The following is a 57671-nucleotide window of genomic DNA, read 5'->3' on the forward strand; positions in this document are numbered from 1 at the left end:
AAATTTTCTCGATTTTCTCCATTGATTGAATAAGTAAATTTACTTGTTCCAAGTCAATTTTTTCAATCATCCTCCTTACATCATTGCTGGCATTATCTGAAAGTTCTTTAAGAACTTTTTGCCCTTTTTCAGTGATATGCAGATATTTCTTTCGTTTATCCTGGTTATCCGATACCCGTTCAATAAGGCTTTGCTTTCTGAGCTTATGTATCATTCTACTTACATAACCTTTATCAAAGACGAAATACTCAGATAATTGGGAAGCTGTACATCTATTCCTTTTATCTATCTCATATAAAATCATCGCTTCGGACATTGAATAGGGGCTTCCTTGTGTATATTGAGCATACAAACCAACAACATTAAGATAAAAACGGTTAAACTTCTTAATTTTCTCGATTTTTTCATTCATGTAGTTAAGTTCCTCTGTTCATAAATTTAGTTGCTAATAACAACTTGTTTTCATATTAATTTCATTTTATCTTGTTTGTCAACAGAATTTTATGAAAATTCTGTATAAATGAATCCTATTCCCTATGCTCTTTAATCTTCATGGGTTAAGCGCTATCACATAAAAAAAGAAGCGGAAAACAACGGACTTAATCTTTTCTTTTTTACAACTATTGGGGATGATATACTAAACTCATACTTCTTCTTTTCAATTTATACTAGCACCCAGGCGGGCGTTATTTAACTTTTTAGAACGCACTTTATTCAAGTGATTAAAACTACTGTCGTAGTTAATTTAATCCTTTGGGTAAAGTGCGTTTGTTGCATTTTCCATTATTTTTTAAGGAAGATTACAATGATCACAAAAAAGTTTTACCGAGTGTTTGATAATTTATTTTTTTGTAGAAAGGCAACTGAAGCTATTCAAAGTGGGTGGGAAATTAAAGAAAAAATATATGTTAAATATGAAGTCTTTGAGGAATCTAAGGCAGAATTAATAGTTGGCGGATTAAACTATGGAATACCGGCCGATGAAGTGACTGTTTACATAAATGAAAAAGAATGCCATGCAGGATCTTACTGAAGATTGTTAGGTTGAAATTCATTAGGTTTAGCTTAGAAACACTACATAGTAAAGGCAGGGATGAAGAATAATTTTAAAATACCAAACAAGCGCTAGAAGTTATGAAATCAGGTTTAAGCGGAAAATGAAGAAAGCAGGCTTTTATAATACGGCCAGTGGAGTTACAAACTATATTGTTGATTATGGTAAGAATGCTATTACTGTTAAGACACAAAAAGGGTGCTCAATTTTAAATAACCAGAGGGCAACTAAGACGTGCTATTACTTTTACATTATTTAATAGAACGATCACTAGAAAGGGATATTGAGAGTTTCTCTAGCTACTCATCGGCACTCTTTGGAATAATAAATAGAATTTTTCATCTTATTTCCAGGTTATTAAAATTACGAGAGGGGTACCGTTTATCCCTTAAGACACTTCATTTTGGGCCAGTGGTCTTCACATGTGTTTGTCAAATATATTAAACCATAGAAAATGCCTTCTTCAGGGAAAAGGAAGGCATCTTCTGTGGTTTTATAAATTAAGGGATTAAAAAACCCTGTCGCCATTAAAAATCGAATTTTTAACAATCACATAATCAACATGGCGAATGGCTTCCAGCTTGTTGCCGCCCGCATAAGAAATGGACGACTGGAGATCCTGTTCCATTTCTTTCAGTGTATCTGCTAATGATCCTTTGTGCTCTACTAAAATTCTCTTGCCTTCAACATTCCTCTTTTCCCCTTTTTGAAATTCAGAAGCTGAGCCAAAGTATTCTTTATAGAGCTTTCCGTCTTTTTCATTCTCAATCGTCTCTCCAGGTGACTCCTCATGTCCAGCAAATAAGGAACCAATCATTACCATGGTTGCTCCGAATCGAATTGACTTAGCAATATCACCATGGGTGCGAATGCCCCCATCAGCTATAATTGGCTTGCTTGCAGCCTTTGCACACCAGCGAAGTGCTGCTAACTGCCAGCCGCCCGTTCCAAATCCGGTCTTAATCTTTGTAATGCATACCTTACCAGGTCCAATGCCAACTTTTGTAGCATCAGCACCAGCGTTCTCTAATTCTCTGACGGCCTCCGGCGTTCCGACATTGCCGGCAATCACAAAGCTTTGTGGAAGGTGTTTTTTAATATGCCGGATCATTTGGATGACAGCATTAGAATGGCCATGGGCTATGTCGATGGTAATGTAATCGGGTGATAACTTTTCCTCCGCAATTTGCTTTATAAATCCATACTCGCCTTCTTTGACTCCAACACTGATTGAAGAATACAGACCCCGGGCCTTCATATCTTTAATAAAAGTAATTCGCTTCTCCGGTTCAAACCGATGCATGATATAGAAATATCCGTTCTCTGCTAAGAATACGGCAATTTTCTCATCTACAATCGTCTGCATATTGGCAGGCACCACAGGAAGTTTAAACACACGTCCCCCCAGAAGTACTGTTGTATCACATTCTGACCGGCTATTGACAATGCTTTTTGCTGGAATAAGCTGAATATCTTCATAATCGAATACATTTTCCATTGTAACCCTCCTATTGTGAAAATAAATCAGATACGTACTTCCTTTGCAAGGATAGGTTTTTCAGTCGGAATTGATCTTATACCAGCAGATAGGGAAAACTCATTAAAAAAGAGCTTAGAAAAAGTCTAGCTCAATGGGATAAATCATAGTCAATATCCTAAAATAGGGTTAGATTATATAATAAATTTATAAGATTCAATCTTTAATCCCATTTAATATGTATTAAAACATCCCATTCCCATTAGGAGATTCCTCCGGTATAGGCTGTCCTACATCCCAAAGTTCAACAATCTTGCCGTCTTGAAACCGAAAGATATGTACAACTGCTCCGCCAAGGTCCTCAGGGTTTTGCTTTACATGAGAATGAACGGCAACGGTTTCATTTTCCTGGATGGCGAGTTTAACATCAAGTTTTTTGTTAGGGTTTTGCTTTGCATTCTCTTCCATTGCGAGCATAAGAGATTCTGCATCACCGCGGAAATAGGGATTATGATGGGACAAAACTGGGCTTACGAAACGCTTGTAGGCTTCACGAACCTGGCCGGATGCCGCGAGCTGCAGAAATGATACTGCTTTCTCTTTCAGTGAAAGGTTCGATGTTGATTGTGGATCTTTACTCAATTAAATCTCCTCTTTTCTCATTTATAAATTTAATTGAAGTATAAATTATAGATATCCTAATGACAACATGTACGATAAGAAGAATCCCTTTTTGTACTATTACTTTATTCTAGAGTGAGCAGTTAATTAATTTATGATATATTTTAGAAAAAAGGAGGCGTTTACTTGAGTATCCATTTTGAAGTGAAAAGATCTGCTCAGGTTTCTGCACAAAAGGCCTGCCAAGGTTTAATCGACCTTGATTCGGCAAAGGAATGGATGAATGGTCTAATTAAAATAGAGCGGGAGGGCAGCGGGCCATTAAAAGTGGGAAGTAAGTGGATAGAGACAAGAAAAATGTTTGGAAAAGAAGCTTCTGAACACTTTGAAGTTGTCGAACTTGACGAACCGAGAAAAATTGTCCTGCGCTGCGATGGAACTAAAGGAACAACAGGAAAAGGAGAATTTATTTTTACATATATAATCACCTCATCAGATGATGTTTCAGAAGTTACCCTGCTCGGCGAGATTAAGGGGCTGACAGGCTTTTCAAAGCTATTTGGAAAGATGATGGCTGGAGCCTTCAAGAAAGCATGTGCAAAAGATTTGGATGCATTAATAAAGTACTTAGAGGAATATGAGCAATAAATTCAAAGGAGCAGTTTGTGATGTCGATTGTTGATAAATTAAAGCTTAATAAATATAAAAATTTGGCTGTGCTCAACCAGCCTAGTGACTATTCTGTTTTTACTGGATTTAAAACTGCTTTATCAGGTGATCATGATGCCATTTTCATCTTTGTAGAATCCCTTGAGGAAATGAAAGAGTTTAGCCGAAAAGTGATCGCTGAGGATCACTTGCTTGAAAAAGGATATTTATTTTTCGCTTATCCTAAAAAAGGAAATAAACGATATGATACATACGTACATAGAGATGCTATTTTTCCGGCAATGAAAGTGGGAGAAGATGGATATGTAGAAAATAGCGATGTGAAATTTTCAAGGATGGTAAGCATGGATGATGTATTTACGGTTGTAGGATTGAAGCGTGAAAAGAAAAAGGAAAAAAAGTCAGCCGCCCCTAGTCAATGTGTGGCTGATTACGAAAATTATGTGAATGATATTGAAAAGATTTTAGCTAAATACCCCAATGAATTAAAGTTTTATCAGGAGCTTACACCAGGTTATCGAAAGGATTGGGCGCGCTACATTTATTCTGTTAAACAGCAGAAAACCCGTGAGAAGCGTGAAGCCCAAATGGTCGATATTTTATCACAAGGGTATAAATCAGTTGATTTGTTTAGGCAAAATAAGAAATAAATAGGTTCCTGCCCCAGGTTACTTTAGTAACTAAAAAGGCAGGAATCTTTTTTAAAATCCTCGATAATAACAATTAAATATTCATCAGAAGCAGATTTATCGGCGCGCAGCGTCGGGAATGCTTAACGCCCCGCGATTCACTTAGCATCCTGGGCCGGAAATAAACGAACAAAATTGATAATCAAAAATAACATTTAATACGAAAAGAGCATAAAAAAGAATCCCTTTTGCTTGCTCTGGGAGTAGAATTATTTAATTTGGCAGCAGTGAACTAATATGTTTAATAGGATCCTACTTAACAACTAGTATTTGGTAAAATTTCACTATCGATTCGACAATTTTTATAATATATAAATAATTCGTATTATTCATTCCAAATATTGCCTCGTAATCTATAATTTAGAGTATCTAAATTATAGGAGGTCAAAAGAATGAAAAAAAAGCTGCTTGCGCCTGTATTGCTTTCATCAGCCTTATTGGCAAGTTCGATCCCGGTTAATGTCTTTGCCCAGCCGGCAGATCCAGCAAAGTATCAGTATGTACAAGCTTCCAAGGAATGGAATGAAAAAGCAAGTGTTCCTTTATTTGTGAAGGAACGATTTACAGAGAAATTTTCTTCCAGCACTCCCGCGAATGCAATAAATTACTTAAAGAAACATCAGGATCACACAGGTATTAAGAGTCCGGAAAAAAACCTGAAAGTAAAAGAGGTACAAAAAGACGAGCTGGGCATGACACATGTACGGTTTAATCAGGCAATAAATGGCGTGCCTATAGAAGGATCTGAAGTAATTGTTCATTATAATGAGAACAATGAAGTAGTATCCATCAACGGCAGAGTAAATCAGACAATTGCCGAGGCAGCAGTGAATACGTCTGTGTCTTTAAAAAGTGATACTGCAGTAAAAACTGCTTTAACAGCTGTCAATGCGCCACAAGAACTTACATATGAGCCAGTTACAGAGCTCGTTGTCTATCCATTTGAAGGGGAGAATCATACAGCTTATAAAGTAAATGTAAACTTTATGGGAGATGAACCTGGAAACTGGTTTGTGTTTGTAGATGCAAAAACGGGTGAAGTCATTGATCAATACAATGGAATCATGCATGCTGAAGAACATAAAACACAAAAAGGATTTGGCAAAGGGGTTAATGGGGACCATAGGGAGCTGCATATTACCAGGGTGAAAGCAGAGAAATCAGGAACTAAATTTGCTCTAGCGGATTATTCCCATGATAACCTTGATGGAATCTTTACATTTGATTCTAAAAATGATTGGGACTCAAATAATGATGCTCTGTATGTCGGGAACTCAGCTGCATTTATAGGGGATTATGACCGCGCTGCAGTTGATGCACATTATAATTCAGAGCGGGTATATGAGTATTTCTTGAATGAGCATGGCCGTAATTCGCTGGATGGGGAAGGAATGGCTATCAATTCTTATGTTCATATGGGCACAGATTACAATAATGCTTTCTGGAACGGCCAATATATGGCATATGGAGATGGGGATGGCGAGTTTTTTATTTCTTTATCAGCCGGCCTTGATGTTGCTGCACACGAAATGACCCACGGGGTAATCTCTCATACTGCTAACCTTGCATATCGGAACCAATCTGGAGCACTGAACGAGTCATTTGCAGATGTTTTTGGTGTACTTGTTGACGATGAAGACTGGGAAATGGGAGAAGACATTATGGCGCCTGCTACTAAAGCTGACGGTGTAACGAGATTGCGCAGCTTAAGTGACCCTAATAGTGTTGTAGTGAGTAATCCGGAAAGAGCCGCATATGGCAGCGGAGTCTATCCAGCTCATATGGATGAATATTACAATATGCCATTAAATGTTGATAATGGCGGGGTTCATGTGAATTCTTCGATTACTAACCATGCCGCCTACCTGATCGGGCAGGAAGTAGGCAGGGAGAAGCTGGGGAAAATTTATTACCGTGCTTTAACTGTCTATTTAACCTCCAATTCTGATTTTAGTGATGCACGCCAGGCGGTTGTTCAGTCTGCCATCGACCTCTACGGGGAAGGCAGCGGGGAAGCTGCTGCTGCGAATGCTGGATTTGATGCGGTGGGAATCTACTAGCAGAATTGATAAGATGAAAAAAAGACCTGACCCACACATGTGATTATAACGGGTCAGGTGTATTTTTATTATTAAGCTATTGAAAAACGAGCTTTAAATTCATAGATTAAAAATAAATTTTATGAATAATTTAAAAATGCATTCTTCTAAAAGTCATCCTATGTCATAATATAGGTAATAATAATAGCATTTTTAAGGTGGAGTCTGTCACAAAGGGGCCCTTATGCCCTTTTGAGGGAGGCTTTTTTATTTGCAGCATAATTATAAAAACGAAGAAGGTGCTGTCTATGTATGGTATTAAACTTTAGTTGGAAAGGAATGATCTCTATTTGACTGTATTAATGCCTAAAGTTAAAGAAGTTTTGTATGCTGTTCTCCCCATTACCGCCCTCGTAATCATTTTAAATTTGACTATTACCCAATTAGATTCTTTCTTGATTATACGCTTTGTGATAGGGGCCATTTTAATCGTTATCGGATTATCTGTTTTCCTGCTTGGCGTGGATATTGGAATTACCCCCATTGGACAGATGATGGGTGCTGGCATGGCAAAAACCAATAAAGTATGGATTGTCATTGCTGCCGGCCTCGTTCTTGGTTTTATCATCTCAATAGCCGAGCCTGATTTGCACATTCTTGCAGGGCAAATTGAACTGGTTACCTCAGGCCTTATTTCAAAGGGCTATATTGTCGTTATCGTCTCAATCGGTATTGCCGCTTTGCTTTCTGCAGGCCTTGTGAGAATTGTGTATAACCTTCCTTTATATAAATTATTGACGATCCTGTACCTTATTATCTTTATACTTGCCATTTTTACATCACCTGAGTTCCTGGCCATTTCTTTTGATGCTTCGGGTGCCACCACTGGAGCCTTGACTGTTCCATTTATTTTGGCTCTGGCCCTCGGTGTTTCATCTTTGAAAAAGGATAGCCAGGCTTCTGAACAAGATAGCTTCGGATTAGTAGCCATAGCTTCTACCGGCGCCATCATTTCAGTCATGATCATGAGCATTTTATCGAAAGCTGATAAAATATCCGGGAGCCTTGAACATCATGACCCTTCTTCGAATATTCTTGGGCCATTTTTGAACAAAACACCCATACTTGCAGGTGAAGTGTTTTTGGCCTTGCTACCAATTTTACTAATTTTTTTGCTGCTACAGAAATTGATCTTTAAAATGTCCAAAAAAGCAGTCCACAAAATAATAAAGGGAATTGTTTTTACTTTTCTGGGCCTTGTCCTCTTTTTAGTAGGGGTAAATGCTGGTTTTATGGATGTCGGCACGTCGGTGGGACATAGCATAGCCTCTTTAGACAGTAAAGCATACATTATAATTATAGGTTTTATATTGGGCTTCGTGACCATTTTGGCAGAGCCTGCTGTTCATGTGTTAACACATCAAATTGAGGATGTAACAAGCGGGTATGTTAAAAGGAAGGTCGTCATGATTTCCCTATCAATAGGGGTTGGGGCTGCCGTTGCTCTATCAGTGTTAAGAATTATTATTCCTGAGCTGCAGCTATGGCATTATCTTTTACCGGGCTATGCCATTGCGATCACTATGACCTATTTTGTTCCAAAGCTATTCGTAGGGATTGCCTTTGATTCAGGTGGGGTGGCATCAGGCCCGATGACAGCTACTTTTATTTTAGCCTTTATGCAGGGAGCTGCGGAATCAATAGAAGGTGCCAATGTATTAAAAGATGGATTTGGCATGATCGCAATGGTTGCGCTGACGCCCCTGATTGCCCTGCAGGTATTGGGCTTTATCTTTAAGCTAAAATCCAAAAAAGGGGGATTTGAAAAGGATGCACAGTCACTTTGATCATACCGGATTCGAATTAGTCTGTGTTATTGTCAACTTTGGGTCAGGAAGTAAAGTCCTTCAATCCGCAAAGGCAAATGGTATTTCAGGAGGTACTGTGTTCCTGGGCAAAGGTACTATTCAAAATCGCCTTTTAGAATTTTTTTCTTTAAATGATGTAAAAAAGGAAATTGTCCTGATGGTCTCGGATAAAGAAACAGCGAATCAGGTACTAATAGGGCTGGACATGAAATTTAAATTCAGTAAACCGAATCACGGCATAGCTTTTACTATACCTGTATGTAATGTGATAGGTGCAAGCCGCTGCAGAAGTGAAAATAATAAGCAGGGAAGAGGTGCAGAAAAAGTGATGTATCATGCCATTACGGTTGTTGTTGAAAAAGGGAAGGCGGAGTATGTGATTGATGCAGCAGCCGAAGCAGGTTCAAAGGGAGGAACTATCATTAATGCGAGAGGGTCAGGCATTCATGAAACCAGCAAGATATTTTCAATGGCGATTGAGCCTGAGAAAGAGATTGTGCTGATTCTTTCAGAAGAAGAAAGTACAGAAGGAATTGTTGCTTCTATAAGGAAAAAACTTAAAATTGACGAACCTGGCAATGGAATCATATTTATACAAGAGGTCAGCAAAACGTACGGATTATATAAGTAAATGGCCGCCGATATGGACATCAGAAGTAAGTTAAAAGGAGGCAGAAAATATGAATATCTTTTTTGCAGTCACAGTATTAATCTACACCATGCTTCTCATTTTCACATACGGCTTTGCCATTTTAACTGATTTTCAGGAAGATAAAGGGGAGGAAATCTTTGACAGGGCTTTTAAGAACGCCTATGTGATCCTTCTCTTTGGCCTTCTCATTATTTACACTCTGATCCAGCATCCGCATATTCCCATGGATTCAGGTAAGACATCTTATCTCTTGCTTGCAAGCAAATTTCTATCTCTGATGACACTTGGAGTCAGCCTATTTATTTTCAGCCGGAAAAATTACAGCCTATAAAGATAAAGGTGTCTGGCTTATCCTGATGCTCGTGATAATTAATTTATTAAATCGTTTAAAAAACTGCCATAAACTGTATAATTAAAGGTGTATAAGAGATTACAGTTCAAGGAGGAGAATATGGGCAGATTAATTCATTTTGAAATCCATGTCGATGATATGGAGCGGGCTAAAAAGTTTTATGGAGAGGTTTTTGGATGGTCATTTCAGGATTGGAGTGAGTATGCCGGAATGCCTTATTATGGAGCAGTGACTGGAAGTGATGAAGAGCCGGGCATTAATGGTGCTTTGATGCAGCGCCAGGGGCAGCCACCAGAAGCTAATCAGGCTATAAACGGATATTCCTGTACAATAGGCGTGGAAGATTACGATGCTGCGGAAGGCAAAATCCTTGAAAATGGCGGAACTCTTGCATTGCCGAAGTATGCTCTTCCAGGTATGGCTTGGCAGGGGTACTACAAGGATACTGAAGGCAATGTTTTCGGTATTCACCAGCCCGATGAAAATGCGAAGTGAAGGGTAAAAACTATTAGTACCTAATGGCACAATACATAAAAAAAGCCCGTCTATAAACGACAGGCTTCAGTGAAGGAGTCCCCTTTAGGAGGGGCTCCTTTATTTATGCGATAAGTTTTGAAATTTTCCCTTCCTTGCGCTTCTTCCTATATTCAGCTGTTGCTGTAAATAGAACATCTGAGGAAGAGTTAAGGGCTGTTTCACATGAATCCTGTAATACGCCAATAATAAATCCTACCCCGACAACCTGCATAGCTATGTCATCCGGAATTCCGAACAAGCTCGCTGCCAAAGGAATGAGAAGGAGGGATCCGCCTGCAACGCCAGAAGCACCAGCTGCGGAGACTGCTGCTAACACGCTAAGGATTAGAGCTGTTCCAAAGTCCACTTGAATACCTAATGTGTGAACAGCTGAAAGTGTCAGAACAGAAATTGTAACAGCTGCTCCTGCCATATTAACCGTTGCGCCTAACGGGATAGATACGGAATAAGTATCTTCATCCAATCCAAGCTTTTCGCATAAGGTCATATTTACAGGAATGTTTGCTGCTGAGCTGCGAGTGAAAAACGCTGTAATACCACTTTCTCTTAAGCATCTTAAAACAAGCGGATATGGATTTCTGCGAATATTTAAAAATACTATAAGTGGATTTACGACCAGAGCAATAAAGATCATACATCCCAAAAGGATGGCCAGTAATTTGCCGTAATCCATCAGTGCAGAAAGCCCATTGGTGACTATCGCATCAAAAACAAGACCCATAATTCCGATTGGAGCGAAGCTGATCACCCATTTCACTAGGGTTGAAATAGCATCCGAAAAGTTTGCGAGCATATTTTTTGTTGTATCTGCAGCTTTTCTTAAGGCAATGCCAAGAAGAATTGCCCAAGTTAGAATACCTATATAATTACCATTGATCAGGGCATTGACCGGGTTGTCCACTACGTTAGTCAGCAGAGTTTTAAGAACTTCCGCAATCCCTCCAGGTGGTGCTACATCCTCTGCCCCCGGAGCAAGTGAAAGAGTAACTGGGAAGATAAAGCTTGCAATAACTGCAACAAGTCCGGCTAAAAAGGTGCTTAAACCATAAAGAGCTATAATGGACTTCATATTCGTCTTCTGGCCGCTTCTATGCTTGGAGATGGCATGCATGACCAGGAAAAAAACCAGTACCGGTGCTACTGCTTTTAATGCACTTACAAATAATGTACCAAAGATAGAGATCCATCCCGCTGCCTTTGGAATAGTCAAGGCGAGGGTTGCACCTGCGATGATGCCCAGCAGGATTCTTTTGACCAGGCTTATTTCGTTCCACTTGCTGAATGCGTTTTTCATTCGATTCCCTCCGAAGTGTTTATTATATAAAAGAGAATAATAGCCTTTCACTGTTGTTGGACAGTGATATTTGTAAGTTTAACACAAATATTATAAATTGTGTGTAAATTATTATATTGAAATATCTGCTAAACGACTAGTGCTAGATAGATTACTGATAATAATGGTTTTAGTGGTTTAAATATGTGGAATGATAATAAAGAATCTAATAGTTTTTTGCTTGTGGAATAAGAGTTCTTATATAACTGCAACCTAAAAATGTACATAAAATCGAAAGATGAGGTACACACCATGACAGGAATTCTACTAGCCCTCATTGCAGCCGTCTCATGGGGCAGCATTGTATTTGTCAGCAACAAGCTTGGCGGGGACGAGGACAGCCAGACTCTTGGCACGACAATAGGTGCACTGTTGTTTGCTATTGCAGTCTATCTTTTTAAAAGGCCGGATCTTTCCAATATCGTCTGGGCAGTCGGCTTGATTTCTGGTTTATTCTGGTCGATTGGACAGAAAAATCAGTTTGGGGCAGTCCGCTATTTAGGGGTAGCAAAGACAGCTCCGATGTCCACTGGCCTGCAGCTTATTGGAACCACATTTTTTGGAGTATTCATTTTTAAAGAATGGGAAACAAAGATGAGCATTATTATCGGGGTCACCTCATTGGTCTGCATCATTATCGGTGCCATACTGACTTCTCTGAAACAGGGGGTTGATCAGGAACAGGGAAGGAGTCTAAAGAAAGGCCTGCTTGTACTCCTTTTATCGACAGCAGGCTTTGTCGGGTATGTGGTACTCATCCGCTGGTTTGAAATTGACGGCTGGTCTGCCATTCTGCCGCAGGCGATTGGAATGGCAATAGGAGCATTCCTTATAACTCTCCGCCGCAAGCCTTATAACAAATATGCAATCCGTAATATTATTACAGGGCTGATTTGGAGTACCGGGAATCTGGGACTGCTTCTTTCCCTTCCGAAAATCGGCGTGGCCACCAGCTTTTCACTTTCTCAAACAGGAATAGTGATTTCCACCATTGGCGGGCTTTTCTTTTTAAAAGAACGGAAAAGCAAAAAACAGGTGTTTATGGTTCTCCTTGGCTGTTTATTTATTATTGCAGGGGGAGTATTGCTTGGCTTTACGAAAAAATAAGGGAGTGATCTTATGTATCCAAGTCTTGAAGGGAAAGTTGTCGTTATTACCGGCGGAGCGACCGGGCTGGGAAAGGCAATGTCAGAACGGTTTGGAGCTGAAAAAGCAAAGGTAGTCATCAATTATTTTAATGAGGAACAGGAAGTGCAGGGAATTATAGAAACGATTGAGAAAGCCGGCGGCAGTGCATCTGCCATCCAGGGGGATGTTACAAAGGAAGAAGATGTTGAAAGAATGATTGCCCATGCTATTAAAACGTTCGGATCGCTCGATGTCATGATTAATAATGCGGGGATCGAAAATGAAGTTCCGTCTGAAGAACTTACTCTGGAGGATTGGAACAAAGTGATTTCGACAAATCTGACGGGGCAATTTATCGGCTGCCGTGAAGCTATTAACTATATGCTGGAAAACAAAATAAAAGGCTCAATCATTAATATGTCATCTGTTCATCAGGAAATTCCATGGCCTCATTTTGTTCATTATGCAGCGAGCAAAGGTGGGGTCAAATTGATGACCGAAACACTCGCGCTAGAATTTGCTCCGCATGGTATCAGGGTGAACTGCATTGCCCCTGGTGCTATTGATACACCCATAAATGCGGAAAAGTTCTCAGACCCGGAATTGAAAAAAGGTGTTGTTGAGCTAATTCCTATGGGCTACATTGGCAAGCCGGAAGAAATAGCAGCTTGTGCAGTATGGCTTGCATCAACAGAAGCCAGCTATGTCACCGGATTAACATTATATGCAGATGGCGGCATGACACAATATCCGGGGTTTCAGGCTGGTAAAGGATGAATGGACAGCTCTTCTCAGTGTGAGAGGTGCTATTTTCTATTTCTATTTCATAAAGCAGCGGGTCCGCTACAGGAAAATATTTTCAACAAGCAGACATAAAAAATCCGGCCTCTAAAAGGCCGGACCTGAAGGGGTAAAGAAAAAGGGCTGTATGATGTTTCGGTACAAGTTCATTGTAATACGGAAATGTTAACAATCTATGAACGGGATGAGGACAAATTATTAAATAATTCCGTTCCTTGCGCAGATCCTTTTGTAAAATGAACAGTTGGAGCTGTTAAAACGAGCATACAATCATGCTGTACAAGATACTGGCATAAAAATAGGGTTTAACAGTAGCCATGAAGTTTATTCAATATCTGAGGGTTCTATTGAAGTCAGCATTACAGGAGACAGCAGACTTTAATTTTGGGCAAGCATAACTTTGATGAATTCATTTGTAAAGGCTTCGTAGTCAAGTTTAACGGCTATTCTTGTCTTACCCTTCGGACTGCCCGGCCGGATATCGATATAAGATAGTCCCTTTCCCTCTACAGTTCCATCAATGACACTTACATCGTAATAAATATAATCAGCTATAGCAGGATTATTGATGATCATGATGGGAAGCAGATCGTGAATAGGCGCTCCCTGAATGCCGGGAACCAGGCTTTGATAAGCCTTATAATAGTACTCGAAAATAGGTTTTAATAAAAAAGTGAAAGGGTTTGAAGCTGTATTTGATACATATTCCACTATGTCCAAGGTCAATATTGCAAATTCTGTAACATTTAGGGGGGTAATTGTAAGGTTATGGGCAAATTTACAAATGTAATTGGAGGAAGTGGGATCACCATAAAAATTGGCTTCTGCAAGAGGGGTTACGTTTCCGGGAACAAAGAAAGCACCGCCCATGATATAAAAAGCTCCCACTTGTCTGATTTGTTCGTCAAAGAGTATAAATGCTGTTGCGAGGCTGGTTGACCTGCCGGTATCAACAATAATCAAGTCCTTTTGATACTTTTCAATAAGGATGCGAATTGTATCAAATGGATAGGTTTGATATTTTAAATCAGCTGGGGGCTGAATTGGACCAATCCCCTCTGCTCCATGGATATCAGGATAGTACGTGACTTTTTCCTGCTGAACAGGCTGCGCCGCACCTGGAATAATTGGAACACTTTTTTGTCCGGCCAGATCAAGCAGATAATAGGCGTTGGCTGTAGCCTGGTCCTCTGTTACATTCCCGTAGCTCGTAACAAGTCCGACCAGCTCAAGATCCGGATCGAGCAATGTATAAATGATCGCTAGAGAATCGTCAATTCCAGGGTCACAAAATAATAGAATCTTTTTAGTTTTTCCCTTTACCATTTGGAACCCTCCCTTATTTGCTTATACAAAAGTATTCAGTAATGCCTTTTAATATGTTGTGAAAGAAGAGCTGAAAATAAAAAGCGCCAATCCCTTAAAAATTATAGGGAAAAGCGCGTCTTCTTTCTTTTTATTTTCTTTTCTGTGCCTTCATTTTATTTGCTGCCAGTTCAGCAGCATACTCTTCGTATGTTTTACCCTGCTTTTGGCTCTCAGATTGAATTTTTCTGAACTTGTTATCATTAAGATTCGGCAAGTCTACACCTCCCTTGATCAAGAGTATTTTTTGCAAAGACTTGAACATTATTCGAAAAGAATGGATGTGTACAATAGGTTTAATTACTACTTCAAAGGGTAACAGAAAATATGGAATTCTAGAATATGGAATGCCAGTAAATGTTTAGGGTATATTTTTCCAAATTCAAACAAAAAATAGAGACATTAATTTAAAGGAGGTCTGTTTGTGGCTGAAAATAAAGATAGTCATAAAGCAAATGATCAAGATGTAAAGCGTGAGACGTTGACTACTCGGCAGGGGCACCCTGTAACGGATAATCAAAACATTCGCACGATAGGCAACCGGGGGCCAGCGACCTTAGAGAATTACCATTTTATTGAAAAAATATCCCATTTTGACAGGGAAGAGGTACCAGAGCGTGTGGTGCATGCAAGAGGAGCAGGGGCATTCGGATACTTTGAGACATACGGAAAGGTTGGCGATGAACCGGTCGAAAAGTATACACGAGCAAAAGTTTTTTCAGGTGAAGGGAAGAGAACGCCATTAATGGTCCGCTTTTCAACAGTGGCCGGTGCAAAGGATTCACCCGAAACAGCACGTGATCCCAGAGGTTTTGCCGTAAAAATGTATACTGAAGACGGAAACTGGGATTTGGTAGGGAATAACCTGAAAATCTTCTTTATCCGTGATGCGATGAAATTCCCTGATATGATTCACGCCTTCAAGCCTGATCCTGTTTCAAATGTGCCAAATCCTGAGCGGATGTTTGACTTTGTTTCCAGGACACCTGAGGCTACACATATGATTACTTTCGTATTTTCTCCTTGGGGAATACCCGCTACATACCGTCATATGCAGGGATCCGGTGTTAATACGTATAAATGGGTGAATGAAAAAGGAGAAGCAGTACTGGTGAAATATCACTGGGAGCCGAAGCAGGGCATCCGTAATCTGACTCAGGAAGAGGCAAATGAAATACAGGCGAAAAATGTCGGTCATGCCACACAGGATTTATTTGAGGCGATTAAACGCGGAGATTATCCTGAATGGGAGCTTTTTGTGCAGATTATGGAGGATGACTATCATCCAGAACTTGATTTTGATCCCCTTGATGATACAAAGCTATGGCCGGAAGAGAAGTTTCCATGGCTTCCGGTTGGCCGCATGGTTCTTAATCGCAATCCGGAAGATTACCATGCAGAGATTGAGCAGGCTGCATTCGGTACTGGGGTACTAGTCGACGGAATGGATTTTTCTGATGATAAGATGCTGCAGGGACGGACTTTCTCTTATTCCGATACACAGCGTTATCGCGTCGGAGCGAACTATTTAAAAGTGCCTGTTAATGCACCGAAAGTGCCTGTGCGCACAAATCAGCAGCGAGGGCAAATGGACACTCATGACCCGAGGGAGTCTGGGGAAAATCCGCATATTAACTATGAACCATCGATGAAGGGCGGATTCAAAGAAGCACCTGAAGAAGGCCGCACACCACATCGGCCAACCTATAATGCAGCAGCAATGAGCGCTCCCATTGATCGGCCAAATAATTATGGACAGGCAGGTCATACTTACCGGAGCTTTGAAGATTGGGAACGAGATGAATTAATTAAAAACCTGTCTGAAGCATTGGCGGTTTGTGACAAGCGTATCCAGGATGCCATGTTTGAGCATTTTACACAGGCAGATGAAGATTATGGCCGACGCGTGAAGGAAGGAACAGCGAAAGTTATGAAAGAATTGCAGGCAATGAGCGGCAAAGAGCAAGTGCCTGGCCGGGATGCTGGAAGATCCAAATATGGCCAAGGTTCGATTGCCCAGAACCAGGCAGCAAAAGAAGCTGTTGAAAAAAGCCGCGAAACAGATCCATATTAATGATGAAAACAGGGCTGCCCAAAGATGGGCAGCCTTTTTGGTCTTCGCTTATTACCTTTTTATTGCAGATCGGTAGGACTTCTTCCAGGTTTTGTAGAATAATCTCCTTAAACTACATATCCAGGGGTGTAAAAATGAAACCAATAATAGGGGTTACTTCAAATTTAGATGACAAGCAGCTTACCGTTTCAATGGATAATATCCATTCATTATTAAACGCTGGAGCCGTACCGGTTGTTGTCCCTAATCTGTTGGATGATGACAAAATTGACAAATTAGCTGAAACCCTTGACGGGCTGCTGCTTACGGGAGGGGGGGACATCGACCCAACACTGTTTGGTGAAGAACCCCATCAAAAACTGGGCAGTATTTGTCCTGAAAGAGATATATTTGAAATCAGCCTAATTCAAAAAATGCTCGCTCGTGATAAACCAATTTTAGCCATATGCAGGGGCTGCCAAATCCTCAGTATTGCTCTTGGCGGTGATATGTATCAGGACATCTACTCCCAAATGAGCGAACCCCTGCTTCAGCATGCCCAAAAAGCCCCACGCTGGCATGCGACTCACTTTGTGAATGTAAAAAGAGAATCTCTCCTGCACAAAGTAACTGGAATGCAAAGCTTTAAAGTAAATAGCTATCATCATCAGGCTGTTCGCAAAATGCCAGACGACTTTGAGGTTTGTGCCGAAGCAAATGATGGTGTCATTGAGGCTTTTGAGAGTAGCAAACATAACTTCGCGTTAGGGGTACAATGGCACCCTGAATGCATGACACAAAAAAATGATTCCCCTTCAAAGGCTATATTTAAGGCATTTGTTATGGCTTGCTCGCAATAGTTTTAGAATGTAAAGCGCCGTCGCACTCTTAACCTGCGCGACGGCGTTTCACTGTCCTTCCTTCAAATAAGTCTCCGCACTGGTGATAAACTCCCGGACCGCAAAGGATAAGTACTTATTTTTTTTCCAGATCATCCCGAGCTCTAAATTAACAGCAGACTCAGAGATTGGCAGAACCACAAGGTCATGGCAGTTTATATTTTTACAGATTTTGCTGGGAAGCATGGTGACCCCCAGTTTCCCTCCAACCATTCCCAGCAGGAAGTCTTTTTGCGAGCTTTCACAGACGATATTAGGCTGAAAGCCGCTCTTTAAACATTCCTCAATAATTAAGTCATAAAGGGTGAAATCCTTCCGGTAGAGAATAAAAGGCTCTTTGGCTAATTCTGAAAAATGCACTTCCGTTTTGGAAGCAAGCTTGTGTTCCCGGTGGATAATGAGCATTAAGGGGTCCTTTAGGACTTTGATTATTTCAAAGCTGCTGCCATGAGCCGGCACCGTGCAAATAAGGCCGATATCCAAGGTGCCATCTTCCACTCCTTTTTTTATCTTCTTCGTGCCGACTTCTGTTAATTTTATTTCGATCAATGGGAACTTTTCTTTATACTGGCTGATAAGCTTCGAAAAGAAGGCGGCGCCGACTATGGGAGGTATGCCTATTTTGATTTCACCGCCCTTCAGCTCCATTAGATCTGTTAATTCCAATGTCAGGTTCTGAAATGCCTCAAGCACTTTTTTCGCATTGATTAATACTGCTTTTCCAGCATCCGTTAATTCAAGCTGCTTCGATGACCGATAAAAAAGCGGTACCCCAAGTTCACCTTCGAGATTTTTAATGGCTTTGCTGATGGAAGGCTGGGTGACATGCAGGGTCTGGGAGGCTTTTGTGAAGCTTAAGTGCTGAGCAACTTCAGCAAAATATTCTAAATGACGGATATCCATTCACTTCACTCCCTTCGTATAGCCAAAAGGCATAAGGATTATAGATTATATGTATTTCATTTATGAATGCGACTCATTATATAATAATCTACAATAAATACTGAAAATTAACAATATTTAATAAAGGGAGATGGATAGAATGGATTTGCAAAAGGAATCTCTGCTTCTTCATGAGAAGTTTCAAGGAAAGTTAACAGTTGATGTAAAAATGCCGCTAAATAGCATGAAAGATTTAAGCTTAGCCTATTCCCCAGGAGTGGCAGAGCCGTGCCGAAGAATCCATGACCAGCCTGAGAAAGTCTATGACTATACCATTAAAGGAAACTTAATCGCCGTAGTCTCTGACGGAACATCGGTGCTCGGACTTGGGGATATTGGCCCTGAAGCCTCCATGCCTGTTATGGAGGGGAAAGCTGCACTATTTAAAGCATTTGCCGGGATTGATGCGGTTCCGATTTGCCTTGATACGAAGGACCCAGAAGAAATCATTAAAACAGTCAGGCTGCTGCAGCCTTCTTTTGGGGGCATTAACCTGGAAGACATCGCGGCACCAAATTGCTTTTACATTGAAGAACAGCTGAAGCAGGAAATGAACATCCCGGTTTTTCATGATGATCAGCATGGAACTGCTATCGTAACTGCAGCCGGTTTAATCAATGCACTGAAGCTTGCCGGCAAAAAAATGGATGAAATAAAAATCGTAATCAATGGAGCTGGTGCCGCAGGAATTGCCATTATCAAGCTTCTCCTGAATATGGGAGCAAAAGATATCATCATGTGTGATACAAAAGGAGCGATTTATGAAGGGCGTCAAGAGCGAATGAACCCTGTTAAAGAGTCTGTTGCGAAAATTACCAATTCTGGAAAACGCAGAGGGCCGCTTGAGGATGTGATCATTGGTGCCGATGTCTTCATTGGTGTCTCCTCTGCCGGTGCCTTAACAAAGGAAATGGTCGAGACAATGAGTCCGGATTCCATTATATTTGCCATGGCCAATCCAGTTCCTGAAATCATGCCGGATGAAGCGAAAGCTGCAGGAGCCAAAGTCGTTGGCACAGGCAGATCCGACTTGCCGAATCAGGTGAATAATGTCCTCGCATTCCCTGGAATTTTCCGGGGGGCACTGGATGTCAGGGCTACTGAAATAAATGAAGAAATGAAAATGGCAGCTGTTGAAGCGATTGCCGGATTAATCGATTCTACAGACCTGACACCTGATTATGTAATACCAGGCCCCCTCGACAGCCGGGTTGTCCCTGCGGTAAGGGACGCAGTAATAAAAGCAGCCCAGGAAACAGGTGCAGCCAGAATTGAAATTAGAGAGAACCACATAATAAGCCAATAGAATGAAATCAGCATGGGGAGGCATGTTCAAGTAAAAAACATCATAGTATCCAAAGTATAAAGCTGCTGGTTTTGCCATTGGGAATGAATTAATCACTTTCGTCAATTTGAATTTATTGAAAAGGGAGACTGATACCGATGAAAGTACACGAAGTAATTGAGACGCAGGAAATGTTCCGTGGTGAAATCATTGATAACTATTATGTTATTTATGAGCAAACAGAAAACAAAGTCTATGAAAATCGAAACAATCATCTGTTCCAGCAGGAAAAATTTTTAGAGGAGACCGTAAATATTTTTAAAGGAAATCCGCATTCCACCTTAAAGAAAGTAAAAGCCTATCCCATTAGCCATCTTGGATATGGGGATATCCGCGAAGCAATCACAAATGACTTTCCGGACCTCTTTAAGAACCTTAAAAAATCTTCAGCATAATTACAGGCAGCCTCCAATAAAATGGAGGCTGCTTTTTCTTTGGACTTTTAAAATGGAAATGTTTCCTGTCTATCTGTATGGTAGTATAAGCAAAAAAGAAAATGAGGACAGGACCGTTTTTCGGGAATTTTAAAGGGAATAATCCAGATGTAAACATATTTGAGAGGTGGAGCAATGATTAAGTTTGACAATGTGTCGAAACAGTACCGGGATGGTACTAAAGCAGTAGATTCAATCAATTTACATATAAAAGAAGGCGAGTTCTTTGTGATTATAGGTCCGAGCGGTTCCGGGAAAACCACCGTTCTGAAGATGATTAATAGGCTGATTCCTTTGACAGCGGGAACGATTTTCATAAATGGAAAACGGATCAGTGACTATGATATTCATGAGCTTCGCTGGGATATTGGCTATGTTCTTCAGCAGATAGCCCTTTTTCCTCATATGACAATTGGAGAAAATATCTCGATTGTTCCCGAGCTTAAAAACTGGGAGCAAAAAAAAATTAAAGAACGGATTGATGAGTTATTGGAAATGGTCGGATTGGCGCCTGACATATACCGGAGCCGAAAGCCGCATGAACTTTCAGGAGGACAGCAGCAAAGGGTGGGTGTAACAAGAGCACTTGCAGCTAACCCTCCAATCATCCTGATGGACGAACCTTTTAGTGCGCTGGATCCCCTAAGCAGGGAAAAGCTTCAGGATGACCTAATCAGCCTTCAGAAAAAAATAAAGAAAACGATTGTGTTTGTCACACATGATATGAAGGAAGCTTTGAAGCTCGGTGACCGCATTTGTGTCATGAAGGATGGGGAAATCGTCCAAACTGGCACACCTGAAGAGCTGCTTGCACATCCGGAAAACGAATTTGTCAGGCAGTTTGTCGGGGAAGAGCATGGACCGTACATAGAGGGATTCAGCCTTCATGATATCCTTCTGCCGGTTACAGAAACAGGACAGCAAGGAATAGTCATTTCAGCCACCGCTTCATTTGAAGAAACACTTAGCTTATTGTCAGTTCATGATGAACTTGCTGTCGAAGAGGACGGGAATATCATTGGCATGGTCAACAGGCAGGCCGTTATTCGTGAACTTGCCGGAAGCATGAAGGATGAGGTGAGGTCATGAATGCCTTTATCTCTGTTATAAATGAAAGGAAAGGGCAGCTATTCAGTGTATTGATTGAGCATATACAGATTTCACTTATTGCTTTATTCTTTGCAGTCCTGATTGCAATCCCGCTTGGAATTTATCTGACTAAGAAGCAAAAAATCGCAGAGGGGATCATTGGGGTGACGGCCGTATTGCAGACTGTGCCCTCATTAGCCTTGCTTGGCTTGTTGATTCCCTTATTTGGGATAGGAAAGGTGCCTGCCATTATCGCACTAGTCGTATATGCCCTTCTGCCCATTCTGAGAAATACATATACAGGCATAAGAGAGGTGGATGATTCCATAATTGAAGCCGCTAGGGCAATGGGGATGAAGAGAAGCAAAAGGCTCATGAAGGTAGAGCTTCCTCTTGCCATGCCGATCATTATGGCCGGCATTCGGACAGCAATGGTGCTAATCGTGGGAACTGCTACTCTCGCTGCTTTAATCGGAGCAGGAGGACTGGGAGAACTGATTCTCCTAGGAATCGACCGAAATAATACGGCACTGATTGTTCTTGGGGCCATACCTGCAGCCATATTGGCAATCCTTTTTGACATGCTGCTGCGGCGATTCGAGCATTTGTCTTTCAAACGGTCGATCACTGCATTGGGAGTCTTCATTGGCGCAATGATACTGGTTATGGCTATTCCGCTGCTGACAAATAAGTCTGAAGAGAAGATTGTTATTGGAGGGAAGCTTGGTTCAGAACCGGAAATCCTGATCAATATGTACAAATTGCTGATTGAGAATGAAACCGATCTTAATGTTGAGTTAAAACCAGGTTTAGGAAAAACATCCTTCGTCTTTAATGCTCTGAAGTCAGGCAGTATTGACGTGTATCCTGAGTTTACCGGCACAGCCATTGCTGAATTTCTAAAAGAGTCAGCGGTAAGCACTGAACAGCAGGAGGTTTACGAGCAGGCGAGAAAAGGAATGAAGGATCAGTTCAGTATGATGCTGCTGAAACCGATGGCATACAATAATACATATGCGCTGGCTGTACCGAAGAAATTCTCTGAGGATTATGGCCTGCAATCCATTTCGGATCTAAAAGCTGTCGAGCAAAGCATTAAGGCCGGCTTCACTCTTGAATTCTCGGATCGGGAAGATGGCTATCGGGGCATTCAGGAGCTGTATGGCCTGGACTTTCCAACTGTTTTAACCATGGAGCCCAAGCTGCGCTATGGTGCAATTGAAAAAGGTGAAATCAACTTAGTGGATGCTTATTCTACAGATAGTGAAATCGCAAAATATAACCTCACTGTTCTTGAGGATGATAAAAATCTGTTTCCTCCCTATCAGGGAGCCCCGATTTTGCGAGAAGAAACCGCTGAAGAGCATCCTGAGCTTGTCAAAGCCTTAAACAAGCTGGATGGAAAGATCACCGATGATGAAATGCGTGAAATGAACTACAAAGTAAATGTTGAAGGTGTGAGTCCTGAAGAAACTGCAAGAGAGTATCTTGAGGGGGAAGGATTGCTGAAATAAATCGGATTGAACAGGAAATTATCGAATATATTAAACCACATTCAACAGCCCCGGTTTTATTAATGGGGCTGTTTTTTGTTCTCAAACGGCTAAGCCAGTTCTTGCAGTGCAGGGTATTTTTACCTTTATCGCAGGGTGGAACAGCTTCCTTTGGCCGCTGATTAAAATGGAAAAAATAATCTGCAAATGGTCAGGAACATCAAGTTTCCTTCCTTTTTTAGGTGTTAAGAGCGAGCTCTCTTTCATAAATTCTTCTTAACAGAATGATAAGAAAGGAGCGAATTTTTGTGGCCCCTGAAATGCAAAAAGCAACATTACTCGCTGAAAATATTAATGACTTTTTGACATTCCTGAGTAAAAACCTCGAAAAAAATATCTTTTATATGGATACTGATAAAATAAGACAAATCCAACTGATTGCTGAAGACTTTAAGTTTCATATTCTTGCAAATGAGCTGATCAGGATCAATCGCTTTGTCTGGGATCCGAAGTACACAAATTATTTGGTGGACCGGTTTGTAAAAGGCCTGACCATTATTGATGAATATGTACAAAGGAACTATAACAGCCTCTTTATGGTGACGGGCAGATTATATACATTGAAGAATCTAAGTTCATTATTCAGCAAAGGGTAAAAAAACAAGGTCCTGGTTTACTGAATCCTAAGGGTATTATGGTGGAAGTAAATTTTCCCTCTCTTCATTTTTAACTATATGAATTATAATAGTTTAAGTTCATTTATTTTAATCATTAGGGGTATGAAAATGGAGAAGCATAAAATCTTAAGAATTCTGGAAAAAGAATTAGTGGTTGCCCTTGGATGTACGGAACCTGTTGCGATTGCACTCGCTGCAGCAACTGCCAAGAGTTATGCTAAAGGGGAAATACAAGAGCTTTGCTTGAAAGCGAGCGGAAATATCATCAAAAATGCCAAATCAGTCGGAATTCCCGGCATGAGTTCATATGGTCTGGATTTCGCAACGGCAATTGGCGCTGTGGCAGGGGATCCTGCGAGAAAACTGGAAGTATTAGCGGGAATGGGTCCTGAAGATGAGCAGTTGGCATTAAAACTTATTGAAGAAGGAAAAGTAACTTCACTCCAAGCTGAGACACCGAAAAGGCTTTACATTGAAGTGATAGTAAAAACTGATATGCAGACTGCCAGAGTGGTAATCTCTGATAACCACAGCAATATTACTTTAATTGAGGTTGATGGCGAAGTTATTTATCAGGGCGGATGTGAAAATATAGGAATCCAATCTGAAGAAGAAGAATTAATTGCACTCACCATTGATGAAATATATGAATGGGTGCTGGGTGTGGAAATCAGCTCCCTGTCACTTGTGAAAAAGAGTATAGAGCTCAACAGGGTCATTGGGCTGGAAGGCTTATCAGGCGAATATGGCCTAAAGGTAGGGAAAACGATCAAGAGAAATGTGGAAATGGGGATTTTATCAGATGATATTGCTACTGCAGCAATGTCTTTAGCTGCAGCCGGGTCAGATGCGAGAATGGCAGGATCAACACTGCCTGTAATGGCAAATACCGGAAGCGGCAACCAGGGCATCGCAGTCACTCTTCCAGTTGTTGCTGCTGCAGAAAGACTGAAGGTCACAGATGAGAAAATGATACGGGCAGTGGCACTCAGCCATCTGATCACCATTCATATAAAATCCAAATTTGGCCGGCTTTCGGCTTTATGCGGTGTAACGGCTGCGGGAATGGGGGCAAGTGCAGCCATCGTTTATTTACTGGATGGGCACCTTCAGCAAATTAAAGCGGCCATTCAAAATACAATTGGCAATGTATCCGGAATGATCTGTGACGGAGCAAAAGCAGGATGTGCAATGAAAGTGTCTACCTGTTCCAATGTAGCTGTGCAATCTGCCCTTCTTGCACTCAACGATCAGGAAATTAAATCAACCGATGGATTTATTCATGATGATGTTGAGAAAAGTATCGAAAGCTTCTGTAAATTAGGAAATGAAGGCACCCGTCATACGGATGAACTGATATTGAAATTGATGATGGAGAAATAAACAGCCAAAATGGCCCCTCTCTTTATTATAAGATGGGGCTTTTTGGTGCGGCTGGGGATCATGTGTAAAATTATGAAATCATCCCTCGACGAAACATCTCCGCAATGGCTTGAGTCCGGTTTTGAGCTCCCAGTTTTCTGATGGCTGTTTTAATATACTGGTTGATGGTAACTTCACTGATAAACATGGAATCAGCCATTTCCTTTATGCTTTCCCCCCAGGAAATCTTTTTCATAACCTCCATTTCTCTTTTGCTTAATAGGCGGGCATCTTCTTTTCCTTCCGTTTTTTCAAGGATTTTTCCTATGTTCTGACCAAATTGAGTATATGTAGAAAGCTGCTGAACCGAAATATGTGCATGATCATCAAATTCGTTTGTGCAAATATACCCGATGGGAACAGCGCCAAAGCAGATGGGGATAGCCAGGAAGGAGTTGACATTGGAAGTTGTAATGTATTTTATATTTATTTGCTTCAGGTATTCTATCCCCGAACAATATTTTGCTTTTCTTTCATAGAGGGCAGAATATATAAGCGGCAGTGAACGAATATCATCCCTGATATCTCTGATATGTATTAGTCCATGGCATGTAATTGCAATGATCCCTTCACCAATAAAACCTAAAGGGGAATAACGGAATAAATAGGCGTTTTTAACAGGGAAAATGTTCATATAAACCTCTAGAATTTTATACAGCTTTTCTTCATGACTCTCGACACCTTCTAAATTTTGGATATTACCTAATATGGTAGATTCAATTGCCACATTAACACCTTCCTTATAGGGTAATTATATATAGAAAATTGTGAATATTCAATATAAACGAATGATAGTAAGCTTAAAATAGAAAAAAGTATAAGCACTGGAAAGGAGGATCAATTTAAAAGAAAAAATGTAATCGCTTTCAATTGAACTAATATCATGAGGAGGAAGAAAGAATGTCATCATTTCAAAAATCGAACTCTCTCACGGATTTTGATGCTGTTGTCGTTGGTGCTGGTTTTTCTGGATTGTATATGCTGCATCGTTTGCGGGAGGCTGGTTTTTCCACCCGGGTATTTGAAGCAGGCGATAATGTAGGCGGCACATGGTATTGGAATCGTTATCCCGGCGCAAGATGCGATGTTGAAAGCATCTACTATAATTACACGTTTTCTGAGGAACTGCTGAAAGAATGGAGCTGGTCGGCAAAATACGCTGAACAGCCTGAGATATTAAGCTATATAAACTATGTAGCAGATAAGTTTGATCTTCGGCGTGATGTGCAATTCAATACAAGGGTGCAATCCGCAAAATTTGATGAGAAGAATAGAAGGTGGGACGTCCAATTAAATAATGGCGAAAAGGTATCTGCTCAATATTTTATTACAGCTGTAGGGTGCTTGTCAGCGTCCAATGTGCCTAAATTTAAAGGGCTGGAAAACTTTAAGGGCGAATGGCATCATACCGGCAACTGGCCGCATGAAGGAGTAGATTTCACAGGAAAGCGGGTTGGCATCATTGGCACAGGCTCCAGCGGTATCCAGGCCATTCCTGTCATTGCAAAAGAAGCCGGGCGCCTGACTGTATTCCAGCGGACTCCGCAATACAGCAGCCCTGCCAGGAACACGCCGAATGATCCAGAACACTTGAAGAATATCAGGGAAAATTACGGGGACATAAGAGCAAAAATGCGCCATTCCATTACCGGAATACCGGAGGAGCCAAGAAATGTTTCCGTTTTTGACGAATCCCCTGAAGAAAGGCAAATAGTTTTCGAGGAAGCCTGGAAAGAAGGAGGACTGCTTAAACTAACTTACGCATATAATGACCTGTCCATATCTCCGGAAGCCAATGCGATCGTAGCGGAGTTCATTCGCTCTAAAATCCGCGAAACGGTTAATAATCCTGAAGTGGCTGAGAAACTCCTTCCAAGGTTCTATTATGGCACTAAACGGACCATCATAGATACAGATTATTTTGAAACCTATAACCGTGATAACGTATCGCTGGTGGATGTAAAGAAAGCCCCGATTCAGGAAATTACCGAAACAGGTGTTAAAACTTCGGATGGTGAATATGAGCTTGACATGATCGTGTTTGCCACAGGCTTTGATGCGATGACAGGACCTTTGTTTAAGATCGATATCCGTGGAAAAGACGGCGAATCTTTGAAAGAGAAATGGGCAGGCGGCTCACAGACCCGCACCTATCTTGGCCTGGGCACAGCTGGTTTCCCGAATATGTTTATGCTGACTGGACCTGAAAGTCCGTCTGTTTTAAGCAATATGATGGTTTCAATTGAGCAGCATGTGGAATGGGTATTTGACTGCATCAGTTATATGCGCGAACAAAACCAGGCTGTTATTGAAGTGAATGAAGAGGCGGAAAATACATGGAGCAAGCATTGCCGTGAAATCGCCGATCAGACTCTATTTACCAAGACAGACTCCTGGTACATGGGTGCGAATATTGAAGGGAAAGCCCGAGGTTTTCAAATCTATCTTGGCGGTGTAGGAGCCTATCGGAAGATTTGTGAAGAAGTCGCCGAAAAAGGCTATGAAGGTTTTAGCCTGACAGCATCTGAAAAGAGTGCTGTTAAATAAAGGGCTTAAATTGGGCAGGTATTCTTTCAATATATTAATAAATTAATAGGGGGAAAATAATTATGGCATTAGATGCGCAGGCAAAGTTTTTACTGGAACAAATGGAGGCAGCAGGAGCACCGCCGATGAGCCAGCTATCACCAGAGGAAGCTCGCCTTACCACTGATTTTAGCGCTCTGGCTGGTGAACCGGAGGAAGTAGGAAAGATTGAAAATAGAAAAATTCCGGGACCCGGAGGGGATATACAGGTTCGAATTTATACTCCTAAAGGAGAAGGTCCATTCCCTGCGCTCGTATATTATCACGGCGGCGGCTGGGTAATCGGTGACCTTGAGACAGTAGAGGTTCCTTGCAGGCTATTAACAAATTTGGCGAATTGCGTGGTCGTTTCGGTGGATTACAGGCTGGCTCCGGAACATAAATTTCCTGCTGCTGCAGATGATTCGTACGCTGCAGCCAAGTGGGTGGCTGAAAATGCAGAATCGATTAGGATAGATCCCAACCGCATTGCGGTGGGCGGTGACAGTGCAGGCGGAAACCTTGCAGCCGTTGTGGCTCTCATGGCAAGAGACAAGGGTGAAATCTCATTAGCCTATCAGATGCTGATTTATCCGGTAACCAACCATTCATATGCAACAGAGTCCTATACCGAAAATGCAGACGGCTACCTGTTAACAAAAGACAGCATGGAGTGGTTTTGGAATCACTATCTGCAGAATGAGGAAGACGGGAAAAACCCATATGCCTCTCCGCTGCAGGCAAAAGACTTGAGCGGACTGCCTCCGGCATTGGTTTTAACGGGAGAGTTTGACCCGCTGCGTGATGAGGGAGAAGCTTACGCTGAGCGTTTAAAAGAAGCTGGTGTGCCGGTTGAATCCAAACGGTATGACGGCATGATCCATGGCTTCTTCTGGATGCCGGGTGTACTGGAACAGGGAAGAAAATCTATTGAGCAGGCGGCAGATGCGTTAAAGCGTGTGTTCCAGGGAAGTATCGCTTCGAAATAATAGAGATGCAGACTGGACACTTCTGAATGGGGAGTGTCCTTTTTTGTGTTATTTTGTAATTAATTTATTGCTAGATTACTGGAAGAGTTCATTGGTGAGAGAGCGGTAGCCAGGGAGGGTTAATGACTACGAAAATGGAAGAGAGGCAAAGAAAATGGTCACCATGAAAGGGGTATGACGACGAAAACAGAAGAGAGTAGAGGAAAATGGTCGCCATAGAGGGGGCATGAGGACGAAAATGGAAGAGAGGCAAAGAAAACGGTCGCCATGGAAGGGGTATGACGACGAAAACAGAAGAGAGTAGAGGAAAATGGTCGCCATAAAGGGGCATGAGGACGAAAATGGAAGAGAGGCAAAGAAAACGGTCGCCATGGAAGGGGTATGACGACGAAAACAGAAGAGAGTAGAGGAAAATGGTCGCCATAAAGGGGCATGAGGACGAAAATGGAAGAGAGGCAAAGAAAACGGTCGCCATGGAAGGGGTATGACGACGAAAACAGAAGAGAGTAGAGGAAAATGGTCGCCATAGATGGGGGCATGAGCACGAAAAAGGAAGAGAGGCAAAGAAAACGGTAGCCATGAAAGGGTTATGACGACGAAAACAGAAGAGAGTAGAGGAAAATGGTCGCCATAGAGGGGGTATGAGGACAAAATGGAAGTGAGGCAAAGAAAATGATCACCATGAAAGGGTTATGACGACGAAAATAGAAGAGAGTAGAGGAAAATGGTCGCCAAGGAGGGTTCATGAGGACGAAAATGGAAGAGGGATGAAGAAAACGGTCACCATAAAGCATTATAAAACTGCTAAAAAAGAATACCCTCAACATAAAATCTTAGATAAATGTTTCTCTCAATCCTGTTTCCACCTCTCAATTTGGGGTAATCGATTTCCTGTTATTCCATTTTTACCTTCCTCTATTGCCTATCAAGATGCTCTTTATCCTATTTTCAAGAAAATTTTCAGTTAAAAACAAGTAATTCAGTAGCAATGTCCCTCTTTTATTACCCCAATTTACTGCTCACATCTCTCCCCTTTATTATGAAAATAGTAAGTATTCTTACTTTTCTACTAATTAAAGAGCAGGGGGAAAAAAATGAAGTCACGCAATAATCTATTAAAAGGGGCTCTGACTGCAAGTTTATTATTCACAGCTGCCATTCCATTTAATGTGCTTGCTCAGAAGCCCGAGATCACGGTGGACGAAGCAGAAAAAATTTTAAGCGGTCTCTCTAAGGAGCAAAGGGATGCTTTAGAACAGCTGGAAGTTGGACCGGGATTTATTATCTCTCCGGAAGTAAATACATCCACTCCCGACCTGGTCGATGTCATTGTTGAATTTAACCAGGCTCCTGCAAAGGTAGAGGTAAAGAAAGAAGCTTTAAAAGGGAAAAAATCATCTATTCATACAGCGAAAGTAAAAGTGGACAAATCCCACAAAGATTTCAATGCCCATGTTAACAAGCTGAAATCGAAGAAAAGCAATGTACTGTATGACGCAAGTAAGATTGAAGTGAAACGCGAATACAAGAACGCCTTTAATGGTGTTTCCATGACACTTCCGGGTATAGCTGTTGAAGAACTCCTGCAATCAGGTTCAGTAAAAAGAATCTGGAGCAATGCCCAAGTCCAACTTGGACTTCCACCAGCAGAGCGGTCTGCCATAAAGCCAAAGATGGCAGACAGCATTCCTCAAATCGGTGTGGATAAGCTTCACGATGAGGGGGTTACCGGAAAAGGAATTAAGGTGGGAGTGCTGGACACGGGTATTGATTATACACACCCTGACTTAACTGGTTCTTACAAAGGTTATCGTAAAGAAAATGGTCAAGACCCTAAAACAGTTGATCCAAGCTCTGTGAAAGGCTGGGACTTTATCAATAATGATGCAGATCCAATGGAGGCAACTTACGATGATTGGGAAACATCCGGTCAGCCTGAATTTGATTCCAGAGGATCTGCCTTCTATACCTCTCACGGTACACATGTATCAGGAACCATTGCTGCCCAAAAAGAAAATGCAGTAGACTATGCTGTCAAGGGAGTAGCACCGGATGTCAATCTGTATGCCTACCGGGTTCTTGGACCATATGGATCTGGCTCAACAGACGGGGTGCTGGCCGGTATTGATAAAGCAGTAGAAGATGGAATGGATGTAATCAATCTATCACTCGGAGCGGGTGTAAATGATCCTTTATATCCTACTTCGGTTGCTATTAATAACGCTATGCTTTCCGGAGTCGTTTCAGTTGTGGCAGCTGGAAATGCTGGGCCAGATGAAAAAACGCTTGGTTCACCTGGTACAAGTGCTTTCGGAATTACAGTCGGTGCAAGTGATGCATCAATCTCCATCCCAGCTTTTAAAGCCACTGCGGCTGAGAAGGATTTCGAATCTATGAAATTATTAGCCAAAAACTTTACGGATGATTTAAAAACACTTGAAGGCAAATCCTACCCAATTGAGTATACTGGCCTGGGGACTCCGCAAGACTTTACAGGGAAAAACCTTGAGGGGAAAATTGCCCTCATCGAACGCGGAGAGCTGACATTTGAGGAAAAAGTGAAAAATGCCAAAAATGCAGGTGCAGCAGCAGTTATTATTTTTAATAATACGGAGGGCGAAATTCCGGCCTACATAGGTGAGAGCACTAAATTTATTCCTACATTCCAGCTTTCAAAGGAGGATGGGGAGTATTTAAAAGGTATCCCGGGAGCTTCTGTACAATTTAATCAGTTAATGGTGGCTAAGACGGAAGGCGACACTCTTGCCGATTTCAGTTCAAGAGGTCCTGTCAATAGCAACTACGACATAAAACCTGACCTCGTGGCCCCTGGTGTTTCCATTTTCTCCACCTATCCGGAGTATATGAACCATCCAGAAGATGGCAAGGATTACACATCTGCCTATGCACGCCTGAATGGTACGTCAATGGCCACTCCTCATATCGCAGGCATGGCGGCACTCATGCTTCAGAGTAATCCGGCTCTTGATCCTTTTGATGTCAAAACAGCACTGATGAATTCGTCGGATGATTTAAAAAAGGATTACTCCGTGTATGAAGTGGGCGCCGGCCGTGTGGATGCCTATCAGGCCGTTCACTCAAACGTTTCATTTAAGGTAATCGATAAAACAGAGCATGTTGAAAACGGAGAATACGTGGAAGCTGATGAAATCACAGGTTCCATCAGCTATGGAAACCACTTTCTGGACAGTGCAGATATTAAGGATAGCCGTGCACTTCAAGTGACGAATAAAGGCAACAAGGACCAATCCTATAAGATAACCGTGGAATATCATTCTGCCCGGAAGGGTGTGCAGGATGGAGTAAAAAATAAAATTAAAGTAAACCTTCCAGAATCGTTTACAATACGTGCAGGGGAAACGGAACAATTACAAGCGGCGATTACAATCCCGCAAACAGCTGAAATCGGGCGTTATGAAGGATATATCCATGTGGAGAACCAAAATAATCCAGAAGAACGCTATCAAATTCCATATGCAATCCGGGTGACTGACAAAGGCATCGATTTTGCAGAACCGCTTCAGCCGTCTGTTACGACTGATACACCAATGCACCAATACTATTCACCTGGTACGCACTTTGCCTTTAAGTTTAAAAGCCCGATGGAGACATTCGATTTAGTTGTAAAGGATGCAAAAACAGGAAAGGCTATCGGAATTGTCGGAAGCTTTGATGCCCGAGCGGCTCTGCCTGATAAAGAATATCTCATATTCTTCGGCCACAGAGGACTAGTTTATCCATTTACAGGAAATAAGAAGCAGCCGATTGCCGATTATCTTCAGAAACTGCCGGAAGGTGAATATGTTCTTGATTTGATCAGCCGTGATGCAGATGGAAAAACCTATCATCAAGAAAGTCTTGGTATTATAGACAATACTCCGCCGGAAGCAGACCTCGATATTGAGCCGGGAGTGGTTGAGATAAATGATAATATGTTAACAACTGAAGACGGCCACAGGGCATTCTGGGTTCATGGTAAGGTGACCGACAAGACAGTTGACCTATTGCAATCAAAAGGAATGGAATATACCCAAAAAACCAATACAGCTGCTTATTACGAAAGTGACCTGCCATTTATCAGCGGATTCCTGCAGCTTGAAGACGATGGCACTACAAAATTTGGTGTGCTTCCGGAAGAATATGAAACGACACCTTACAAGTTAAGGCTATTCCCGTGGGATATGGCAACAGCAGCCAATATGTTTAAATCTCCCCGGTATGTATTTATGAAGGAAGGCACTGAATACGCAGACAGCCGTTTTAATAAAAGCAGTATGAAGCTGAATGACGAAATAACCGTGACCCTTGATTTAAACAATGTGGAGAACTTTATTTCAGGCACTTATGAAATTCAGGGGCTACTTGACTTTTTTGAGCTGCAGGAAGTTAAAGTAAATCCTGAGCTTCAGAAGTTTGCAGACCAAAATGGTATAGAGGTAAAAATAGATGAACCAGTTGTCACTAAGTCTGGTGTAAAAGTCGGGGCAGCTTTATTAAAAGAAGGGTTTGAAGGGATCAGCGGAGATATGCCTTTCCTGGATGTTACATTTAAAATGGTGGATGACACCAGTTACGCAAGGTATGTATCCTTTGGGTTAAAAGAACTTTCTTATCATAAAAAGGGTCAGTCCGAAGCCGTAACCATTCCGGCATACAGCTTAAACCATTTTGAGCTTATCTCATCTCACTCACGTATTTCAGGCAATATGGCACCAGAAGCTTTCTTAACTTCAGGAGGCTGGATTGACAGCAAATATGATTTTACCAAGCTTAAAGCAAAGGTTTATGCGAAAGCAGCAGACGGGAAAATTTATGATGGAACTATGGACAGCAGTGGACTGTTTGAGGTCATTGTGCCAGCAGCAAAAGAAGCCTATACGGTCTATGTCGAGGTTCCTGGCCACTTGACAGAATATAAAAATGTATCGGCCAGCATCGAGAAGGATGGAAAGTATCACGGGCTTTATGTAAGAATTAACCCTGAAGATAACCTTGCTGGGGATGTTACTCAAGATGGGGTTATCGATATCCGTGACATGAAAGAAGCGGTTAATCATTATGGAGAAGAAAACCCTAAAAATGCCGATCTGGATATAAATCAGGATGGAGTAGTCGATGAAACCGACGTCAGATGGATTGAAAAGAATTTCTTGACGAAAGGGCCGCTGTCCGGAAAAGGAAATCAGCCGAAAGACAGGATTGGAAAGAAAGGGCTAGCTGATTTCTTAAAAATGATTGGATTGGAGCCGAAAAATTAATAATAAAACAGCAGGCAGGAGACAAGTTCTCCTGCCTTTTTCTATTATCCTATAGAAAACATCCAGTGATTTCACTATAATAATAGAAACTTGATACCGAGGTGGCAGCATGATCATAGGAAAAATTATTAAGTTTTACAGGGAAAAAGCAGGATTAACACAGGGCCAGCTGGGGGAAGGAATCTGTTCTGTTACCCATTTAAGTAAAATCGAGAGGGGAATTACCGAATACTCCGGTGAAATTACACTCCTCCTCGCCAGGAGGCTCGGAATCGATCCTGAAGAGGAAACAATGCGATATCATCAGCTTGCCAAAAGGCTGGATGAATGGCATGAGAGTATGATCATGCAGCGTTTGCAGGAATCTGAGCGTATAAAGAAAGAACTGCAGGGTGAAAAACTGATTCATATGACTGACTTTCAAACTCTATATCGCCTGCTGTCAGCCAGATATTTTTTATCTGTAGGTGATTTGATTTCAGCATCAGATTTAATTTCGGATCTTAAAAAAGCTTCTGCTGCATTGTCACCTCATAATGCTAATTTGTTAAAGCATATCCAGGGCATTTATTACTTTCTAACCGGCCAATATCGTGACTGTATCAGCTGCTTGGAATCCATTGACAGAGATCAGTATAGCTACGAAGAATACTATTACCATTTAGCGATTGCCTACCATTCCATCCATTCGAATATTACCGCCTATTATTATGGAGAAAAGGCGCTTCAATATTTTCAAAGAACCTTAAACATTCTCCGGATTATTGACACAGAAATGCTGCTGATTATACAGCTAAATTCGAAGGAACTTCATGATTTTCATGAAACGAAGGAAAAATATGAACAGCTTATAAAGCTATGTGATGCATGTAATTCAGGTGATCGCAAATCCAAGCTATATCATAATCTGGCCTTTGAATATTTTCGCCGAAAGAAATATCGGAAATCAGCTGGTCTATATGAAGAAGCATTAAAACTTACCGCTGAAAAATCTCCTCACTATCTGACTGCTTTAGATGGATATATTCATACCTGTTATAAAGGGAAACTCAAGTCCCGAAATATCTTAATAAAATTAGCTGGAGAAGGACTGGAGAGGGCAAGAGCTGCTGATTCATATACCTGGATTTATTTTCAGCTTCATCTCCACCTGCTGAAGGATGAAGAAAGGCAATACTATCAATTTATTGAAGAAATAGCATTGCCATACTTCAAAAATATTGGATACGGCATTTTAATCGACCATTATGAGAAAAAGCTATTCCATTTTTACTCAGAAAAAGGCGAGTCAAAAAAAGCAATAGCACTAGCCAGTTCTTTTATACATAAGCAAAAAAGCTATTATGATCATGATTAAATAAACAGAAGGCTTGTTCACCGCCAATCGGGAACAAGCCTTTTGAATTCATTTTATCAGTTAGCCCATGCGGCAATTGCACAGCATGTTCTGCAGGAGAAACTCCCAGCATCATTCTCTAAAGACTTAATAAGGTCCCTTCTTCTTCATGTATGAGTCTAATAAATTACTAGGCAGTCTTATTTTTCATGGCTTGTTTAGTCATCTTTCTTTGAAAAAATTTAGCATTAGTTCCTATATATACACCCGTAAGAACAAAGGCTGCTCCAATTCCATGCGCAATGGTGAACGTTTCACCCAAAAAGATTGTAGCCATGAAAACAGCAGACACTGGCATCACATTAATAAAAATGGAAGCCTTGGCCGCTCCGACCTCTTTAATTCCGTTATAATACATGACAAATGAAATCACGGTAACAAAGATACTCATATGAGCAATAGCAGCCCAAGTTGTAAAGTTGGCTTGCTGAAGATCCATCCACGTTGTTTCTGCAGAAGCAAATGGCAAAAGAAATAAAGTCCCATAGGCAACGGCATATGTGGTCGATTCCACTGAGCTGAATTTTTTCAATGCCACTTTCCCCACAACACTATAAATGGCCCAGCTAATCACAGCCCCCAGCAGTACAAAGTCAATTGGTTCAAAGCCATATTGGAAAAGAGAGAGCAAATGGCCATCTGTAATAATAAACACTGCACCTGTCAATGCAACGGCCATTCCCATGATATGATTTTTCGTAATTTTCTCTTTAAGGAATAGTCCAGATAAAAGGACAATAAGAACCGGATTGGATGCAATAAATAATGAGCTTTTAATCACCGGTGCGTGCTTTGTGGCCAGAAAGAAACAAATATTATACAGCGCAATTCCAGTCAGGCCCAAGAGAGCAAACAGTCCATGATCTCTTAAGTTTGGCCGCTTCCGGTTTTTCTCCATAATCCACATAAGCGGAAAAAGCAGGATGGCAGCTCCTAAAAACCGCAAAAAAGCAACGGTTGCAGGTTCGAAGCTTTGAACAGCAAACTTACCGGCAATAAATGCGCTGCCCCATGTTGCAGTAGCCAAAGTCAGCATCAAATAAATCAGCCATAATCTCTTTTTCAAACGAACTCGCCTTCATTTCTGTAAAAATTTTATAAATAGTATTATAACATCTTTTTCGAAAGTCGAAATAGTTAATTTTTTATAACTTGAAATTCACATCTAAATTTAGGCTATAAGGAAGAGAGGATTATGATGTTTTTTACTTTATCGGTTATGAGGTAAAGTATCGAACAAAAAGTGGAGGGGGGAAATAATGATACTTGGCCATTTCAGTAAATTAATGCATGGTAAAGGCGGAGAAAAAAAACGGATTCAGGCAAAAAATGAAGAAGCTGATCAGGATACCAGCTTCTTTATCGTTTATTCATTCTGGAATTGCCCTCATCGACCATCCCCCTTACTTCTTCAGCCAATCTGTCAAAAACCTGATTAACCCTATTCATTAAAATATCCTGGGAACCTCCATTTTGATTATCAATTCCTTCATTTATATTGTCCTTTTTCATTAAGAACTCACCCCCGCAAAAGTTATCTTTTGTATAGGGCTGCAAAATATTCTTCGCAGTAAATTACACAGGTAATGAAAGCCAGCTTGGACTTCGGGTATGATTGAAGAAAGATATAAAGAAGTCCGAGGATATGTTACCTAAAGTCCGGGTAACTACATAAAATATTGGCTGAAAAATTTCCAATTGCTCCTTTCATTGTATAAACTAAGAATGATTATCAATTAAATTTTTATATAACAATACTGATTCACAATATATAAACATTACCTGAGAGGAGGTAAAAAAATGTGGCCATTTTCATCCAGCAAAACGAAGAAGAAGAATGTCATTGATGCAGCAAGTTACATTTCCATCAAAGAAACAACGGAAGAAGCTGAAGTTGAAAAGATGGTATCGAAGCTGGAGCAGATTTTTTACAGCACATCCAGGGAAATCGTTATTTTATGCATTGGATCTGACCGCTCTACAGGAGACTCTCTTGGGCCATTGGCAGGTAAGATACTTAAAGAGAAGAACATTCCCTATCCAGTGTATGGGACTTTAAAGGATCCGGTCCACGCTTTAAATATCAAAAAGGTACTTAAAGAAATAGAAGAAACCCACCATAATCCCTTTATATTTGGCATCGACGCCTGCCTTGGAGACGAAAGGCAAATCGGCTATATTTTAATAAGAGAAGGATCTTTTATTCCAGGGAACGCAGTGAATCGGGTTCTCCCGAGTGTGGGTGACTATCATTTGAAAGCCATTGTAAATACGCTCGATCCATTATCACCAGTGCACTCTTTAAATAGCACGAGACTGTACATGGTTTTAAAACTGGCTGAAATTATCGCGGAAATTATTTCACGGGTCGCGGCAAATGATCGGACTTCCCGGGGAAAGATAGAAAAAATAAATGTGCCGTAAAGGTGAGACTAGTAGAACTCCCTGGTAAATCAGCCAAAAAATTGCTGTTACCCCGACAGGTAAGTTATAATGGGCAGTAAGGTTACTAAAGAGAGAAAGAGGGAAAGGGATGGTTAACAATTGGACGGAAGATAACCTGATCTCAATACGCGAGAGGGTTTATCTGCATATTAAGGATCTTATTTTAGACGGGGAATTTAAAGCGGGAGACCGGCTGGTTGAACGTGAACTTGCTGAGCGGTTAAATATCAGCAGGACACCAATACGGGAAGCGCTGTTCCGTTTGGAGTCCCAGGGGTTTGTTAAAACAGTGCCAAGAAAAGGCGTAATCGTTGCCGATATATCTGAAAAGGAAATAATTGAAGTATTCACCATTTTATCTTCACTTGAAGTACTTGCAGCAAAATTAGCCGTCCAAAAGCTGGATGAAGGAATGGAAAGCAAATTCACTGACAGTATTCAAAAGGTCAAGGAATACCTGAAAAATCCAGAAGAAGATGCTGCTGAATTACATAGAGAGCTAAATCATCTCCTATATAGCTCTGCCAAAAATGTGAAGCTTTATGAGATGCTGAGCGGATTGTCCGATTACATTCGCGCTTTTGCCAAAATCGGGCATAAAAATCCAGGCAGGGCAAAGCAGTCCATGGATGAGCATTTAAAAATCATGGAAGCCATCGTCAATAAAGAAATGGAAATGGCAGAATATCTTACCAAAATACATATTGAGAATTCAAAAAAAGCATATATTGAAGCGGTTCAGCAGAACGAAAATAAAAATTAAGAAAGAGCTTGAGCTCTTTCTTAATTTTTTTTAAACTCCAATCACGAATGGCGAAGTTAAATTTTTTAATACCTTAGCTACACTCATGGCGACAATTGGACTCGATTTTGGATTTTCTTCATAAGGAACATTCGAAACGGAGATTTCCACTTCGCCAAAATACCCCTTAGCCTTAATGGTATGAGTATTTGTTCGGATAGTCGGATCAGCATATACCTTCACCTTTGTATTTTCAAATCCAATACCCGCCAGGCTAAGGGCTGCGGAAACATTCACACTTTGCGGAAACAGCCTGGATGACTCCCGGGCATTTCCTTCATAAATACAAAATGGTTCAGTCAGCATATGTAAATCCACTTTTTCTTCTGCAATCGTACCTTTCCAGCTGCGGGGATGTTTTCTTGTGATTAATGTAATATCTTCAATCTCCCCCAGTGCCCCTGCTGCAATCCGGTCCAGGCCGGCTATAGCTGCAGAGGGGATAAAGATCTGCCGGTTTTGCTGCATGGCGACATCCTGCAGTTTTTCATAAAAACAGGCATCTCCTAATGCTCCTACAGAAAGTACTACTAGATGACTTCCATTTGCCAGCACTTTTTCTCCATAAAGGTGTAAAGCCTCATGACCTGCTGCCTCTATGATAATATCTAAATCACCATTAAAAAAGTCGTCTTCATCTGATGTAAGGGCAAGTGATTGTTTGTCAGCATGATCAGCATGTTTATTACTTCTGACCAGCACCGACTTCAGCATCACATTGCCGGCATGGCCGGTTTCTATTAATTCTGCAATGGTTTTCCCAAGCGTTCCAAAACCTATAATTCCAGCTTTAAGCATGTTTTTCACTCCTTCTTGGGATAAGCTCTAAGTATAGGTATCTATAGAGGTGGCATACGATATACTTTGTGCAATTTTAATCTAGATTTTAACTTAAGTTCATAAAGAGAGCAATACATTTTATAGAAAATAGTAAAACATCTAAATTTTCAAAATTATTTGCACAATAGTTGTTTTTAGTGTTATTATAGTATACAAGTTAAAAATAGTGAAAAAGGGAGGTGGTCATAGTTCTCATGTGCAGAAGGGTAGATGCATTTCAATGGAATCTGTCAATCTGCTAGCATAAGAGATGGATAAAGGGCTATTAAAAGCGGTACATCAGCAGTAAAGCCAGTCAGCCATGTTAAACGCTTTTTTGTTTTTTGGCTATTTTGGTATACAATCTACCAAATGCTGTATTCTGTTTGGCAAATGTTACAAATTCTTACTGGTTATGCTAAATTTCTGGGTATTACATAGTCAGCTGCAGATAAACAATTTATGCCTCCAGGAATCTGTCTTTTGCAATCTTTCATAGAGAGCTATTTTTTATTACGAAACACGGAGGGGAATATATGGAGTTAACATTTGCTCATTGGGTCTATGCAATTGTTACTGTGTCTGTCATCGCCACCATGCTTTTCAGGAGAGGCGTTGTCTTGCCGGTAATCATCGGAACTTTCTTAGTGGCAGTCATTTATAAAGGCAGTCTGATTGCTGGCTTTCAGGCTGTATTTAACGCTAATCTCCTCGCAGCAAAAGAGTTATTCAGCATATTCTTAATTATTTCACTCATGATCGCTCTGCTAAATTCTTTGAAGGATTTGGGAGCTGATAAGAGGCTTATTGGTCCGATAGAGAAAGTCATGGTGAATGGGCATGTTTCCTATTTAGTACTGATGGTTACAACCTACGTGATCTCTCTCTTTTTCTGGCCAACACCTGCAGTCCCGTTAATCTGTGCACTGCTTGTACCTGCAGCTGTTAGAGCTGGGCTGCCTGTGATGACGGCTGCCATGGTAATTGTCATTGCCGGTCAGGGCATGGCATTATCCTCTGATTATATCATGCAGGTAGCACCGATGCTCAGTGCCAAAGCAGCTGGAATTGATAAGTCCATGGTTGCGGATAAGACGCTGGTTCTTTCCGTTATTACAGGTGTACTCGCATTGTCTTATGTTTATGTGGCGCATAGAAAATCAATCGTGAAAAATGGGCAGCATGACTCCAAGTTAAACCCGGAAGATGCCGCTTTCTTCGGTGTAGCAAATGAGCTTGCTGCCACTGCTGAAGAAAGTGCCGAAATCATTCAGCGAAAAAACACATGGGGCAAGGTTTTTGCAGTATTAGTGCCCTTATCGATGCTGGCTGTTATGATTTATATGTTCTCAACAAAATTAACAGGTGGTACAGGCTTTGAAGGAACAGATGGAGCTGCATTCATTGGCGGTGTTGCGACAGTTTTATTCGTGCTTGCCACTGTGGTATTTAATCGAATTAATGCTTTAGATAAGGTAAGCGAGCATTTAACAGAAGGCTTCGTGTTTGCCTTCAGGGCGATGGCTCCGGTTATTCCAATAGCAGGCTTCTTCTTTATGGCAAGTTCAGACTTCACTGGCACAATATTATCATTAGATGAAAGCGCTGCCAAACCAGCCTTTTTATTTGATATGATTCAAGCTGGCCAGTCATATATACCTGAGAATGCCTTTGTTGCAGGATTCGGTCTGTTAATTGTCGGTCTGATCACCGGCTTGGATGGGTCAGGTTTTTCAGGGCTTCCGTTAACAGGTGCCTTATCAGGTGCATTAGCAAGTGGAAGCCATATCGATCCTTCCACTTTAGCGGCCATTGGTCAAATGGGTGCGATCTGGGGTGGTGGAACAATTGTTGCCTGGTCTTCACTTGTCGCTGTAGCAGGATTCCTGCAGCTTTCACCGCTGGAGCTGGCGAGAAAAAACTTTATTCCAGTCGTCGGCAGTTTATTTATAGCCACACTAGTTGCCATATTAATCTGGTAAAACATTAAGCTTGAAAAAAAGTAGGCTATCCTGCAAAGTTAGAATAAACTAACTAATGGGATAGTCTTTTTTATTTAGAGAGGAGTGAGGATTTGAAAATTGGCTTAGCAGGTATAGGAAAATTAGGTACAGCAATGATGACTCACTGGCATAAATCAAACTTTTCAATAGGCATTTTCCATCCCGACAGGTCAAAGGCAAAACACTTTGCGGAAAAGTTTCCTAACGCACATCCTTTAACAGATAAAGAGATGAGACAATTGGATATTATTCTGCTCGCCTTGCCGGCTGGAAAGGTAATTTCTTTTATCGATAGCCTTATTAAAGAGAACTCTTCTATCGCCTTCATTAATATGGCGACCGCGCTTCCAACTAAAGTGATTAAAGATAGGCTCCCATCCTGCAAGGTGTTTGGATTGAAATACATGGGGCATTCGAGAGATTTAATGGAGAATGGAAAGGGATTATTTATAACAGAGGACCAACTCCCTGCTCCCATACAGGATCTATTCAGACCAGTGGGGGAGATCATAATAGACAGAGAAGAGACGGTATTAGAAGTAAATAAACAGGCAACCTATTTTGCTGTAAAAACGGCTGTTGAAATTGAAACTGAATTCGCAGGGAAAGGATATCACCCAGCTTACGTTAAAAGAGGCCTTACTTCTCTTGCTCCTGAAGTCATACGTTCTTATAGCGAAGGTACATTGGGGCATTTTGCAAATGAAATTGTGAAGGAAATACAGGAATCTAAAAAAGCTGCTGATTAACTTTCAGCAGCTTTTTTTATTAAAGCAATCTTTCAAGTAAGAACAAATAAAGCATCACAAATGCAACATATACTGCCGCAAAAGGAAGATTCCAGCTTGAGACTTTATAGGAATCGACTTTGATAATGTTAGACATGAGACCTAGGGTGGCATTATATGGGCCTACCAAGAAGGCGGAAACCGCCCCGGAAAGCATTGCGACTGTAAGGATATGAGGAGAAATTCCGATGGCTTCCGGGTTAACTCCTTCAATCATCAATGCAAGGGAAACAGCAGGATGGAGGCCCAAAAAGGCCAGCCCTAAAGGAATCAGAGGCAGGAGGATCAGGAAAATCTCGACTCCTGCTACACTAATAAAAGCTGCAATCCAGTCAAAAAGGATTTCATTTGCCTTCGAAATATTTATCGCTGAGATAAAAAAGCCTGTTGATAAAAAAATAAAAAATTGATCCTTCATGCCCATAGCGAAGGAGTTGAAATGGTCAGACAACTGATGGACAAATTCCTTTCCTTTACATAAAAATAAGGACCAGCTGAAAGCAAAGGGAATGACGATCAGCGAAACCAGAATTAAAAATGGCAATGAAAATTGTGTCTCTGCAAAGGAAACAAGGACATTAAATATACCAATGGCCACCAGGATCTGAAAAACTCTTCCCGTGCGTCCGTCATTAGGCATTTCAATGGCTGCAGCTGTTTCATGCACGGATTCTTTTGCAGGATGAGGGAGTTTTATTGGCTGTGACTGACGGGATCCAATAAACCAATCCATTGCTAAACCTAATATGCTCAGTGGAATGACGTAAGGGAGGATGGAGCCCCAGCTGACACCCGTCATCGTTATCACAATTCCCACAATAGGTGTTACCGGAGCCCAGATTAATGGCATCGCAAACCCTCTGGAAATGGCCCTGCTCATAAAACGTTCCTTGTTCCTTACTGGAAAGCTGCCCAGTGCAGGCCGGATTGAATAATAGGTCATGGGAAGTGTGGCAAGATTCATGAAAATGCTGAAAAAGTAAGAGATTCCAGAAGTCATCATATACAATTGGCCAGATGTTTTTACCCGTTTTTGAATGATAGCCTGGATGCCTTCCCCATATCGCCCCAATTTAACAGGAATCCCCAGGATTGGTATCAGCGTAAACATGGTAAGCAAATCTAGCATAGGTCCAAAAGCAAAAATATATTGCTCCCACCCTGAGTTGCTTGTCCAGAGCAAAACTGCACCAAAAATGAGGAAAATGCCCCCGAGTACTCGAACAAATTTCTTCGTCAGCCGGAATGTTAAAACCACGATGATGCAACACAATATAGATAGGAGGGAATCAATATTCCATTGGGGAAGCAAGGTGGACAGCAAAAATAAAGCGATCACTGTTGAAAATAAAACTCTTAACATAGTAGACACCCTCATTTATTGAATTTTAATGGTAATTGTATACCGAGATGCCATTATAGTTGTATATATTTAAAAATTTGACTGTAAAATTAATTAATTCTGGTATTTGGTATACAATATTATTGTAAATCTGAAAAATTCATCATATAATAATGATAACAGGATTGAAAAAAAGGAGGCTGCCCTGATGTTCCATTTTCTATTTGGATCCAAATATGCAATTGAGAAAACTGAAAGAAAATTAGCACGTCTAAGAAGAACATTAAAATTCTAATCATGCCGCCATGCTTTGGCGGTCTTTTTTATAAAAAAAGTTGTTTGCACAATGTTTTTACAGAACTCAACGGTTAATAGAAAAACGAAAAAGAGCCAAAAAAATTATTAAGTGAACAGCAAACCCGGAAGAAGAGATGCTTCCCCCGGGTTTTAAAAATTTTATACGGCTACTTCATCAGATTTAACCAGCTTTGAATGAATAGAGTCTTCGCTATTGCCGGATGCCTTTACAATCTCATCCAATTCTTCCCTGGCTGCTTCAAGCGTTTCAAAACGTTCAAAGAATTTAACACCAATATGATTTACATATTCTTTTCCTTCGTATTCTTCAAATAATTGGATTTTAATATTTTCATCTAAAACCTCTGCAATAGTGTACTTAGCCTTCAACTTATCGAAAAAATAAAAATGATACGTCTCAACCGGCTTTAATCCCTCGTTTTCAAGAATGGTCTGGAAAGTATCTTTATTTGTTAATACAATATATTTACCCAATTTAAACACTCCTTTTAATCTAAAATATTTTCAGTAAGTTACTATAATATGTATTTAGGCAGCATACCTCCCTTTTGTTGGAATATTGTATACCATAAACTTTAAATGTATTTTATACTAAAACTTCAAATTTTTCAATTATAAATTCTAAATTTTTTAATAATTCGGTGAAAAAGATCTGGTAGAATTCATAATAAAAATATAAATACCTGTTCCATTGATCATAATAACAAAAATTAAGAGGGGGCTTGGCTTGGACTGCAGTAAGTCCTGCTGATATATCTGCGATAATGGGAGAACTTCATATTAAAAGGGACTGAATCAGTTTAATTAGCGCCGATATTAAATATCCCCATGTCAAAATAGTAAGGAATCTTCATGAATAAGGACGAAAATTATCCGTCCCTCGCCAATTTGGTAGTAATCCCTCGAAATTAAGCCGAAAATAAGCGTACTTTATTTGAAATGGGAGTTAATCTATTCGAATAATGCCGAGATTAAATGTTCTAATGTTAAACAATTAAGATCGAAAATTTAACCTGCCTCAGCCAATATGGTAGTTAATCTGATTGATTAGTGCCGATATTAAATATCCCCATGTCAAAATAGCAAATAATCTACATGAATAACACCGAAAATCAGCGGTCCCAGCCAAAATGGATGTTTCCATTCTTAATAATGCCGCCGAAAATCCGGCCAGGGAACTCTTAAATGGGAATTACCTGCAAATCTTCATATTCTATAAAACTATTCCATAACCAGAAGCATTTACAGCAAAAAATAAAAATCAAGTTTGCTAATCTGCCAGAAAGGTTGTATACTTCGGAATAAGTATCTAAATTTTTAGAATAAACAGAAAGGGGTAATGATATGCCTAAGGTTACACTGCACGTAAATGGAGAGATTGTAGAAAAGCAGGTAAAGGATAATGCGAACCTGGTAGTACTGGCAGGGATCCGCCAGTTTCCAGAATTAAAATACGGTTGTGGAATGGGAAGATGCACAAAATGTACTTGTATCGTTTTAAACGGGGGAGATAATCTCGCACCGCCAAATTGGAAGGAAGAAAAAATGCTCGGCGATAAAGTGAATGAGGGGTACCGGTTAACATGTCAAATGACCATCCAGAATGATATTGAAATATCACAGGAAAACATCTCTGTAAAGCCTCCTAAAAAAACAACTGCAGCTAGTAACAAATAGTTTTTTATTTTTATTTATTAACGGTATACAAAATACCTAAAAAATAAGCGGGGTATTAAAAAAATGAATTGTTATAATCTTACCAAGATGACGTGGAAGGAAGTTGAGAAATCCTTAGAAACTGTAGAATTCGCTATTATTCCTGTCGGAGCACATGAGCAGCACGGGCCTCATATGGCGGAGAGCTGTGATGCAGTGCTGGCAGAAAGAATGGCGATAAAATTGGGGCAAAGAATGTTTCCATATGCTATTGTGACGCCAACTGTTAACATGGGTGTTTCCGAGCATCATATCCATTTTCCAGGCACCATTACACTACAGCCGACTACTTTGATAGCTGTTCTGAAAGACATGGTTTCATCCCTGAAACAGCATGGCATCAAGAAGTATCTGTTTTTAAATTCCCATGGGGGAAACCAATCTACATTAAATCTTGCAGCAATGACTATCACAAAAGAATTAGAAGTAGAAGTATACTATGCAAAGACCACTGCCTCTGCGAAAGAATCAATAGGGAAATATGTTAAATCTTCTCTATTTGGACACAGTTGCGAAAGGGAAGTGTCTGAAGCTCTGTATCTGGCTCCGGAATTAGTAAAAAAAGACTTATTAGAAAAAGGTGAAATCAAGCAGGGCGGAAGGTGGGAACGGCTCCGGCCGGGGAAGGCTGTTCAAGGTTTTTATTTTTATGAAGAGATGACTGAAAATGGCTGTATAGGTGATGGCCGGCAAGGGAGCAGGGAAATCGGGGAACAAATTGTAGAGGAAGCCCTGAATCATCTTGCAGAGGAGCTTTCTGAACTGCTTGATTTGAAAGAAGAGCTGCTTTACTAATTCTTTCAATCTAGCATATAGAAAAAATAATCTTTAAAAAATTCTAAAAATTGTGTTTACAATTTAATAAGAATAGGTTATGATTTTATTAAGGTATACCAAAGACCAAAAAACACTAATTAATAGGGCTGATAATAAGCAACCTATTATTTTTTAAAAGAAGTTTTGGTATACAAAATATCAAATGCCAATAGGCTACATAAATTTCGAGGAGGAGTTTACACATGCCAGAATTATTATCTAAAGATGAATTTCGTAAAGAACTAGAGGAAGCGATTAAAGGAAACCACAGTCAGAAAGCTCCATTCACAGTAGCTTGGGCTGAAGGAAAACTGGAAAGAAAACATTTTGCGAGATGGGCTGAAAACCATTACCACTATGTAGGTCCATTCGCTGATTACTTAGCGTACATCTACCACAACACTCCAACCGATCCAAAATTTGAAGCAGCAAAAGATTTCACACTTCAAAATATGTATGAAGAAGAAATTGCTGCTGACCGGCATACTGACCTTTTGATTCGCTTTGCTGAAGCTTGCGGAACAACCCGCGAACGTGTAATCAATCCGGAAAACATGGCACCGACGACATTAGGACTTCAAAGCTGGTGCTACGCAGTGGCTGCACGTGAAAACTTTGTTGTAGCAACTGCAGCTCTTGTTGTGGGCTTGGAGTCACAGGTGCCGGATATTTATCGAAAGCAGACTCCTGCTCTTCGTGCTCAATACGGATTCACAGATGAAGAAATCGAATTCTTCGACCTTCATATCGTATCCGATGAAATCCATGGAGAGCGCGGCTATAAGATTGTTCTTGATCATGCTGACACTCCTGAATTACAGCAGCGCTGTCTGGAAGTAGTGCGTACAGGGGCGAAAATGCGCCGCATGTATATGGATGGCCTATGGAGAGAATACCTTGAGCAGGATCTTGGCTCTTTAGTAGAAGCAAAATAATATCTATTATCCAGGCCGTCACATTAAATCTTGTTATACGAGGTCTATGTGGCGGCTCTTTCTTTAACCAAAGAATTTGGCGCAGTAAAGGGAGAAATAAACAGAGAGTAAGGTGATTTCATTTGATTACAACAAAAGTAGAAACCTTCCATAATTATATCAATGGTGAATGGCAGGAATCGGAGAGCCAAAAGAAGTTTCAAAGTGTAAACCCTGCAAATACAGAAGATGTCGTCGGCATTTTTCAGGCATCAAATGAAGCTGATGTAAAGCTGGCTATTGAAGCTGCCAGAGACGCATTCCCTGGATGGGCAAAGACAGCCCCATCCAAGCGTGCTGCCATTTTAAACAAAGCTGCGGCACATCTTGAAGAAAATGCGGCGAAATATGCAGAAGAACTGTCTAGAGAAGAAGGTAAGCATGTCAATGATGCAAAAAATGAGGTCCTCCGGTCCGCACAGACACTTCGTTATTATGCGGTTGAGGGACAAAGCTTCACAGGTGAAACCTTCCCTAATGATGATCCAAATATGAGAGTATCAACGGAAAGAGAACCGCTCGGTGTTGTAAGTGTCATAACGCCATGGAACTTTCCAATCTCCATTGCCGCGAGAAAAATTGCTCCAGCATTAATTACTGGGAACACAGTTGTGTTCAAACCTTCATCAGATACCCCTCTGATTGCTGTCCGGCTGGTAGAAGCACTCCATGAGGCAGGTATACCAAAAGGGGTCTTAAACTTTGTTACAGGGAAGGCTTCTGATGTTGGTGATTTATTAGTTACTCATCCTGCAGTAAAAGCTGTTACATTCACTGGTTCCACAGCTGCGGGTGAGGACATTCACAGCAAGAGCTCATTTACAACCCGAACTCAAATGGAACTGGGCGGAAAAAACCCGCTTTTAGTTATGGAAGATGCTGACCTTGATCTGGCGGCCACATTAACAGTAAATGGCGGATTTTCTTTAACAGGGCAAGCCTGCACAGGTACGAGCAGAGTGATTGTCATGAAGGAAGTAAAAGAAGCATTTGTTGAAAAATTAATTGAAAAAACGAGCGCCCTTAAAATTGGCAGCGGCTTTGAAGAAGGAGTAAAGATTGGTCCGCTTGCAAATGAAAGACAGCTGAAAAACGTCCTGAAATATATCGAGTTTGGAAAAGAAGACGGTGCAGACCTTGTATATGGCGGTGAACAGCTGACGGATGGCCAATATGAAAAAGGATATTTTGTTCAGCCCGCTATTTTTACAAATGTTAAACCGGGTCACCGCATTGCCAAAGAAGAAATTTTTGGCCCTGTAATTGCTGTGATTGAGGCGGATACATATGAAGAAGCCATTGCGATTGCAAATGACGTTGATTACGGATTATCTGCCTCCATCGTGACAAATAACTTAAAAACAGCCAGTCAATTCACAAAAGAAATACAGGCAGGGACGGTTAAAGTGAACAGAACTACAACTGGCAACTTAATCAATGCGCCGTTTGGCGGCTTAAAGCAATCAAGTACGGCTACATTCCGGGAGTCGGGAAGAGTCGGTCTTGAATTTTTCACTCAAGTTAAAACCGTTTATATCGGCTATTAAAAACTAAAGGAGAATGAAACATGAAAACAGCATTAAAGCTTGAACTCGAAGAAGCTAAATTGATGATTGAAGCAGCCAAGGAAAAGTCAGCTGAGATCAATGTGTTTGAAACTATTGCGATTGTCGATGACGGCGGAAGTGTAATTGCCCTTGAACGCATGAACGGAGCAAGAATCACCGGCCCTGAAATTGCGATTGCTAAAGCATACACAGCAGCTGGCCATAAACGCTCCACCCATCTGTTCAATAAAGAACCGAACGGGCCTGCCCTTCCAGGCAATGAGGCATTTGGCATTCAGCATATGCTTGATGGCAAATTTGCTGTGTTTGTCGGTGGATTCCCTATTGTAGTAAATGGAGAAGTTGTTGGGGGAATCGGCATCAGCGGAGGAAATGGTGAGCAGGATACCGCTGTAGGGACTGCTGCACTAAAAGCCCTTCAAAATTACCTGGAAAAAGACGGCTATGAAGTCGTAACCGAAGCAGATATTAAAAAATAATAGAAAAGGGACCTCATTCGTTATAGATAGATAGCGGAATGAGGTCCTTCTTCAGTCAAAAGCACCTAAAAAAGGGAGGATTCACATGAAGCCTTATCTTGAATTGGCGGTTGGATTTGCACGTACCGGTGTGACTGGGTATGGCGGAGGTCCCTCAACAATACCGCTGATCGAATTTGAAGCAGTCAAGAAATATAAGTGGATGACGGAGGAGGAATTCGGGGAAACTCTTGCGTTAGCAAATACATTACCCGGACCGATTGCAACGAAGATGGCTGCTTATATAGGCTATAAAGTCAAAGGCAGCATGGGTGCCACTGTAGCTATCCTGACGCATATCCTTCCTTCGATAATTGCAATGCTTGCATTGCTTGGCGTTTTATACTCCTTCCGCCAATCCCCGATTGTAAGTGGAATGGTGCAGGGAGTGACACCTGTCATCGGTTTTATGCTGGCCGAAATGGCGTATCGTTTTTACCAGAAGGGCAGCCAGGGCTTAGGGCTGCCAAAAAACCTAGTGTTGGCTGCAGTTTCACTTGTATTTGTTCAGTTTTTGGAATGGCATCCCGGTATATTAATTGCAATAGTCCTGAGCTCAGCATTCTATATTGCCCACCGGAAAGAAGAGGCAAATAAAAAGGCAGCTGGAGATTACATGCCAGTAAGGGAGAAAAGTTCATGATTTATTGGGAAATTTTTTGGGCATTTTTTATAGCAAATTTATTGGGTTACGGCGGGGGACCAGCAACCATACCACTCATTCAAATTGAAGTAGTCAATAACAATGGCTGGATGACACTCTCTGAATTTGGTGACGTTCTCGCCATAGCCAATGCGCTGCCGGGTCCCATAGCAACAAAAATGGCCGGATTTATCGGCTATGAACTGGGCGGAGTGCTGGGTGCAGCGGTGGCATTAGCCGCAACCATCCTGCCATCAGCTTTGGCAGTGATTGTGCTGTTTAAGTTTGTGAATTTATTTAAAGATTCCCCTAAAGTGAAATTAATGACCAAATCCGTACAGCCGATCATTGCTGTCCTCCTGGCAGTTATGGCCTATCAGTTCTTTATGTCAGCCTTCGAAAAAAGCGGAATGCTGCACCTTGTGCTTCTTACAGCTGTTGGCTATCTAACATTAAACAAATTCAAGGTTCATCCTTCTCTAGTTATATTCGGAGCATTATTTTATGGAGGGATCTTTTTATCTTAAACAGGCGGTGAAACAATGGAAAAAATATGGGAGGGAAATAACTTAATATCTATACGCGAGCATGCGTATTTGTATCTGAAAAAACTTATTTTAGAAGGAGAATACCAGGCGGGAGACAGACTGGTAGAACGGGAACTTGCAGCCAAACTGAACATTAGCCGCACACCGATCCGGGAGGCTCTATTTAGGCTTGAATCTCAAGGCTTTGTGAAAACAGTTCCCAGAAAAGGGGTGGTTATCTCCAATATATCAGAGAATGAAGTACTGGAGGTCTTTACCATCCTTTCTTCTCTTGAGGTACTGGCGGTTAAATTGGCTGCGCAAAGAATGGATATTGACACACAAAAAGAACTCGACCTTAAAATCAATGAACTGATGGAACTTAGTGAACGGGATGAGGAACACTTCAATTCCGAACATATCCAGATGAACAGGCTGATTAATAAAGCATCCAAAAGCCCAAAGCTATATGAAATCTTATCAGGTCTAATCGACTTCATTCACATGGCTGCTAATATGGGATATGAAACACCTGGAAGAAGAAAAGACTCATTAAAGGAACATATAGATATTATGAAAGCACTACGCGATAAAGATGCTGAAATTGCGGAATACCTGATGAGGATCCATATTGAAAACTCGAAGAAGGCTTATATGGCATACATGGCCAGCATTAAGAATAGAGGTACTGTAAAAAATTAAACAGTTTATTGAGCGTTTTTTCAAAGAGAGGATCATTCAGGCAGAGAAAAAAGAGTTTGAAAGAAAAGATTGTGAAGTTTGAGCAGCGATTGACAAGGAAAGGTGAGATCGGAGAATAGATTCGCAACTATCGGCTTCTTAGCCAGGGAGATTGAAACATTAGTTTACATGAGGCGTGCAAAAAAGCATGTTTTAAAATATTTAAAATTTTAATATTGTCTGAATATTATTTGTATGGTATATTGTATACCAAGGGCAAGGGACTAACTCATATGAATAAGTTTAAGGAGGAATTCATTCATGCCAAACATCCATTTTGTCAACAGCAATAAAACTCTGGAAGTGCCTGAGGATTCTAATATATTAAGAATGTCGCTCCGCTATGATGGGGATCTGCCAAATCGCTGCGGCGGCGGTATTTGCGGCACTTGTGTTTTTAAAACCGAAGAAGGGGCCGAATACCTGGACAATGTGAAAATCCAGGAAAGAAGAAAGCTGGGAGAAGAGTGGCTGGAAAAAGGCTACCGTTTAGGATGCCAGACTTTTGTAACAAACGGGGATGTTACCATTTCCTGGGACGATAAAGTGACAGATCAGGTGAAAAAGAGAAAGCCGGATAAATTAAAGTCAGCTGTTCCTACTGGGAAGTGAGTTTCCCGAGATTGCGTTCTGTAATGGAGGAATTTAGTTATAGTCCGTTACAGAATGCAAAATAAATTCACAATATAATAGAAGAAGGTGAAAATATGTGGGTTTGTAATACACATTTAAAAGAAGCTATGCAAATATTAAAGACTCCTCATATTCGAAAAGCTCCTTACGAAATAAAGTGCTCACTTTGTGAAAATCTTGCATTTGCTAAGGTCTATTATACTCACCGCTCATTTAAATTCACTAAACACCTATATTCTTCATTAAAACAAAGTGTTTCTCAGGAGGCATAGCTATGGAAGGGGTAAAAAAGAGAATTGAAGAAAGACTGGAAGAGCTAAATATCCAGCTTCCTTTATTATCTGATATTGGAATGCCTTTCGAATCAGGTGTTATCTCAGGCAGCACAGTTTTTTTATCTGGACAAACTCCCAGGGTAAATGGCACACAAAAATATTCAGGTATTGTAGGGGAAGACATTTCTGTCGAGCAAGCAAAAGATGCAGCAAGAATTTGCACCCTTAATTTACTGGCAGCCCTTAAAGGGATCATAGGAGATTTAAATAAAGTAAAAAGAATCATTAAAATGGATGGGTACGTTGCATCAACAAGTGACTTTAAAAATCATCCTATCGTTATTAATGCAGCTTCAGAACTGCTTCATGACATTTTCGGAAAGGAAAATGGACATGCACGCAAAGCAGTTGGGCTTGCCTCTCTACCAGGCGGAGCCCCTGTAGAGATTGAAATGATTGTCGAAATCGAATAACTTCCAAACAAGGGCTGCTCAGGTATTGAGCAGTTTTTCTATTTATGCTCTTTTAATAAGATGCTATTATGACTTCAAGAAGGATAAGGAAACCTAAAAGACCTTTAATAATTATTGTAAGGGTTTTCAAGTTTTGCACCACTAAATCTGCTATATTTATATATATTAGATAAGCCGAGAATAGGAGAATCATATGAAGATCTTTTTTTCTTCTATAAAAAAATATAATACACTCCGAAATCAGATTCTAGCAGTGTTTTTAAGCGTTATGCTGGTTGTTCTGTCATTTGTTTCACTCGTTGTCTATGACCAGTTAGGCGGCTTTTTTAGGCAAAATGCAGAGCGGCAGGTTCAGCAAACCGCAAAAGAAGCCAACGGCAGAATGGAAACGATGTATAAACAAATTGACACATTGACTAACCAGCTTATGACCAATAGTACTGTTCAGAAAATGCTGCTGGAGATGCTTGAAGGGGAAAGCATGGATTACGTGAAATTGGAATCCCTGATTAAAATCATAAATAATACATATGCCTACTCTGATGGAATTTCATCAATTGAACTGTATAATGCAGAAGGCAAAAGGGTATATCCTTTCGATGGCAAGAATATTTTTAATGTCATCGATTCAAAATGGATAAAAGCTGCCGACAAGGAAAAGGGGAGGCTTGTCTGGACAGGGAAAGCTGCCGGGAACAGCGACTATTCTGCTGCCATACGAAGAGTCAGTCTGATGGATCGCTGGTTCACGAATGGCGGTTATCTTATCGTGCGTATTTCCAACAGTTATTTTCAGATGCAAGGCAATAATGATGAAAACGGACAGAATGATTATATGATGCTGCTGGATCGCGACTTAACGCCTATTACGAATGATTATGGACTTGATATAAAAAGTATTATTCAGCAAAAGGAACAGCCAATTATCATTCGTGATCAGGAATATATGGCTGTTACTGAAAAGTCAGCTGTGACAGGCTGGACTTTTGTCATTCTTAAGCCGATGAGTTTTCTGCTGCAGGGCGTTTCGAAAGTTAGAGCTGTAATCATCCTGGCAGTTTCCATTGGATTCTTGCTGTTTGTCATTTCCTCCATTGTGCTCGCCACTATGATCACAAGACCTATTAAGAAACTGACTAATACAATGAAGAATGCCAAAATGGATGAATTAAAACTGAATCCTGAAAGTAATTCCTCACTTGAATTTATTGAATTAAACTATACCTACAATAAAATGGTTAAAAGAACCAACCATTTAATTCAGGTTGTCTATGAAAAAGAACTGCTGCGGTCACGAACTGAGCTTAAGGCCCTGCAGGCCCAGATCGATCCGCATTTTCTCTACAATACTCTAAATGCATTGTACTGGTCCCTCGAAGAGAAAGAGGAGGAGGAACTGGCTGAGATTGTCATTTCTATGTCGGAACTTTTCCGATATACAATCGGAAACCGTAGCTCAAGTGAATGGGTTACAATACATGATGAACTTGATCATATCGAACGGTATATGCGGCTGATGAAAATGCGGCTTGGTGATAGATTATTATGGAAAATTACTGCACCACCCAAACTCCTGGGGGTGAAAATACCAAAATTAATTATCCAGCCATTAGTTGAAAATGCCATACAGCATGGAATTGAAAATACCAGAATACAAGGTACTGTCCTAATCCATCTAGAAGAGTCGGCTAAACGCGACACAGTTAAGATTACGGTGCAGGATAACGGTCCGGGAATTGATAAGGCTGAGCTTCATCAGTTAAATGAGGAGATAAAAAAGGAGAATGTATCTTCATTTAAGGGGATAGGGATGGCGCTGACAAATGTTAATAAAAGGCTCAGTCTTTATTATAAATCCAATTCCATTGCCGGTCTTAACCTGGAAAGTGAATCGGGTTCAGGGACCAAAGTTGTCTTCGAAATACCTGCGGGGGAGGGAAGTAATGGTGGATACAAAGATTATCTTAATAGTGGATGATGAAGAGACAACGAGACAAGGGCTGAAAAAGACATTGGAAGGATGGTCAGCAGGGAGATTTCAGATTATCGGCGCAGCTGACGGACATGAAGCTTTAGCGGTATTTAAAAGGACAAAAGTGAACCTGCTTATTACAGATATATGCATGCCGGAAATGACTGGATTGTCACTCTTGAAAAACATTAGAAACCAAGGGTACAAGCCTGCTGTCCTGATTATATCCGGCTATCCTGATTTTGATTATGCACAGGAAGCCATCCGGCTGGGGGTTCTAAACTATCTGGTCAAACCATTGCGGAAGAAAAGCCTTATAAGTGCAATTGAAGAGGCTCTTGAAACAGAAGCTCATATGGCCAGGGCAGACTATTTGGAGAAAATTGCAGACCGGGGTCTGTTAGAGCTGGAAGGAAAAAAAGAGTATGTAAATTCATCTGTCAAACAAGCCATTGCATATGTGAATGAAAATCTAACGGAACAAATTTCTCTTAAAGAAGTGGCTGATGCAGTGCATCTGAATGCCAGTTATTTTAGTGCAATGTTTAAAGAGCAGACCAAAATTACGTTTAGTGAATATTTGACAAGAAAGAGACTTCAATTGGCGAAAAAGCTGCTCATAACCACAGATTTGACCATAGATGAAGTGGCCAGGCAAGCTGGCTATCAAACTTCCAAGTACTTTATTAAACTATTTAAAGAGTCTGAAGGTATAACCCCAAGCAAATACCGAAAATTGACCGAACTTGATGAAACGCCCATCTAAAAAAAGTGGAATTTTTCCCAATCGCGGTTACCTTACCGCGATTTTTTAGTGATGTTATCATTGGAGTTGTTAGAATAATCAAGCAATAGGAGGTTGAGAAATGTTGAAGAAAGCGCATTCATTATTACTTATTTTAGTGCTGCTTGCGGCGGCAGCACTGACGGCGTGCAGCGGAAGCACTGATACGGCCACTGGTGAAAATGGTTCCAAAAAAACCATTAAGTTCATGCACTTATGGCCGGCAGGAAGCTCCAAACAGCAAAATCAGATAGTTACAGAAATTATTGAACAGTATGAAGCTGAACATGAGGATGTGAAAATTGAAGTTGAAGTTCTTGAGAATGAACAGTACAAAAATAAAATAAAGGTACTTTCATCTTCTAATGAATTGCCTGATGTAGGTTTTACATGGGCAGCTGGATACATGACTCCATTTGTTAAAGGTAACCTGTTTGCAGAGCTGGATGATGTATTAAATGATGGCTTGAAGGATTCTTTTGTCAGCGGGACAACAGAAGCCTACGCTCTCGATGGAAAAACATATGGTTTGCCTCTTGAGCTGAACATTGCACCCATTTACTACAATAAAGAAATCTTTGAGAAATATAATCTTGATGCACCCCAAACATACAGCGAGTTTGAAAATGCTGTCAAGACACTGGCAGTCAATGGGGTGGCACCGATTGCCCTGGGAAACAAAGACCGCTGGACCGGATCTTTGTGGTATATGTACCTGGCAGACCGTATTGGCGGGGCTGAAGTTCTTAATAAAGCCATTGACCGTTCCGGTTCGTTTGAAGACCCTGCACTAATATCGGCTGCTGAAGAAGTTCAAAACCTTGTTAAAACGAATGCGTTTAATAAGGGCTATAATGGACTTTCAAATGACGAAGGCAAGGCGGAGTTCCTGAATGGCAATGCGGCAATGTACCTGATGGGAACCTGGGAGCTCCCTAATTTCACAACAAATGAAGAAATCCCTCAGGAATTCAGGGATAATGTTGGATTCTTTAAATTCCCGACCGTTGAAGGCGGCAAAGGAAATATCGACAGCTGGGTGGGCGGACCCGGAGTAGGCTTGTTCGTTTCAGAGAATTCAAATGTTAAAGATGAATCAAAAGAATTTGTTAAGTTCTTTGTTGAAAAGTGGGGAGAGCAATCTGTAGAAAAAGCAGGTGTCATCCCTGCCACGAAGGTTGATACAGGAAAAGTGGATCTTCCCGACCTGTATATCGATGTCTTAAACGAGTTGAATAAAGCCAGCAGCCTAACTTTATTTGCTGATGTCCAAATGAGTGCGGCAGTTGCAGAAACCCATTTAAACCTTATCCAATCCTTGTTCGGCAATGAGGTAAAACCGGCTGATTATGCCAAACAGCATGAAGAGGCTCTTAAGGCTGAAGAAGGGAATTAAAGATTCATGAGAGGATATATCAGCTTTTATGGTATATCCTTTCTCATTCTAACAGGAAGGAGCTGAAGCATAATGAATAACGTGCTTTCCAATAAAAAAATAATAGCATTGTATATCGCACCTGCCCTTTTCCTGATTCTCACATTGATCTATGTCCCCATTCTGCAAACTGGATACTACGGTTTGATGAAATGGAATGGCATCGGTGAAATGAGTTTCATTGGTTTAAAGAATTACACAGTATTGATGAAAGACCCGCTTTTTTGGAAAAGTGCACTGCACTCCTTTTTGCTGGCCCTATTTTCGGCAATGAGTTTAATTGGTTACTTATTCATATCCATTATACTTGCAGGGAAAATCAGAGGAGCGGATTTATTGAGAAAAATTTATCTAATCCCAATGCTGCTGGCGTCTGTTGCCATTGCACAGCTATGGATGAAGATTTACCATCCATCAAACGGCATGCTGAATACCGTTTTAATGGCTATAGGTATTGAAGATCCTCCAGCATGGCTAGCGGATGCGAATCTTGCACTCTATGCCATTATTATTCCGATAATCTGGCAGTACGCTGGTTTTTATATTCTGATCTATTATGCTGCATTAAAGAATATTCCGGAGTCCCTTGTAGAAGCGGCGAGAATTGATGGAGCATCTTCCTGGCAGGTTGCACTTAAGATCAAAATACCTTTAATTATGAATGTCATCAAAGTAACCATTGTTCTTGCAGTTGTAGGATCTCTGAAATATTTTGACCTGATTTACGTCATGACTGGCGGGGGACCAAATGGAGCAAGTGAAGTAATGGCATCTTATATGTACCAAAAAGCATTTAAGGGGTTTGACTTTGGTTACGCTAGTGCCATCGGGTTTTTCCTGCTGGTGATATGTCTTGCTGTCACCTATATAATCCGCAGACTGACAGCTGCCAATAAAGATATCTACTAATG

Annotated in this window: 55 protein-coding genes and 2 pseudogenes (1 of these 57 only partly in view); 42 read left to right on the top strand and 15 right to left on the bottom strand. The window is 40.9% G+C overall.

Features of this window, described 5'->3' with window-relative positions:
* A protein-coding gene (locus tag AC6CHU_RS07910; RefSeq protein ID WP_159867162.1) for a MarR family winged helix-turn-helix transcriptional regulator crosses the window boundary here: on the bottom strand, window positions 1-412 show its 5' portion. 38 nt of this gene lie to the left of the window's left edge; 412 of the gene's 450 nt are visible here — the first part of the coding sequence; it begins with the start codon at window positions 410-412; its stop codon lies off the left edge, out of view.
* A 393-nt stretch (window positions 413-805) separates the two neighbouring features.
* Between AC6CHU_RS07910 and AC6CHU_RS07915 the strand changes: the two genes are divergently transcribed.
* A complete protein-coding gene (locus tag AC6CHU_RS07915) occupies window positions 806-1033 on the top strand; it encodes a hypothetical protein (RefSeq protein WP_159867165.1) in 228 nt (75 codons plus the stop codon).
* A gap of 529 nt (window positions 1034-1562) precedes the next feature.
* On the opposite strand, the gene guaC is transcribed toward AC6CHU_RS07915, so the two are convergent.
* Window positions 1563-2552, bottom strand: a complete 990-nt coding sequence (gene guaC / locus AC6CHU_RS07920; RefSeq protein ID WP_159867168.1) for a GMP reductase — start codon at window positions 2550-2552, stop codon at window positions 1563-1565.
* 222 nt (window positions 2553-2774) lie between these two features.
* Window positions 2775-3173: a nuclear transport factor 2 family protein gene (locus AC6CHU_RS07925; protein WP_159867171.1), complete on the bottom strand. Its 399-nt coding sequence runs from the start codon at window positions 3171-3173 to the stop codon at window positions 2775-2777.
* A gap of 165 nt (window positions 3174-3338) precedes the next feature.
* Between AC6CHU_RS07925 and AC6CHU_RS07930 the strand changes: the two genes are divergently transcribed.
* The 7 genes from AC6CHU_RS07930 to AC6CHU_RS07960 all read left to right on the top strand — a co-directional run bounded on the left by AC6CHU_RS07930 (window position 3339) and on the right by AC6CHU_RS07960 (window position 9916).
* Entirely contained in the window at window positions 3339-3800 is a 462-nt protein-coding gene (locus AC6CHU_RS07930) for an SRPBCC family protein (protein ID WP_159867174.1), read from the top strand.
* Window positions 3801-3820: 20 nt separating this feature from the next.
* Window positions 3821-4471, top strand: coding sequence for a YdeI/OmpD-associated family protein (locus tag AC6CHU_RS07935; protein ID WP_159867177.1), 651 nt, complete (start codon window positions 3821-3823; stop codon window positions 4469-4471).
* 431 nt (window positions 4472-4902) lie between these two features.
* On the top strand, window positions 4903-6570 hold the full coding sequence (locus AC6CHU_RS07940) for a M4 family metallopeptidase (RefSeq protein ID WP_498121096.1): 1668 nt from the start codon (window positions 4903-4905) through the stop codon (window positions 6568-6570).
* A gap of 341 nt (window positions 6571-6911) precedes the next feature.
* Window positions 6912-8396 (top strand): DUF1538 domain-containing protein, encoded by a 1485-nt coding sequence (locus tag AC6CHU_RS07945; RefSeq protein WP_251282882.1) that lies wholly within the window; start codon window positions 6912-6914, stop codon window positions 8394-8396.
* Entirely contained in the window at window positions 8380-9048 is a 669-nt protein-coding gene (locus AC6CHU_RS07950) for a P-II family nitrogen regulator (protein WP_159867186.1), read from the top strand. Before AC6CHU_RS07945 ends, AC6CHU_RS07950 begins: the two co-directional genes overlap by 17 nt.
* A 49-nt stretch (window positions 9049-9097) precedes the next feature.
* Window positions 9098-9400: a hypothetical protein gene (locus tag AC6CHU_RS07955; RefSeq protein WP_159867189.1), complete on the top strand. Its 303-nt coding sequence runs from the start codon at window positions 9098-9100 to the stop codon at window positions 9398-9400.
* 120 nt (window positions 9401-9520) lie between these two features.
* The gene (locus AC6CHU_RS07960; RefSeq protein WP_159867192.1) at window positions 9521-9916 is read left to right on the top strand and encodes a VOC family protein; all 396 of its coding nucleotides are present in this window, start codon (window positions 9521-9523) and stop codon (window positions 9914-9916) included.
* A gap of 103 nt (window positions 9917-10019) precedes the next feature.
* Here AC6CHU_RS07960 and sstT read toward each other — a convergent pair whose 3' ends face one another.
* On the bottom strand, window positions 10020-11252 hold the full coding sequence (gene sstT, locus AC6CHU_RS07965; RefSeq protein WP_498121099.1) for a serine/threonine transporter SstT: 1233 nt from the start codon (window positions 11250-11252) through the stop codon (window positions 10020-10022).
* 291 nt (window positions 11253-11543) lie between these two features.
* Here sstT and AC6CHU_RS07970 point away from each other — a divergent pair, with 291 nt between their 5' ends.
* The gene (locus tag AC6CHU_RS07970) at window positions 11544-12398 is read left to right on the top strand and encodes a GRP family sugar transporter (protein ID WP_251282884.1); all 855 of its coding nucleotides are present in this window, start codon (window positions 11544-11546) and stop codon (window positions 12396-12398) included.
* A gap of 12 nt (window positions 12399-12410) precedes the next feature.
* Entirely contained in the window at window positions 12411-13196 is a 786-nt protein-coding gene (locus tag AC6CHU_RS07975) for a glucose-1-dehydrogenase (protein WP_159867201.1), read from the top strand.
* Here AC6CHU_RS07975 and AC6CHU_RS07980 read toward each other — a convergent pair.
* The 3 genes and pseudogenes from AC6CHU_RS07980 to AC6CHU_RS07990 form a co-directional block, all read right to left on the bottom strand.
* Window positions 13186-13254: pseudogene (locus tag AC6CHU_RS07980) on the bottom strand (hypothetical protein); the annotation flags it as partial. The gene AC6CHU_RS07975 and the pseudogene AC6CHU_RS07980 sit on opposite strands and share 11 nt — an antisense overlap.
* Window positions 13255-13598: 344 nt before the next feature.
* Window positions 13599-14546 carry a nucleoside hydrolase gene (locus AC6CHU_RS07985; protein ID WP_251282885.1) on the bottom strand — a complete coding sequence of 316 codons (948 nt, stop codon included), beginning with the start codon at window positions 14544-14546 and terminating at the stop codon, window positions 13599-13601.
* Window positions 14547-14676: 130 nt separating this feature from the next.
* Entirely contained in the window at window positions 14677-14802 is a 126-nt protein-coding gene (locus AC6CHU_RS07990; RefSeq protein ID WP_268891669.1) for a hypothetical protein, read from the bottom strand.
* Between the two features lie 207 nt (window positions 14803-15009).
* Between AC6CHU_RS07990 and AC6CHU_RS07995 the strand changes: the two genes are divergently transcribed.
* Window positions 15010-16659, top strand: a complete 1650-nt coding sequence (locus AC6CHU_RS07995; protein ID WP_251282886.1) for a catalase — start codon at window positions 15010-15012, stop codon at window positions 16657-16659.
* A 134-nt stretch (window positions 16660-16793) separates the two neighbouring features.
* Window positions 16794-17498, top strand: a complete 705-nt coding sequence (locus AC6CHU_RS08000) for a gamma-glutamyl-gamma-aminobutyrate hydrolase family protein (protein WP_159867210.1) — start codon at window positions 16794-16796, stop codon at window positions 17496-17498.
* 48 nt (window positions 17499-17546) lie between these two features.
* Here AC6CHU_RS08000 and AC6CHU_RS08005 read toward each other — a convergent pair whose 3' ends face one another.
* Window positions 17547-18440, bottom strand: a complete 894-nt coding sequence (locus AC6CHU_RS08005; protein WP_498121102.1) for a LysR family transcriptional regulator — start codon at window positions 18438-18440, stop codon at window positions 17547-17549.
* A 139-nt stretch (window positions 18441-18579) separates the two neighbouring features.
* On the opposite strand from AC6CHU_RS08005, the gene ystJ reads away from it, so the two are divergent.
* The 7 genes and pseudogenes from ystJ (at window position 18580) to AC6CHU_RS08040 (ending at window position 24900) form a co-directional block, all read left to right on the top strand.
* The gene (ystJ, locus tag AC6CHU_RS08010; protein WP_159867216.1) at window positions 18580-19785 is read left to right on the top strand and encodes an NADP-dependent malic enzyme; all 1206 of its coding nucleotides are present in this window, start codon (window positions 18580-18582) and stop codon (window positions 19783-19785) included.
* A 137-nt stretch (window positions 19786-19922) separates the two neighbouring features.
* Complete coding sequence (locus AC6CHU_RS08015; RefSeq protein ID WP_159867219.1) at window positions 19923-20219, top strand: hypothetical protein; 297 nt, start codon at window positions 19923-19925, stop codon at window positions 20217-20219.
* A gap of 174 nt (window positions 20220-20393) precedes the next feature.
* Window positions 20394-21347 carry an ABC transporter ATP-binding protein gene (locus AC6CHU_RS08020; RefSeq protein ID WP_251282889.1) on the top strand — a complete coding sequence of 318 codons (954 nt, stop codon included), beginning with the start codon at window positions 20394-20396 and terminating at the stop codon, window positions 21345-21347.
* Window positions 21344-22861 (top strand): osmoprotectant update ABC transporter permease/substrate-binding subunit OpuFB, encoded by a 1518-nt coding sequence (gene opuFB / locus AC6CHU_RS08025; RefSeq protein WP_498121105.1) that lies wholly within the window; start codon window positions 21344-21346, stop codon window positions 22859-22861. The genes AC6CHU_RS08020 and opuFB overlap by 4 nt, the downstream gene beginning before the upstream one ends.
* An 88-nt stretch (window positions 22862-22949) precedes the next feature.
* Window positions 22950-23024, top strand: a pseudogene (locus AC6CHU_RS08030) (hypothetical protein); the annotation flags it as partial.
* A gap of 136 nt (window positions 23025-23160) precedes the next feature.
* The gene (locus tag AC6CHU_RS08035) at window positions 23161-23496 is read left to right on the top strand and encodes a hypothetical protein (protein WP_285868417.1); all 336 of its coding nucleotides are present in this window, start codon (window positions 23161-23163) and stop codon (window positions 23494-23496) included.
* A 129-nt stretch (window positions 23497-23625) separates the two neighbouring features.
* Complete coding sequence (locus tag AC6CHU_RS08040; protein WP_498121107.1) at window positions 23626-24900, top strand: L-cysteine desulfidase family protein; 1275 nt, start codon at window positions 23626-23628, stop codon at window positions 24898-24900.
* 70 nt (window positions 24901-24970) lie between these two features.
* On the opposite strand, the gene AC6CHU_RS08045 is transcribed toward AC6CHU_RS08040, so the two are convergent.
* On the bottom strand, window positions 24971-25666 hold the full coding sequence (locus AC6CHU_RS08045; protein WP_498121109.1) for a response regulator transcription factor: 696 nt from the start codon (window positions 25664-25666) through the stop codon (window positions 24971-24973).
* Between the two features lie 173 nt (window positions 25667-25839).
* On the opposite strand from AC6CHU_RS08045, the gene AC6CHU_RS08050 reads away from it, so the two are divergent.
* The 5 genes from AC6CHU_RS08050 (at window position 25840) to AC6CHU_RS08070 (ending at window position 35129) form a co-directional block, all read left to right on the top strand.
* Window positions 25840-27486: a flavin-containing monooxygenase gene (locus AC6CHU_RS08050; protein WP_498121111.1), complete on the top strand. Its 1647-nt coding sequence runs from the start codon at window positions 25840-25842 to the stop codon at window positions 27484-27486.
* Between the two features lie 62 nt (window positions 27487-27548).
* A complete protein-coding gene (gene lipP1, locus AC6CHU_RS08055; RefSeq protein WP_498121113.1) occupies window positions 27549-28493 on the top strand; it encodes a LipP1 family hormone-sensitive lipase in 945 nt (314 codons plus the stop codon).
* A gap of 692 nt (window positions 28494-29185) precedes the next feature.
* A complete protein-coding gene (locus AC6CHU_RS08060; RefSeq protein WP_251282895.1) occupies window positions 29186-29461 on the top strand; it encodes a hypothetical protein in 276 nt (91 codons plus the stop codon).
* A 126-nt stretch (window positions 29462-29587) separates the two neighbouring features.
* Complete coding sequence (locus AC6CHU_RS08065; RefSeq protein WP_498121116.1) at window positions 29588-33772, top strand: S8 family serine peptidase; 4185 nt, start codon at window positions 29588-29590, stop codon at window positions 33770-33772.
* Window positions 33773-33881: 109 nt separating this feature from the next.
* Entirely contained in the window at window positions 33882-35129 is a 1248-nt protein-coding gene (locus AC6CHU_RS08070) for a helix-turn-helix domain-containing protein (RefSeq protein WP_159869113.1), read from the top strand.
* Here the strand turns inward: AC6CHU_RS08070 and AC6CHU_RS08075 are convergent.
* The 3 genes from AC6CHU_RS08075 to AC6CHU_RS08085 form a co-directional block, all read right to left on the bottom strand.
* Window positions 35092-35244, bottom strand: coding sequence for a hypothetical protein (locus AC6CHU_RS08075; protein ID WP_498121118.1), 153 nt, complete (start codon window positions 35242-35244; stop codon window positions 35092-35094). The two genes, AC6CHU_RS08070 and AC6CHU_RS08075, sit on opposite strands and share 38 nt — an antisense overlap.
* A 54-nt stretch (window positions 35245-35298) precedes the next feature.
* Window positions 35299-36204 (bottom strand): DMT family transporter, encoded by a 906-nt coding sequence (locus AC6CHU_RS08080; RefSeq protein ID WP_498121147.1) that lies wholly within the window; start codon window positions 36202-36204, stop codon window positions 35299-35301.
* 323 nt (window positions 36205-36527) lie between these two features.
* Window positions 36528-36680: a hypothetical protein gene (locus AC6CHU_RS08085; RefSeq protein WP_159869116.1), complete on the bottom strand. Its 153-nt coding sequence runs from the start codon at window positions 36678-36680 to the stop codon at window positions 36528-36530.
* A 288-nt stretch (window positions 36681-36968) separates the two neighbouring features.
* Between AC6CHU_RS08085 and yyaC the strand changes: the two genes are divergently transcribed.
* Together yyaC and AC6CHU_RS08095 are read left to right on the top strand one after the other, a co-directional pair.
* Window positions 36969-37592, top strand: coding sequence for a spore protease YyaC (gene yyaC / locus AC6CHU_RS08090; protein ID WP_251282897.1), 624 nt, complete (start codon window positions 36969-36971; stop codon window positions 37590-37592).
* Window positions 37593-37701: 109 nt separating this feature from the next.
* Window positions 37702-38376: a GntR family transcriptional regulator gene (locus AC6CHU_RS08095; protein WP_159869122.1), complete on the top strand. Its 675-nt coding sequence runs from the start codon at window positions 37702-37704 to the stop codon at window positions 38374-38376.
* Between the two features lie 30 nt (window positions 38377-38406).
* Here the strand turns inward: AC6CHU_RS08095 and nadX are convergent, their stop codons facing one another.
* Window positions 38407-39213 carry an aspartate dehydrogenase gene (nadX, locus tag AC6CHU_RS08100; protein WP_251282899.1) on the bottom strand — a complete coding sequence of 269 codons (807 nt, stop codon included), beginning with the start codon at window positions 39211-39213 and terminating at the stop codon, window positions 38407-38409.
* A gap of 557 nt (window positions 39214-39770) precedes the next feature.
* Here nadX and AC6CHU_RS08105 point away from each other — a divergent pair.
* Both AC6CHU_RS08105 and AC6CHU_RS08110 read left to right on the top strand, forming a co-directional pair.
* Window positions 39771-41216, top strand: coding sequence for a hypothetical protein (locus AC6CHU_RS08105; RefSeq protein ID WP_159869128.1), 1446 nt, complete (start codon window positions 39771-39773; stop codon window positions 41214-41216).
* Between the two features lie 92 nt (window positions 41217-41308).
* Window positions 41309-41986: an NAD(P)-binding domain-containing protein gene (locus AC6CHU_RS08110; RefSeq protein WP_159869131.1), complete on the top strand. Its 678-nt coding sequence runs from the start codon at window positions 41309-41311 to the stop codon at window positions 41984-41986.
* Between the two features lie 19 nt (window positions 41987-42005).
* Here AC6CHU_RS08110 and AC6CHU_RS08115 read toward each other — a convergent pair whose 3' ends face one another.
* Both AC6CHU_RS08115 and AC6CHU_RS08120 read right to left on the bottom strand, forming a co-directional pair.
* On the bottom strand, window positions 42006-43388 hold the full coding sequence (locus AC6CHU_RS08115) for a hypothetical protein (RefSeq protein WP_498121122.1): 1383 nt from the start codon (window positions 43386-43388) through the stop codon (window positions 42006-42008).
* A gap of 435 nt (window positions 43389-43823) precedes the next feature.
* A complete protein-coding gene (locus AC6CHU_RS08120) occupies window positions 43824-44159 on the bottom strand; it encodes a hypothetical protein (protein WP_159869137.1) in 336 nt (111 codons plus the stop codon).
* An 870-nt stretch (window positions 44160-45029) separates the two neighbouring features.
* Here AC6CHU_RS08120 and AC6CHU_RS08125 point away from each other — a divergent pair.
* The 14 genes from AC6CHU_RS08125 (at window position 45030) to AC6CHU_RS08190 (ending at window position 57669) form a co-directional block, all read left to right on the top strand.
* Window positions 45030-45362 carry a 2Fe-2S iron-sulfur cluster-binding protein gene (locus AC6CHU_RS08125; RefSeq protein WP_159869140.1) on the top strand — a complete coding sequence of 111 codons (333 nt, stop codon included), beginning with the start codon at window positions 45030-45032 and terminating at the stop codon, window positions 45360-45362.
* A gap of 63 nt (window positions 45363-45425) precedes the next feature.
* The gene (locus AC6CHU_RS08130) at window positions 45426-46196 is read left to right on the top strand and encodes a creatininase family protein (RefSeq protein WP_498121125.1); all 771 of its coding nucleotides are present in this window, start codon (window positions 45426-45428) and stop codon (window positions 46194-46196) included.
* 224 nt (window positions 46197-46420) lie between these two features.
* Window positions 46421-47152: an iron-containing redox enzyme family protein gene (locus AC6CHU_RS08135; RefSeq protein WP_019382771.1), complete on the top strand. Its 732-nt coding sequence runs from the start codon at window positions 46421-46423 to the stop codon at window positions 47150-47152.
* A gap of 122 nt (window positions 47153-47274) precedes the next feature.
* Window positions 47275-48738 (top strand): aldehyde dehydrogenase family protein, encoded by a 1464-nt coding sequence (locus AC6CHU_RS08140; RefSeq protein ID WP_159869146.1) that lies wholly within the window; start codon window positions 47275-47277, stop codon window positions 48736-48738.
* Between the two features lie 20 nt (window positions 48739-48758).
* The gene (locus AC6CHU_RS08145; RefSeq protein ID WP_159869149.1) at window positions 48759-49238 is read left to right on the top strand and encodes a GlcG/HbpS family heme-binding protein; all 480 of its coding nucleotides are present in this window, start codon (window positions 48759-48761) and stop codon (window positions 49236-49238) included.
* A gap of 85 nt (window positions 49239-49323) precedes the next feature.
* On the top strand, window positions 49324-49920 hold the full coding sequence (locus tag AC6CHU_RS08150) for a chromate transporter (RefSeq protein WP_159869152.1): 597 nt from the start codon (window positions 49324-49326) through the stop codon (window positions 49918-49920).
* The gene (locus tag AC6CHU_RS08155; RefSeq protein WP_159869155.1) at window positions 49917-50447 is read left to right on the top strand and encodes a chromate transporter; all 531 of its coding nucleotides are present in this window, start codon (window positions 49917-49919) and stop codon (window positions 50445-50447) included. Before AC6CHU_RS08150 ends, AC6CHU_RS08155 begins: the two co-directional genes overlap by 4 nt.
* A gap of 15 nt (window positions 50448-50462) precedes the next feature.
* Complete coding sequence (locus AC6CHU_RS08160) at window positions 50463-51149, top strand: GntR family transcriptional regulator (protein WP_159869158.1); 687 nt, start codon at window positions 50463-50465, stop codon at window positions 51147-51149.
* 300 nt (window positions 51150-51449) lie between these two features.
* Window positions 51450-51800: a 2Fe-2S iron-sulfur cluster-binding protein gene (locus AC6CHU_RS08165; protein WP_159869161.1), complete on the top strand. Its 351-nt coding sequence runs from the start codon at window positions 51450-51452 to the stop codon at window positions 51798-51800.
* A gap of 295 nt (window positions 51801-52095) precedes the next feature.
* Window positions 52096-52569 (top strand): RidA family protein, encoded by a 474-nt coding sequence (locus AC6CHU_RS08170; RefSeq protein ID WP_159869164.1) that lies wholly within the window; start codon window positions 52096-52098, stop codon window positions 52567-52569.
* Between the two features lie 193 nt (window positions 52570-52762).
* Window positions 52763-54547 (top strand): sensor histidine kinase, encoded by a 1785-nt coding sequence (locus tag AC6CHU_RS08175; protein ID WP_498121130.1) that lies wholly within the window; start codon window positions 52763-52765, stop codon window positions 54545-54547.
* Window positions 54516-55307 (top strand): response regulator transcription factor, encoded by a 792-nt coding sequence (locus tag AC6CHU_RS08180; RefSeq protein ID WP_251282918.1) that lies wholly within the window; start codon window positions 54516-54518, stop codon window positions 55305-55307. Before AC6CHU_RS08175 ends, AC6CHU_RS08180 begins: the two co-directional genes overlap by 32 nt.
* A gap of 100 nt (window positions 55308-55407) precedes the next feature.
* Entirely contained in the window at window positions 55408-56721 is a 1314-nt protein-coding gene (locus tag AC6CHU_RS08185; RefSeq protein ID WP_159869170.1) for an extracellular solute-binding protein, read from the top strand.
* A gap of 72 nt (window positions 56722-56793) precedes the next feature.
* Window positions 56794-57669 carry a carbohydrate ABC transporter permease gene (locus AC6CHU_RS08190; RefSeq protein WP_159869173.1) on the top strand — a complete coding sequence of 292 codons (876 nt, stop codon included), beginning with the start codon at window positions 56794-56796 and terminating at the stop codon, window positions 57667-57669.
* Window positions 57670-57671 lie beyond the last annotated feature (2 nt).

The sequence above is a fragment of the Cytobacillus sp. GQ23 genome (assembly GCF_059758675.1).

Bases quoted from the DNA above. Each gene is read 5' to 3' on its own strand.
- AC6CHU_RS07935 (WP_159867177.1), top strand. From the start codon at position 3,821: ATGTCGATTGTTGATAAATTAAAGCTTAATAAATATAAAAATTTGGCT.
- AC6CHU_RS08085 (WP_159869116.1), bottom strand. From the start codon at position 36,680: ATGAAAAAGGACAATATAAATGAAGGAATTGATAATCAAAATGGAGGT.
- AC6CHU_RS08135 (WP_019382771.1), top strand. From the start codon at position 46,421: ATGCCAGAATTATTATCTAAAGATGAATTTCGTAAAGAACTAGAGGAA.
- nadX (WP_251282899.1), bottom strand. From the start codon at position 39,213: ATGCTTAAAGCTGGAATTATAGGTTTTGGAACGCTTGGGAAAACCATT.
- AC6CHU_RS08005 (WP_498121102.1), bottom strand. From the start codon at position 18,440: ATGGATATCCGTCATTTAGAATATTTTGCTGAAGTTGCTCAGCACTTA.
- AC6CHU_RS08145 (WP_159869149.1), top strand. From the start codon at position 48,759: ATGAAAACAGCATTAAAGCTTGAACTCGAAGAAGCTAAATTGATGATT.
- AC6CHU_RS08000 (WP_159867210.1), top strand. From the start codon at position 16,794: ATGAAACCAATAATAGGGGTTACTTCAAATTTAGATGACAAGCAGCTT.
- AC6CHU_RS08040 (WP_498121107.1), top strand. From the start codon at position 23,626: ATGGAGAAGCATAAAATCTTAAGAATTCTGGAAAAAGAATTAGTGGTT.
- AC6CHU_RS08070 (WP_159869113.1), top strand. From the start codon at position 33,882: ATGATCATAGGAAAAATTATTAAGTTTTACAGGGAAAAAGCAGGATTA.
- AC6CHU_RS08080 (WP_498121147.1), bottom strand. From the start codon at position 36,204: ATGCTGACTTTGGCTACTGCAACATGGGGCAGCGCATTTATTGCCGGT.
- AC6CHU_RS07960 (WP_159867192.1), top strand. From the start codon at position 9,521: ATGGGCAGATTAATTCATTTTGAAATCCATGTCGATGATATGGAGCGG.
- AC6CHU_RS08115 (WP_498121122.1), bottom strand. From the start codon at position 43,388: ATGTTAAGAGTTTTATTTTCAACAGTGATCGCTTTATTTTTGCTGTCC.
- AC6CHU_RS07955 (WP_159867189.1), top strand. From the start codon at position 9,098: ATGAATATCTTTTTTGCAGTCACAGTATTAATCTACACCATGCTTCTC.
- AC6CHU_RS07975 (WP_159867201.1), top strand. From the start codon at position 12,411: ATGTATCCAAGTCTTGAAGGGAAAGTTGTCGTTATTACCGGCGGAGCG.
- AC6CHU_RS08075 (WP_498121118.1), bottom strand. From the start codon at position 35,244: ATGATGCTGGGAGTTTCTCCTGCAGAACATGCTGTGCAATTGCCGCAT.
- AC6CHU_RS08065 (WP_498121116.1), top strand. From the start codon at position 29,588: ATGAAGTCACGCAATAATCTATTAAAAGGGGCTCTGACTGCAAGTTTA.
- AC6CHU_RS08035 (WP_285868417.1), top strand. From the start codon at position 23,161: ATGCAAAAAGCAACATTACTCGCTGAAAATATTAATGACTTTTTGACA.
- lipP1 (WP_498121113.1), top strand. From the start codon at position 27,549: ATGGCATTAGATGCGCAGGCAAAGTTTTTACTGGAACAAATGGAGGCA.
- AC6CHU_RS08105 (WP_159869128.1), top strand. From the start codon at position 39,771: ATGGAGTTAACATTTGCTCATTGGGTCTATGCAATTGTTACTGTGTCT.
- AC6CHU_RS07970 (WP_251282884.1), top strand. From the start codon at position 11,544: ATGACAGGAATTCTACTAGCCCTCATTGCAGCCGTCTCATGGGGCAGC.
- guaC (WP_159867168.1), bottom strand. From the start codon at position 2,552: ATGGAAAATGTATTCGATTATGAAGATATTCAGCTTATTCCAGCAAAA.
- AC6CHU_RS07945 (WP_251282882.1), top strand. From the start codon at position 6,912: ATGCCTAAAGTTAAAGAAGTTTTGTATGCTGTTCTCCCCATTACCGCC.
- AC6CHU_RS08050 (WP_498121111.1), top strand. From the start codon at position 25,840: ATGTCATCATTTCAAAAATCGAACTCTCTCACGGATTTTGATGCTGTT.
- AC6CHU_RS08160 (WP_159869158.1), top strand. From the start codon at position 50,463: ATGGAAAAAATATGGGAGGGAAATAACTTAATATCTATACGCGAGCAT.
- AC6CHU_RS08185 (WP_159869170.1), top strand. From the start codon at position 55,408: ATGTTGAAGAAAGCGCATTCATTATTACTTATTTTAGTGCTGCTTGCG.
- AC6CHU_RS07940 (WP_498121096.1), top strand. From the start codon at position 4,903: ATGAAAAAAAAGCTGCTTGCGCCTGTATTGCTTTCATCAGCCTTATTG.
- AC6CHU_RS08150 (WP_159869152.1), top strand. From the start codon at position 49,324: ATGAAGCCTTATCTTGAATTGGCGGTTGGATTTGCACGTACCGGTGTG.
- opuFB (WP_498121105.1), top strand. From the start codon at position 21,344: ATGAATGCCTTTATCTCTGTTATAAATGAAAGGAAAGGGCAGCTATTC.
- AC6CHU_RS08170 (WP_159869164.1), top strand. From the start codon at position 52,096: ATGGAAGGGGTAAAAAAGAGAATTGAAGAAAGACTGGAAGAGCTAAAT.
- yyaC (WP_251282897.1), top strand. From the start codon at position 36,969: ATGTGGCCATTTTCATCCAGCAAAACGAAGAAGAAGAATGTCATTGAT.
- AC6CHU_RS08155 (WP_159869155.1), top strand. From the start codon at position 49,917: ATGATTTATTGGGAAATTTTTTGGGCATTTTTTATAGCAAATTTATTG.
- AC6CHU_RS07950 (WP_159867186.1), top strand. From the start codon at position 8,380: ATGCACAGTCACTTTGATCATACCGGATTCGAATTAGTCTGTGTTATT.
- AC6CHU_RS08015 (WP_159867219.1), top strand. From the start codon at position 19,923: ATGAAAGTACACGAAGTAATTGAGACGCAGGAAATGTTCCGTGGTGAA.
- AC6CHU_RS08130 (WP_498121125.1), top strand. From the start codon at position 45,426: ATGAATTGTTATAATCTTACCAAGATGACGTGGAAGGAAGTTGAGAAA.
- AC6CHU_RS08095 (WP_159869122.1), top strand. From the start codon at position 37,702: ATGGTTAACAATTGGACGGAAGATAACCTGATCTCAATACGCGAGAGG.
- AC6CHU_RS08190 (WP_159869173.1), top strand. From the start codon at position 56,794: ATGAATAACGTGCTTTCCAATAAAAAAATAATAGCATTGTATATCGCA.
- AC6CHU_RS07985 (WP_251282885.1), bottom strand. From the start codon at position 14,546: ATGGTAAAGGGAAAAACTAAAAAGATTCTATTATTTTGTGACCCTGGA.
- AC6CHU_RS08175 (WP_498121130.1), top strand. From the start codon at position 52,763: ATGAAGATCTTTTTTTCTTCTATAAAAAAATATAATACACTCCGAAAT.
- sstT (WP_498121099.1), bottom strand. From the start codon at position 11,252: ATGAAAAACGCATTCAGCAAGTGGAACGAAATAAGCCTGGTCAAAAGA.
- AC6CHU_RS07915 (WP_159867165.1), top strand. From the start codon at position 806: ATGATCACAAAAAAGTTTTACCGAGTGTTTGATAATTTATTTTTTTGT.
- ystJ (WP_159867216.1), top strand. From the start codon at position 18,580: ATGGATTTGCAAAAGGAATCTCTGCTTCTTCATGAGAAGTTTCAAGGA.
- AC6CHU_RS08125 (WP_159869140.1), top strand. From the start codon at position 45,030: ATGCCTAAGGTTACACTGCACGTAAATGGAGAGATTGTAGAAAAGCAG.
- AC6CHU_RS08060 (WP_251282895.1), top strand. From the start codon at position 29,186: ATGACGACGAAAATAGAAGAGAGTAGAGGAAAATGGTCGCCAAGGAGG.
- AC6CHU_RS08165 (WP_159869161.1), top strand. From the start codon at position 51,450: ATGCCAAACATCCATTTTGTCAACAGCAATAAAACTCTGGAAGTGCCT.
- AC6CHU_RS08020 (WP_251282889.1), top strand. From the start codon at position 20,394: ATGATTAAGTTTGACAATGTGTCGAAACAGTACCGGGATGGTACTAAA.